The 57,671-nt window shown below is 73.4% G+C and carries 46 protein-coding genes and 4 pseudogenes; 23 read left to right on the top strand and 27 right to left on the bottom strand.

The genetic code is table 11. From position 1 onward, the window contains the following. Positions 1-89: 89 nt before the first annotated feature. Positions 90-584: an ATP-binding protein gene (locus ABD946_RS25380; protein WP_345287353.1), complete on the top strand. Its 495-nt coding sequence runs from the start codon at positions 90-92 to the stop codon at positions 582-584. A 106-nt stretch (positions 585-690) separates the two neighbouring features. Here the strand turns inward: ABD946_RS25380 and nudC are convergent, their stop codons facing one another. The 5 genes and pseudogenes from nudC to ABD946_RS25355 form a co-directional block, all read right to left on the bottom strand. Then, positions 691-1,623 (bottom strand): NAD(+) diphosphatase, encoded by a 933-nt coding sequence (gene nudC, locus ABD946_RS25375; protein ID WP_345287352.1) that lies wholly within the window; start codon positions 1,621-1,623, stop codon positions 691-693. A 66-nt stretch (positions 1,624-1,689) separates the two neighbouring features. Further along, positions 1,690-3,091 (bottom strand): annotated as a pseudogene (locus ABD946_RS25370) (dipeptidase). A gap of 125 nt (positions 3,092-3,216) precedes the next feature. Next, positions 3,217-6,042, bottom strand: coding sequence for an FtsX-like permease family protein (locus tag ABD946_RS25365; protein ID WP_345287351.1), 2,826 nt, complete (start codon positions 6,040-6,042; stop codon positions 3,217-3,219). Beyond that, positions 6,039-6,812, bottom strand: a complete 774-nt coding sequence (locus ABD946_RS25360) for an ABC transporter ATP-binding protein (protein ID WP_345287350.1) — start codon at positions 6,810-6,812, stop codon at positions 6,039-6,041. Before ABD946_RS25360 ends, ABD946_RS25365 begins: the two co-directional genes overlap by 4 nt. A gap of 20 nt (positions 6,813-6,832) precedes the next feature. Further along, positions 6,833-7,444, bottom strand: coding sequence for a PadR family transcriptional regulator (locus tag ABD946_RS25355; RefSeq protein ID WP_345287349.1), 612 nt, complete (start codon positions 7,442-7,444; stop codon positions 6,833-6,835). A 61-nt stretch (positions 7,445-7,505) separates the two neighbouring features. On the opposite strand from ABD946_RS25355, the gene ABD946_RS25350 reads away from it, so the two are divergent. After that, positions 7,506-8,414, top strand: a complete 909-nt coding sequence (locus ABD946_RS25350) for an endonuclease/exonuclease/phosphatase family protein (protein WP_345287348.1) — start codon at positions 7,506-7,508, stop codon at positions 8,412-8,414. Between the two features lie 170 nt (positions 8,415-8,584). Here the strand turns inward: ABD946_RS25350 and ABD946_RS25345 are convergent, their stop codons facing one another. The 4 genes from ABD946_RS25345 to ABD946_RS25330 form a co-directional block, all read right to left on the bottom strand. Then, positions 8,585-9,766, bottom strand: a complete 1,182-nt coding sequence (locus ABD946_RS25345; RefSeq protein ID WP_345287346.1) for a PP2C family protein-serine/threonine phosphatase — start codon at positions 9,764-9,766, stop codon at positions 8,585-8,587. A gap of 190 nt (positions 9,767-9,956) precedes the next feature. Beyond that, on the bottom strand, positions 9,957-13,160 hold the full coding sequence (locus ABD946_RS25340; RefSeq protein ID WP_345287344.1) for an ATP-dependent helicase: 3,204 nt from the start codon (positions 13,158-13,160) through the stop codon (positions 9,957-9,959). 194 nt (positions 13,161-13,354) lie between these two features. Continuing rightward, complete coding sequence (locus ABD946_RS25335) at positions 13,355-16,651, bottom strand: ATP-dependent helicase (RefSeq protein ID WP_345287342.1); 3,297 nt, start codon at positions 16,649-16,651, stop codon at positions 13,355-13,357. Positions 16,652-16,843: 192 nt separating this feature from the next. After that, entirely contained in the window at positions 16,844-17,170 is a 327-nt protein-coding gene (locus ABD946_RS25330) for an MGMT family protein (RefSeq protein ID WP_345287340.1), read from the bottom strand. 143 nt (positions 17,171-17,313) lie between these two features. Between ABD946_RS25330 and ABD946_RS25325 the strand changes: the two genes are divergently transcribed. Further along, positions 17,314-19,917, top strand: a complete 2,604-nt coding sequence (locus tag ABD946_RS25325; RefSeq protein WP_345287338.1) for a lysylphosphatidylglycerol synthase domain-containing protein — start codon at positions 17,314-17,316, stop codon at positions 19,915-19,917. An 87-nt stretch (positions 19,918-20,004) separates the two neighbouring features. On the opposite strand, the gene moeZ is transcribed toward ABD946_RS25325, so the two are convergent. The 5 genes from moeZ to ABD946_RS25300 all read right to left on the bottom strand — a co-directional run bounded on the left by moeZ (position 20,005) and on the right by ABD946_RS25300 (position 26,383). Continuing rightward, positions 20,005-21,183: an adenylyltransferase/sulfurtransferase MoeZ gene (moeZ, locus tag ABD946_RS25320; RefSeq protein ID WP_345287337.1), complete on the bottom strand. Its 1,179-nt coding sequence runs from the start codon at positions 21,181-21,183 to the stop codon at positions 20,005-20,007. Between the two features lie 183 nt (positions 21,184-21,366). Beyond that, on the bottom strand, positions 21,367-22,317 hold the full coding sequence (locus tag ABD946_RS25315; protein ID WP_345287335.1) for an NAD-dependent epimerase/dehydratase family protein: 951 nt from the start codon (positions 22,315-22,317) through the stop codon (positions 21,367-21,369). A gap of 60 nt (positions 22,318-22,377) precedes the next feature. Further along, on the bottom strand, positions 22,378-23,580 hold the full coding sequence (locus tag ABD946_RS25310; RefSeq protein WP_345287333.1) for a hypothetical protein: 1,203 nt from the start codon (positions 23,578-23,580) through the stop codon (positions 22,378-22,380). Next, positions 23,580-25,175: a DUF3492 domain-containing protein gene (locus tag ABD946_RS25305; RefSeq protein WP_345287331.1), complete on the bottom strand. Its 1,596-nt coding sequence runs from the start codon at positions 25,173-25,175 to the stop codon at positions 23,580-23,582. The genes ABD946_RS25310 and ABD946_RS25305 overlap by 1 nt, the downstream gene beginning before the upstream one ends. 299 nt (positions 25,176-25,474) lie before the next feature. After that, complete coding sequence (locus ABD946_RS25300; RefSeq protein ID WP_345287329.1) at positions 25,475-26,383, bottom strand: alpha/beta fold hydrolase; 909 nt, start codon at positions 26,381-26,383, stop codon at positions 25,475-25,477. A 254-nt stretch (positions 26,384-26,637) separates the two neighbouring features. Between ABD946_RS25300 and ABD946_RS25295 the strand changes: the two are divergent. The 3 genes and pseudogenes from ABD946_RS25295 to ABD946_RS25285 all read left to right on the top strand — a co-directional run bounded on the left by ABD946_RS25295 (position 26,638) and on the right by ABD946_RS25285 (position 28,087). After that, a pseudogene (locus ABD946_RS25295) lies at positions 26,638-27,295 on the top strand (TetR/AcrR family transcriptional regulator). Between the two features lie 134 nt (positions 27,296-27,429). Beyond that, a complete protein-coding gene (locus tag ABD946_RS25290; protein ID WP_345287327.1) occupies positions 27,430-27,657 on the top strand; it encodes a DUF3107 domain-containing protein in 228 nt (75 codons plus the stop codon). Between the two features lie 154 nt (positions 27,658-27,811). Further along, entirely contained in the window at positions 27,812-28,087 is a 276-nt protein-coding gene (locus tag ABD946_RS25285) for a hypothetical protein (RefSeq protein ID WP_345287325.1), read from the top strand. Positions 28,088-28,105: 18 nt separating this feature from the next. On the opposite strand, the gene ABD946_RS25280 is transcribed toward ABD946_RS25285, so the two are convergent. Continuing rightward, the gene (locus ABD946_RS25280; protein ID WP_345287323.1) at positions 28,106-28,870 is read right to left on the bottom strand and encodes a ferritin-like fold-containing protein; all 765 of its coding nucleotides are present in this window, start codon (positions 28,868-28,870) and stop codon (positions 28,106-28,108) included. 599 nt (positions 28,871-29,469) lie between these two features. Here ABD946_RS25280 and ABD946_RS25275 point away from each other — a divergent pair. The 6 genes and pseudogenes from ABD946_RS25275 (at position 29,470) to ABD946_RS25250 (ending at position 35,153) form a co-directional block, all read left to right on the top strand. Beyond that, positions 29,470-31,030, top strand: a pseudogene (locus ABD946_RS25275) (DEAD/DEAH box helicase). A 257-nt stretch (positions 31,031-31,287) separates the two neighbouring features. Next, positions 31,288-32,154 carry an alpha/beta fold hydrolase gene (locus ABD946_RS25270; protein ID WP_345287321.1) on the top strand — a complete coding sequence of 289 codons (867 nt, stop codon included), beginning with the start codon at positions 31,288-31,290 and terminating at the stop codon, positions 32,152-32,154. 282 nt (positions 32,155-32,436) lie between these two features. Next, positions 32,437-32,583 (top strand): hypothetical protein, encoded by a 147-nt coding sequence (locus ABD946_RS25265; RefSeq protein WP_345287319.1) that lies wholly within the window; start codon positions 32,437-32,439, stop codon positions 32,581-32,583. Between the two features lie 276 nt (positions 32,584-32,859). Beyond that, entirely contained in the window at positions 32,860-33,498 is a 639-nt protein-coding gene (locus ABD946_RS25260; RefSeq protein ID WP_345287420.1) for a DUF6758 family protein, read from the top strand. Positions 33,499-33,571: 73 nt separating this feature from the next. Beyond that, positions 33,572-34,426, top strand: coding sequence for a PHP domain-containing protein (locus ABD946_RS25255; protein ID WP_345287317.1), 855 nt, complete (start codon positions 33,572-33,574; stop codon positions 34,424-34,426). Positions 34,427-34,538: 112 nt separating this feature from the next. Further along, positions 34,539-35,153, top strand: a complete 615-nt coding sequence (locus tag ABD946_RS25250) for a MarC family protein (protein WP_345287315.1) — start codon at positions 34,539-34,541, stop codon at positions 35,151-35,153. A gap of 20 nt (positions 35,154-35,173) precedes the next feature. Here the strand turns inward: ABD946_RS25250 and ABD946_RS25245 are convergent, their stop codons facing one another. Continuing rightward, positions 35,174-35,791, bottom strand: a complete 618-nt coding sequence (locus tag ABD946_RS25245) for a suppressor of fused domain protein (RefSeq protein WP_345287313.1) — start codon at positions 35,789-35,791, stop codon at positions 35,174-35,176. 490 nt (positions 35,792-36,281) lie between these two features. Here ABD946_RS25245 and corA point away from each other — a divergent pair, with 490 nt between their 5' ends. After that, positions 36,282-37,394 (top strand): magnesium/cobalt transporter CorA, encoded by a 1,113-nt coding sequence (corA, locus tag ABD946_RS25240; protein WP_345287311.1) that lies wholly within the window; start codon positions 36,282-36,284, stop codon positions 37,392-37,394. A gap of 25 nt (positions 37,395-37,419) precedes the next feature. On the opposite strand, the gene ABD946_RS25235 is transcribed toward corA, so the two are convergent. Then, a complete protein-coding gene (locus tag ABD946_RS25235; RefSeq protein WP_380150142.1) occupies positions 37,420-38,352 on the bottom strand; it encodes a DMT family transporter in 933 nt (310 codons plus the stop codon). 132 nt (positions 38,353-38,484) lie between these two features. Between ABD946_RS25235 and ABD946_RS25230 the strand changes: the two genes are divergently transcribed. The 4 genes and pseudogenes from ABD946_RS25230 (at position 38,485) to ABD946_RS25215 (ending at position 40,997) form a co-directional block, all read left to right on the top strand. Continuing rightward, entirely contained in the window at positions 38,485-39,018 is a 534-nt protein-coding gene (locus ABD946_RS25230; RefSeq protein WP_345287309.1) for a pyridoxamine 5'-phosphate oxidase family protein, read from the top strand. Between the two features lie 259 nt (positions 39,019-39,277). Further along, positions 39,278-39,805: pseudogene (locus ABD946_RS25225) on the top strand (MerR family transcriptional regulator); the annotation flags it as partial. Between the two features lie 14 nt (positions 39,806-39,819). Further along, positions 39,820-40,679 (top strand): IS5 family transposase gene (locus ABD946_RS25220; RefSeq protein WP_425558654.1). Its coding sequence is split into 2 segments (ribosomal slippage): positions 39,820-40,177 and positions 40,177-40,679, totalling 861 coding nucleotides; the frame shifts between segments, so codons are not numbered across the junction. 60 nt (positions 40,680-40,739) lie between these two features. Next, complete coding sequence (locus ABD946_RS25215; RefSeq protein ID WP_345287307.1) at positions 40,740-40,997, top strand: GyrI-like domain-containing protein; 258 nt, start codon at positions 40,740-40,742, stop codon at positions 40,995-40,997. A 7-nt stretch (positions 40,998-41,004) separates the two neighbouring features. Here ABD946_RS25215 and ABD946_RS25210 read toward each other — a convergent pair whose 3' ends face one another. Beyond that, positions 41,005-41,421: a VOC family protein gene (locus ABD946_RS25210; protein WP_380149398.1), complete on the bottom strand. Its 417-nt coding sequence runs from the start codon at positions 41,419-41,421 to the stop codon at positions 41,005-41,007. Positions 41,422-41,565: 144 nt separating this feature from the next. Between ABD946_RS25210 and ABD946_RS25205 the strand changes: the two genes are divergently transcribed. From ABD946_RS25205 to ABD946_RS25195, 3 genes are all read left to right on the top strand, one after another. After that, positions 41,566-42,876: a magnesium transporter MgtE N-terminal domain-containing protein gene (locus ABD946_RS25205; protein ID WP_345287303.1), complete on the top strand. Its 1,311-nt coding sequence runs from the start codon at positions 41,566-41,568 to the stop codon at positions 42,874-42,876. Positions 42,877-42,952: 76 nt separating this feature from the next. After that, entirely contained in the window at positions 42,953-43,498 is a 546-nt protein-coding gene (locus tag ABD946_RS25200; protein WP_345287416.1) for a DUF1003 domain-containing protein, read from the top strand. A 56-nt stretch (positions 43,499-43,554) separates the two neighbouring features. After that, on the top strand, positions 43,555-44,715 hold the full coding sequence (locus ABD946_RS25195) for an Mrp/NBP35 family ATP-binding protein (RefSeq protein ID WP_345287301.1): 1,161 nt from the start codon (positions 43,555-43,557) through the stop codon (positions 44,713-44,715). A gap of 88 nt (positions 44,716-44,803) precedes the next feature. Here the strand turns inward: ABD946_RS25195 and ABD946_RS25190 are convergent, their stop codons facing one another. From ABD946_RS25190 to sigE, 4 genes are all read right to left on the bottom strand, one after another. Then, the gene (locus ABD946_RS25190; RefSeq protein WP_345287299.1) at positions 44,804-45,454 is read right to left on the bottom strand and encodes a hypothetical protein; all 651 of its coding nucleotides are present in this window, start codon (positions 45,452-45,454) and stop codon (positions 44,804-44,806) included. 120 nt (positions 45,455-45,574) lie between these two features. Continuing rightward, on the bottom strand, positions 45,575-45,991 hold the full coding sequence (locus ABD946_RS25185; RefSeq protein WP_345287297.1) for a sec-independent translocase: 417 nt from the start codon (positions 45,989-45,991) through the stop codon (positions 45,575-45,577). A 149-nt stretch (positions 45,992-46,140) separates the two neighbouring features. Then, positions 46,141-47,049, bottom strand: coding sequence for an anti-sigma factor family protein (locus ABD946_RS25180; RefSeq protein WP_345287295.1), 909 nt, complete (start codon positions 47,047-47,049; stop codon positions 46,141-46,143). Further along, positions 47,046-47,858 (bottom strand): RNA polymerase sigma factor SigE, encoded by an 813-nt coding sequence (sigE, locus tag ABD946_RS25175; protein WP_345287414.1) that lies wholly within the window; start codon positions 47,856-47,858, stop codon positions 47,046-47,048. Before sigE ends, ABD946_RS25180 begins: the two co-directional genes overlap by 4 nt. Positions 47,859-48,001: 143 nt before the next feature. On the opposite strand from sigE, the gene ABD946_RS25170 reads away from it, so the two are divergent. Then, the gene (locus ABD946_RS25170; RefSeq protein ID WP_380149454.1) at positions 48,002-48,667 is read left to right on the top strand and encodes an O-methyltransferase; all 666 of its coding nucleotides are present in this window, start codon (positions 48,002-48,004) and stop codon (positions 48,665-48,667) included. 94 nt (positions 48,668-48,761) lie between these two features. Here the strand turns inward: ABD946_RS25170 and ABD946_RS25165 are convergent, their stop codons facing one another. Beyond that, on the bottom strand, positions 48,762-48,929 hold the full coding sequence (locus ABD946_RS25165) for a DUF3117 domain-containing protein (protein ID WP_345287293.1): 168 nt from the start codon (positions 48,927-48,929) through the stop codon (positions 48,762-48,764). A 292-nt stretch (positions 48,930-49,221) separates the two neighbouring features. Between ABD946_RS25165 and ABD946_RS25160 the strand changes: the two genes are divergently transcribed. Continuing rightward, positions 49,222-50,022, top strand: a complete 801-nt coding sequence (locus ABD946_RS25160) for an enoyl-CoA hydratase-related protein (RefSeq protein ID WP_345287291.1) — start codon at positions 49,222-49,224, stop codon at positions 50,020-50,022. Between the two features lie 163 nt (positions 50,023-50,185). Here the strand turns inward: ABD946_RS25160 and ABD946_RS25155 are convergent, their stop codons facing one another. Then, positions 50,186-50,752 (bottom strand): DNA-3-methyladenine glycosylase I, encoded by a 567-nt coding sequence (locus ABD946_RS25155; protein WP_345287289.1) that lies wholly within the window; start codon positions 50,750-50,752, stop codon positions 50,186-50,188. Further along, a complete protein-coding gene (locus ABD946_RS25150) occupies positions 50,752-51,135 on the bottom strand; it encodes a DivIVA domain-containing protein (protein WP_345287287.1) in 384 nt (127 codons plus the stop codon). Before ABD946_RS25150 ends, ABD946_RS25155 begins: the two co-directional genes overlap by 1 nt. A gap of 166 nt (positions 51,136-51,301) precedes the next feature. Between ABD946_RS25150 and folP the strand changes: the two genes are divergently transcribed. Continuing rightward, positions 51,302-52,114: a dihydropteroate synthase gene (gene folP, locus ABD946_RS25145; RefSeq protein ID WP_345287412.1), complete on the top strand. Its 813-nt coding sequence runs from the start codon at positions 51,302-51,304 to the stop codon at positions 52,112-52,114. A 10-nt stretch (positions 52,115-52,124) separates the two neighbouring features. On the opposite strand, the gene ABD946_RS25140 is transcribed toward folP, so the two are convergent. After that, the gene (locus ABD946_RS25140; RefSeq protein WP_345287282.1) at positions 52,125-52,922 is read right to left on the bottom strand and encodes an LOG family protein; all 798 of its coding nucleotides are present in this window, start codon (positions 52,920-52,922) and stop codon (positions 52,125-52,127) included. 64 nt (positions 52,923-52,986) lie between these two features. Continuing rightward, positions 52,987-54,075: a succinyl-diaminopimelate desuccinylase gene (gene dapE, locus ABD946_RS25135; RefSeq protein ID WP_345287280.1), complete on the bottom strand. Its 1,089-nt coding sequence runs from the start codon at positions 54,073-54,075 to the stop codon at positions 52,987-52,989. Between the last annotated feature and the right edge of the window lie 3,596 nt (positions 54,076-57,671).

Raw genomic sequence — 57,671 nt, 5'->3', positions numbered from 1 at the left:
TCAGGTCGTTCGCAGTCGCCCGGCGGCACTCGGCCCTTCCGGATGAGCGCCGCATTCACCCACGCACCACCGGGGGCGGAGCCATGCCCGTGACCAGTACCGCGCAGCACTTCGAGGCGCGGCCGACCATCCTTCGACCCAGTGAGCCGGCCGGCGCCCGGCCGCGGCCCGGGCGGGCCCTGGAGGCCGCCGACCGGGGGGCCTGGCACGCCACCGCCAGCTTCCCGCCGCGCCCGCGCAACGTGGCCCGGGCCCGGCAGCTGACCCGGACCGTGCTGACCGCCTGGGGCGCGGCCGAACTCGCCGACAGCGCCGAGCTGTTGATGTCCGAGCTGGTCACCAACGCGCTCCGCTATGGCCGGGGAGCGGTCTCGGTGACGCTGGCCCTGACCGAGCAGGCGCTGCAGATCTCGGTGGCCGACTACGGCCGGGCGCTGCCCGAGCCCCGGGAGGCCGGAGAGGAGGAGACCAGCGGCCGCGGCCTGGCCATCGTCGGGGCGCTGTGCACCGACTGGTCGGTGACCACCAGGCTGACCGGAAAGACCGTCAGCTGCTGGTTGGAAATCGACCGGAAGAGCGACTGACCGAGGGATTTCGAATCCGCTCGAAAAAGCCGAAGAAAAGCACAAGGGGCGTACGGTTTTGAACCGCACGCCCCTTATTCACCACGATTCGCTACGGTCTCCGCCGTTACCAGCGGGCCGCGCTCGGCAGCGGTTCGCCGTACCACAGTTCGACCAGGTGGCGGGCGATCGAGATGCCCGAGGGCGGCAGGATCTCGCCCGCCTCCATCCCGGCCTTCAGCTCCTCGCGGGAGAACCAGCGGGCCTCCGCCAGCTCCTCCCCGTCCACCGTGATCGCGGTGCCCGCCGGATCGGCCTTGCCCAGGAAGCCCAGCATCAGGCTGGACGGGAACGGCCACGGCTGGCTGGCCACGTACTCCACCTCGGCGACCCGGACCCCAGCCTCCTCGTAGACCTCGCGGGCCACCGCCTGCTCGATCGACTCGCCCGGCTCCACGAACCCGGCCAGGGTGGACCAGCGGCCCTCCGGCCAGAGCGCCTGACGGCCCAGCAGGCAGCGGTCCTCGGGGTCGGTGATCATCATGATCACCGCCGGGTCGGTCCGCGGGTAGTGCTCGGCCGCGCAGGAGGTGCAGCGCCGCACGTGCCCGGCGCCGGCCTTCTCGGTCCGGTGCCCGCAGCGCGAGCAGAAGCTGTGCAGCCGGTGCCAGTGCTCCAGCGCGACGGCGTGCACCAGCAGCCCGGCGTCCCGGTCGGAGAGCTGGGCACCGACCTCGCGCAGCCCGGCCGGACGGGCGTCGCCGTCCAGGCGCCCGGGCAGCGTCTCGTTCACCAGGGCGAAGTAGGAGGTGCCGTCCTCGTCGGTGCCGAGGAAGTAGCGGTCGCCCGTCTCCGGCGCCTCGAAGGAGGGCAGCAGCACCAGCTCGGTGCCGTGCTCGGTGTCCACCACGAAGGCCTCGCCGCTGGCGATCGGCAGCACCTTGGTGTTCGGGTGGCTCCAGGCGGCGGCCAGCCACGGCTCGTCGAACCGGTGCTCGGCGGCCCGGTCGACCCCCGCCCGGGCCAGCGCCAGCTGCTTGGTGTCAGGCACGGTGCTCAACGCGGTCCATCCCCATCGGTCGGAAGGCTTCGGTCGCAAGGGTGTCGGCAAGGGTGCCGGAAGGGTTCATGCCCGGGGCCAGCTCTCGGCCAGCTCGCCCCACAGGTACGCGGCCGTCTCCACGCCCTTGGCCAGCAGCGGGAGCTCGACCTTCTCGTCCACCGAGTGCCAGCCGTCCGAGGGCACCGAGATGCCGAGGAAGAGCACTGGTGCGCCCAGCACGTCCTGGAGGTCGGCGGCCGGCCCGGAGCCGCCCTCGCGGGTGTACAGCACCTCCTGCTCGAAGGCCCGGCCCATCGCCCGCACGGTGGCCTGCAGCGCGGGGTGGTCCAGCGGGGTCAGGCAGGGCCGGGTGGCGCCGGGGAAGACCAGCTCGTACCGGATGCCGGCCGGCACCTTGGACTCCACCCACTTCGCCACCGCGGCGCGCACGGCGTCCACGTCCTGCCCGGCGACCAGCCGGAAGGAGAGCTTGAGGTGCGCCTCGGCCGGGACGATGGTCTTGCTGCCGGGGGCCGGTGTAGCCGCCCCAGATGCCGTTCACCTCGGCGGTCGGCCGGGCCCAGACCCGCTCCAGCACCGAGTACCCGGCCTCGCCCAGCACGCCGTGGGACTTGGCGGTCCGCAGCCACTGGTCCTCGTCGAAGGGCAGCGCGGCGAACAGCTCGCGCTCACGCTCCGTCAGTTCCACCACGCCGTCGTAGAAGCCGGGGACGGCGACCCGGCGGTCCCCGTCGTGCAGGCCGGCCGCCAGCTCGGCGGCGACCGCCGCCGGGTTGGGCACCGCGCCGCCGAAGGAGCCGGAGTGGATGTCGGTGTCCGGGCCGTAGAGGTCGATCTGGGCGTCGGCCAGGCCGCGCATCCCGGTGCAGACGGTCGGCGTGGTCTCGTTCCACATGCCGGTGTCGGAGACCACCACCACGTCGGTGGCCAGCCGCGCGGCCTCGCGCCGGACCAGCGCCCCGAAGTTCGGCGAGCCGGACTCCTCCTCGCCCTCGATCAGCAGCTTGAGGTTGACGGCGGGGGCGGTGCGGCCGGTGACGGCCAGGTGCGCGCGCAGGCCCAGGGTGTGGAAGAAGACCTGGCCCTTGTCGTCGGCCGCGCCGCGGGCGTACAGCCGCTCGCCGACCACGGTGGGCTCGAACGGGTCGGTCGCCCAGCCGTCCTCCCTGGCGGCCGGCTGCACGTCGTGGTGGCCGTAGACCAGCACGGTGGGCGCGTCCGCGTCCCCGGACGGCCACTCGGCGAAGACCGCCGGCAGCCCCTCCGTCTCCCACACCTCGGCCACCGGGAAGCCGGTCTCCCGCAGCTTCGCCGCCAGCCACTCGGCGGAGCGGCGGACGTCCCCGGCGCGGGCCGGGTCGGCGGAGACCGAAGGGATGCGGAGCCAGTCGGCCAGGTCGGAGAGGAACTCCGCCCGGTGGAGGTCGATGTAGGAGCGGACGACGCTGTCCGGGGTTTTCGTCATACGGACGACTTTAGTTCGCCGCCGCCTCCCGGTGTGCGGCCCGTCCACCGGGCGGTCCCGTAACCTGCGTCACCCCGTGCGGCACGGGGCCCCACGGGGTGACACGGATCACGGATGACGGGCCGTCAGGCGGAGCGCCTCAGCAGGCCCAGCCGTGAGCGGGTGAAGAGCATCGCCAGCAGCACCGCCACCACCGGCAGCACCACCAGGGTCAGCCCCATGGTCGCCCACGGGAAGACGATCACCGCCTCCCGGCCCTCGTCGCCCGGGAACTGCGGCAGCGCCTCGATCTTCCGCAGCGCCACCGAGGGCACCAGCCCGCAGACGGTGCCGAGCACGGCACCGATCGCGGCGATCACCCCGCACTGGAAGCCGGACAGCCGCCGCCGGATGCCGCCGGTGGCACCGACCGCCGCGAGGGTGGCCAGGTCGCGCTGCGAGTCGGCCGCGGCCAGCCCGGTGGCGATGCCGGCCGCGCCGAGCGCGACCAGCCCGGCGAAGCCGGTCAGGGCCAGCGGCACCAGGTCGGGCTCGGGCCGGAAGCCGCGCTCGACGGTCACACCGCCCTCGTGGCCGAGCCTGGCCAGCGCCGCCGTGGCCTTCTGCTCGACGGCGCTGCTCGGCACCGCCGCGGGCAGCCAGACGGTGCCGGCCTGAGCCGCCGTCAGACCGAGCCGCGTCGCGGTCTCCCGGCTGGCGAACGCCCCGGCGTTCTGCAGCACGGGGGCGAACCGGACCGCGTCCACCGCGAGTTCGCGGCTCTGGACCTCGGGCCTGGACAGCGTGCCGTCCGCCCCGCGGACCATCCCGGTCATCGGATCGGTGTTTCCCTGCTCCGGCTCGACCAGCGCCAGGGCGACCTTGCCGTCCTTGAGGTAGGCCTGGTCGAAGACCAGCACCTTGCCCTCGGCCAGCGCCTGGACGGCGGCCGGGTCGCGGACCCCGGTCAGGTTGGCCAGTGCGGTGGCGTCGCCGAGCAGCAGCCCCTGGCCGACCGGGGACGAGTAGTAGCCGGCCGAGCGCTTGCAGCGCTCGTCCTGGTAGAGCCGGTCGCGCTCGTCCGCCGAGAGCCCCTCGGCCGCCGGGTCGTTGGCCGGACAGCGCTGGTCCTTCGGCAGCATCAGCTCCACCCGCCCGCTGCCGCGCTGGTGGAGGGCGCCCTTGTACTCCGCCTGGTAGACCTCGCCGCGCGGGCCGAGGTCCGGGACGACGCCCTCCACCGCGCCCTGCTGGAGCGCGTACGAGGCCGGGTCGCGGTTCTCCCCGTAGCCGGTGTGCAGCAGCACCGCGCCGGGCTGCAGGTAGGCCGTGTAGTTCTGCCGCTGCTGCTCGTCCGAGCTCGCGGTGTAGATGCCGACCGCGACCGAACCGGCCACCGCCGCCATCACCGCCGCCACCGCCGGGGCGGTCCGGCCCCGGTGGCGGACCGCGTCGCGCAGCGCCAGCCGGGGGCTGAGCGGCAGCCAGCGGCCCAGCCGGCCGAACAGGCCGACCAGCATCGGGGTGCAGGCCACCATGCCGAGCTCGGCCAGCACCGAGCCGCCGAGCACCGACAGGGCCCGGTCCGCCACCTGCGAGCCGAGCAGCGCGATCGCCGCGCCGCCGCCGAGCATCACCAGGCCCAGCACGGCCAGCCGCTTGCTCGGCGGCTTGACCGAGCCGCGGCCGGTGAGCGCCTCCACCACGTCCTGCCGGGAGGCCTGGACGGCCGGGACCACGGCCGCCAGCAGACCGGTGACCAGACCGATGGCGGCGATCCCGAGCAGGTCCAGCGGGGCCAGGTCGAAGCTGCCGAAGCGGCGTTCGGCCAGCTCCTCCAGCCACGGCCGGGTGGCCGCCACCAGCAGCACCGCCAGCACCAGGCCGGCCACCGCACCGGACAGGCCGAGCACCGCACCGCCGCCGAGCACCACCGCACGGACGTGCTTGCGGTCCCCGCCGCTGGCCGCCAGCAGCCCGAGCTGACGCCGCGAACGGCGCGCGCCGACCGCGAAGGCCGGGCCGGCCAGCAGCACGATCTCCAGCAGCGCCATGCCGACCACGGTGGCCAGCACCGCCAGCGCGGTCTTGTCGATCAGCTGCGAACCCGACTGCTGCTGGTAGTACGGCACCGCGGAGCGCGGCGGCGGGTCCAGCAGCACGGCCTTCGAGGTCGCCGAGAAGCCGTACTTGTTCAGCTCCAGCACCTGGGGCCAGGTCAGCTCCGCCCCGGCCGGCAGCCGGACCAGCCACTTACCGGTGCCGAACCGCTCGGCGTCCGCCTTCTTCTCCGGCGCGGGCGCGGCGCCCGGCCGGAGCACCAGCTGGCTGACGCCCAGGTCGCCCGGGAACTCGACCTCGGCGGTGATGGTGAACGGACGGTCCGGCCCGCGCACCGTCGTGGTGTCACCGACCTTCAGGCCGGACAGCTCCAGGAACCCCCGGGTGGCCGCCACCTCGGTCGCGGCGGTCGGCAGGCGGCCGCCGGTCAGCACCGTGTGGCCGTTCCAGACCGGGTCGGTCAGGTCGGCCTCGGTCAGCCGGGTCCTGAGCAGGCCCTCCTTGGTGGTGACGTTGGCGGACGCACCCTCGTCCACCGGGGTCAGCCGGGTGCCCGCCGGGAGCAGCGTCGGCAGCAGCGCGGCCGGCTCCGTGTCCAGGCTCTTCTGCTGCTCCGGGGTGGGCTTCTGGCCATCCCGGGGCATGTCCGCGTTGGCGCCCTCGCCCGGGTTCGGCGGCTGGACGACCGTCATGCCCCGGCCGTACGCGGACACCATCGCGTCGGCCTCGCCCATGATCCGGACGATCTTCTGCTCCGGCTCCAGCTGGGCACTGCGGAAAACCACGTCGGCCCCGGTCACCCCGAGCACCGGCAGCGCGATCATCGCGATCACCAGCGCGCTGCGGCCCTTGGCCCGGAGCGCGTCCCTCCGGGCGATCCGCAGGGCCACCCGCCACGAGGTCAGGCTCACTCCGCCACCGGGCCGTTCACGCTGTTGGTGGCCGCCGAGACCAGCAGGCTGGCCGCGTCCCGGCTGACGCTCTCGTCCACCACCCGGCCGTCCCGGATGAAGACCACCCGGTCCGCCCAGGCCGCGTGCCGGGCCTCGTGGGTCACCAGCATGGCCGCGGCACCCGCGTCGCAGCGGGCCCGCAGCACCGCGAGCACCGACTCGCCGGTGGTGGAGTCCAGCGCACCGGTCGGCTCGTCGGCCAGCACCAGGCGGCGGTCCCCGATCAGCGCCCGGGCGATCGCCACCCGCTGCTGCTGACCGCCCGACATGTCGTCCGGGAAGCGGTCGGCCAGCTCCTCGATGCCCATCTCGACCAGGGCCGCCATCGCCTCCTTGCGGGCCGCCCGGGTGGAGACCCCGTCCAGCTCGCGCGGCAGCGCGATGTTCTCGGCGGCGGTCAGCGCCGGTATCAGGTTGTAGTCCTGGAAGACGTAGCCGACCGCCCGGCGGCGCAGCTGCGCCTGCTGACGGCGGCTCAGCTCGCCGAGCGCGCTGCCCTCGACCAGCACCCGCCCGGAGGTCGGGGTGTCCAGCCCGCCGGCCAGCGTCAGCAGCGTCGACTTGCCGGAGCCGGACGGCCCCATCACGGCGACCAGCTCGCCGGGGTGGACCTTGAGGTCGACGCCGCGCAGGGCGTGCACCTCGGCCGCCCCCTGGCCGTGGACCCGGGTGACGTTCTCCAGGTGCAGCACCGGGGCGGTGCCGGACCGGTCGTTCTGGGTGCTCATCGCTTCCCCCTGACGGTGGTTCAGAATCGGGCGCGCCTGCGGGCGCGGGGTGGGGCGGGCTCCGGATCGGGCTCGGTGGCCTCGGCGGGAGCCGCCGGGGCGGCCGGGCGGTGCTGGGCGAGACGGGTCTCGCAGTGGTCCAGCCAGCGGATCTCCGCCTCGGTCTGGAAGATCAGCTGCTCCAGCACCAGCAGCCAGGCCAGGTCCGACCCGCTCTCCTGGGCGGTCAGCGCCTGCCCCTTGAGCCGGGTGTAGTCCTGCAGCGCCTTCATGCTGTGCCGCCGCTGCCCCTGCACCACGGCCGTGACGTCCACGCCGGGCACGGTGACCGCCATCGCGAGCTTGATCGCCAGCTCGTCCCGGGGCGGATTGGTCCGCGGCACCGGGGTGTCGAACCAGCTGCGCAGCTCCGCGCGTCCCTTCTCGGTGACGGCGTAGAAGACGTGGCCCTCCTCGTCCTCACCGTCCGGGACCACCAGGCCGTCGCGCTCCAGACGCCCCAGCGTGGTGTAGACCTGGCCGACGTTGAGCGGCCAGGTGGCCCCGGTGCGGGACTCGAACTCGGTTCTCAGCTGGTAGCCGTAGCGCGGGCCCTGGTCGAGCAGGGCGAGCAGACCGTGACGGATGGACATACCGAGTATGTATACCCGGTATGCCCCACCGGCTCAAGCGCAGCCGGTACCGTCATGCCTTGTGAGCCAGCTGCGCATCGCCACCTTCAACCTGCTGCACGGCCGCCCGCTGGCCGCCGACGGCAGCCCGCTGCCCTTCCCCGCCGAACCGGGAGAACCGCTGGCCGAAGCGGTCGCCGCCCTCGACGCGGACGTGCTCGCCCTCCAGGAGGTCGACCGCCACCAGGAGCGCTCGGGCTTCACCGACCAGACCGCGGTGGCCGCCAAGGCCATGGGCGCCGGCGACTGGCGGTTCGCCGCCGCCCTGCACGGCCGCCCGGCCGCCGGAGCCGGCTGGATCCTCGACCCCGACCGGCCCGGCCTCCAGGTCTACGGCCCCGCCGAGGCCGGCACCGCCCTCCAGGTCCCCTCGTACGGGACGGCGCTGCTCACCCGGCTGCCCGTCACCCACTGGCGCGCCCGCCGCTTCGCCCCGGCCCCCTTCGGCCTCCCGCTGCGGGTCGCCGGCCGGCGCGGGCTGACCCCGGTGCCGGACGAGCCGCGGGCCGCGCTGGCCGCCGTCCTGCGCGGCGGGAACGGCGAGTTCACCGTGGTCGCCACCCACCTGTCCTTCGTGCCGGGCTGGAACATGGCGCAGCTCGCGGCGATCCGGCGGTGGATCGCCGACCTGCCGGGGCCGCACCTGGTGCTCGGGGACTTCAACCTGATCGGGGCCGTGCCGCGGACCGTGCTCGGCGGGGCGGCCGCGCTCGGGCAGCGGCCGGCGCGGCAGCCCGGGCCGCGGCGGCGGCGCGTCCTGCGGGGCTGGCACGACCTCGCCAAGACCCCGACCTACCCCTCCCACCGCCCCGCGGTCCAGTTCGACCACGTCCTCGCCATGGGCGTCCCCCGCACCGCCGTCGGCACCATCACGGCCCCCCGCACCCCGGTCTCCGACCACCGGCCCCTCCTCGTCGAGGTCGACCTGTAGCGGGCGCACCGGATGGTGATGCCGGGGGCGCGGGGAACTGCGCGAGTACGGAAGGCGGACCAGCGTGAGATCGGGGCACGTCAGCCAGTTGCACGTGTTGCCGTGCCCCCGCGCGCAGTTCCTCGCGCCCCTGGGTCGCTGCAACTGAACGTCGCGCCAGAAGCAACCGCCTACGTGGCCGGAACGAGCTCCGTGGTGGTCTGCTGCGGGAGCTGGACGGGTTCGTGGTGGAGCAGCAGCATCGCCGCGTCGTCCCCCAGCTTGTGCCCGACGTGCCGCACGACGTCCTCGTGCAGCCGCCGCAGCACCTCCGTCGGCGATCCGACCGCGCAGTACGGCAGCCGCTCCGCCAGGGGGTAGAAGGCGCCCCGGTGGTCCCGGGCCTCGATGACGCCGTCGGTGTAGAGCAGGATGCGGTCCCCGGGCGCGATGGTGATGCGCTGCACCGGCGGCCGGACGTCGGCGGGGTCCAGCACCCCGAGCGGCGGCACCGTCTCCGGCAGCTCCAGCGCCCGGGCCGGTGCGCCGGGGCTGAGCAGCAGCGGGGCGGGGTGCCCGCAGTTGACGATCTCCACGGACCCGTCCGGACGGACCCCGATCAGCACCAGGGTGACGAACTCCTCCTCGACGCCGGGGTGCTCCCCTTCGTGCAGGACGCGGTCCAGGCTGACGGCCAGCCACCCCGCGACCCGGTCGAGTTCGGGCTCCTGGTGCGCGGCCTCGCGGAAGGCGCCGAGCACGGCCGCCGCGGTCTCGACGGCGGCCAGCCCCTTCCCCCGGACGTCGCCGACGACGGCCCGCACGCCGTGCCGGGTGTTGACCACCTCGTACAGGTCGCCCCCGATGGAGGCGTGCGCGGCGGCGGCCGCGTAGTGGACGGCGGCCCGCACGCACCCGAGCCGGTCCGGGACGGAGCGCAGCAGCACCCTCCGCGCCACCTCCGCGACCAGCTGGGCGTCGGCGAGGGCCTGCTCCTGACGGACCCTCAGCGTGGCGCTGACCCAGCCGATGGCCGCCACCAGCGCGATGGCGAGCACGGTAGCGGTGTGCACGGACTGGCCGAGCACGCCGTTGTACCAGGCGAGCAGGAAGGCGACGGCCTCGGTGGCGAGGCCGAGCGCGAGCGGATACCAGGTGCGGCGGCTGACCACGGCGGCCAGTGCGGGGACGGCGGTGAGGGCGGGTTCGACGGTCAGCGCGGTGGCGCTGAACCAGTCCAGGGCGAGCACCAGCAGCATGCCGATGAACGGCAGCGCCATCGAGGTCTTCGGCCACGTTCCGGTGACCGTGCCCGGCACGGCTCCGGGGGAAGGCCCCGCGAGCCGGTCCTTGATCCATCCGGTCGCGCTCAACTTCGGTCTCTCCAGCGAGGGTGCGCAGGCGCCCGTGGCACCTGCGGTGATGACTGAGGGTCAGAGGTGGGGCCCTGCCCGGCGGCCGGAGTACCTTGATTGACCGGTTACCGACCCCACAATAGGCGCGAAACGTGCATGGAGCACAGGTTTCGCACGCGGCCGTGACGGCATGGATGCGCTGCGTGACTCATTCTTCACTATTCCCGATCAGAAGCCGAGTCAACTCTTTTCGCCCCGGAAGTCCTGGCGGCCTGTCGACCCGGCCGCTGCGGACGTACAGGAACGAAGCGGTGACCTGCTCGGGTTCTACGCCCGTCAACTCGGCCCACGCCAGCCGGTAGACCGCGAGCTGGAGCGGATCGGCGGCCTCGTCCCGCTGGGTCTTCCAGTCCACCACCTCCCAGCGCTCGTCCCGAGGTGACCCTGAGCCACCGTCACCGTCCCGGTAGACCGCGTCGATCCGGCCGCGCACCACCCGACCGCCGAGCACCAGCTGCACCGGCACCTCGACCCGGTGCGGCCGCCGCCCGGCGTACGGGCTGCGCAGGAAGGCCTCCTTGAGCCGCTCCAGGTCGTGCTCGTCCTCGATCCCCTCGTCGTCGAGGCCGGGCAGCTCGTCGGGGCCGACCAGCGGCAGCTCCTCGTAGGGCAGCTGGTACTGGGCCTGGATCCAGGCGTGGAAGCGGGTGCCCCGGCGGGCGGCCGGCTGCGGGGGGCGAGGCATCGGGCGGGCCAGGTCGCGGGCGAAGCCGTCCGGGTCGGCGTTCAGGCGCAGCAGCTGGGTGGCGGAGAGCGAGGCGGGCAGTTCGACCTCGCGGACGGCGCGGCGGGAGCGGGCCAGCTCGCCCAGCAGGGCCGTCAGGTCGCGGTCCCAGGAGGCGATCCGGCGCTCGTCCTCGGGGGCCTGCGGCTCCGGCGGCGGGGCGGGCTGCCCGGCCAGGCGGCGGTGCACCACCTCGGCCACCCGGCGGCGGGCCAGCTGGGCGCCGGCGTCCAGCGGCAGCGGCCAGGGGGTCTCGACGGAGGTGTCCAGGGCCGGGTTCTCGGCCTCCGGCAGCGGCGGGTCGGCCCAGAGCTCGACCTCGCCGTTGCCGGGCCGCTCGGCGTGCTCGCGCAGCGCGGCGAGGAAGGCGGACGGGCCCCGGCGGCGCTTCTGGCTCGGCCCCCACCAGTGGCCGGAGGCCAGCAGCAGCTCGCGCGGGCGGGTGAAGGCGACGTAGCCGAGCCGCAGCTCCTCGACGTGGCCGTGCTCGGCCATCTCGGCCTTGAAGGCCTTCATGTCACGCGGCGTCAGGCCGCCCAGCACCGGCAGGGTGGCGGCGTCGCCGCGCAGCTCGTGCGGGAGCACCTGCTTGGTGCTGGTCCAGCGCTCCCGGCCCCGGCTGCTCGGGAAGGCGTCCTTCACCAGGCCGGGGACGGCCACCACGTCCCACTCCAGACCCTTGGACTTGTGCGCGGTGAGCACCTTCACGGTGTCCTCGCCGCCGGGCAGGCTGCTGTCCAGGCCCCGCTCGTACTCCTGGGCGGCGTGCAGGAAGGCCAGGAAGGCGGTCAGCCCCGGGTCCCCGTCCAGGTCGGCGAAGCCGGCCGCCACGTCCAGGAAGGAGTGCAGCGTCTCCCGCCGGCGGGCGGCCAACGCGCTCGGGGAGGCGGAGAGTTCGACCTCCAGGCCGGTGACGGCCAGCACCCGGTGCAGCACGTCCATCAGCGGCTCGGCCAGCACCCGCCTCAAGTCCCGCAGTTCGCGCGCCAGTTGGGCGAAGCGGTGGCGGGCCTCCGGGGAGAACGGCAGCTCGTCCGGCTGCTCGGTGTCGATGAAGGTCTCCAGCGCGTCGGCCAGCGAGACCACCTCCGTCGGGTCGGTCTCGGCCACCGCCGCCGCCAGCGGGTCGGCGCCCTCGGACCGGCCGGTGCGCACCAGCTCGGCGGCCCGGCGGCCCAGCAGCGCCAGGTCACGCGGGCCGGTCCGCCAGCGCGGGCCGACCAGCAGCCGCACCAGCGAGGCGTTCGCGGTCGGGTCCTGGAGCACCTCGCAGACCGCCACCAGGTCGGCCACCTCCGGGAGTTGGAGCAGCCCGCCGAGCCCGACCACCTCCACCGGCACCTCGCGGGCCACCAGCGCGGCATGGATGTCCGGGAAGGCCGAACCGCCCCGGCAGAGCACCGCGATCCGCCCCGGCGGGGTGCCGGTCGCGGTCAGGTGGGCGATCCGGTCGGCCAGCCAGTCGATCTCCTCGGCGTGGGTGGGCAGCAGCGCGCAGCGCAGGTACCCGTCCAGCTCGGCCCCCGGGGCCGGGCGGAGCGCCTCCACCCCCTCGTGCATCTCCCGCAGCGGGGCGGCGAGTTCGTTGGCGAAGGCCAGCAGCCGGCCGCCGCTGCGGCGGTTCTCGCTCAGCGCGTACCGGTGGGCCGGGGAGCCGTCCCGGCGCGGGAAGTGCCTCGGGAAGTCGTCCAGGTTGGCCACCGAGGCGCCGCGCCAGCCGTAGATGGCCTGGCACGGGTCCCCCACGGCCGTCACCGGATGCCCGCCCTCGGTGCCGAACAGCCCTGCCAGCATCAGGCGTTGGGCCACCGAGGTGTCCTGGTACTCGTCCAGCAGCACCACCCCGAACTGCTCGCGCAGCAGCCGCCCGACCTCCGGGCGCTCCTGCGCGAGGCGGGCCGAGGCGGCGATCTGGTCGCCGAAGTCCATCAGGTTGGCCCGGCGCTTGCGGCGGCGGTACTCCTCCACCAGCTCCAGCAGCTCCAGCCGGGCCCGGGCCGTCACCGGGATCGGGCGCAGGTCGTCGTTGCTCAGCCTGACGGTGGCGGCGTGGTCGATCAGCTCCCGGTCGAAGGCGCGCAGCCGCTCCGGCTCCACCAGGTGCTCGGCCAGCTCGGAGTCGAGCGCGACCAGCTCCGCGACCAGGCTGCTGAACGCACCCGTCAGGTGCGGGTACGGCCCGCGCGAGGAGCGCAGCACCCGGGCCGCCAGCTGGTACCTGGTCGCGTCGGCCAGCAGGCGGACGTCCGGCTCGATGCCCAGGCGCAGGCCGTGCTCCTTGAGCAGCCGCCCGGCGAACGAGTGGTACGTCGAGATCTCCGGCTCCCCGAGCACCTCCTCCTCCGGGCCCGCCACCCCGGCCCGGTGCAGCGCCGCCCGGACGCGCTCGGCCAGCTCCCCCGCCGCCTTGTTGGTGAACGTCAGCCCCAGCACCTGCTCCGGCCGCACCGCCCCCGACCCGACCAGCCAAACCACCCGGGCCGCCATCACCGTCGTCTTCCCCGACCCGGCCCCCGCCACGATCACCCCGGGCTCCAGCGGCGCCCCGATCGCGGCCAGCTGCTCCGGGTTGAACGGCACCCCGAGCAGCGCCTTCAACTCCTCGGGGCTGCTCAGCGCGGATCTCATCCGCCCAGCCTAAGACGACGCCCTGACGAACGTGGCTACGCCTCCAGGGGCGCGGGGAACTGCGCGAGTACGGAAGGCGGACCAGCGCTGGATCGGGGGCACGCGAGCCAGTTGCACGTGCTGCCGTTCCCCTGCGCGCAGTTCCCCGCGCCCCTGGGTCGCTGCAACTGGACCTCGCTCCCCGGCCCGCCCTCTCAGTCGAGGATCTGCCGCCCGTCGCGCTGCGCCGAGCAGGACGCCCGGAAGGAGCAGCGCGCGCAGCCCTCGCTCGCCTTGGGCGTGAAGCGTTCCGAGAGCACCCGCCCCGCCGACTCCGCCAGCAGCCCCTCGATCCACGGCTCCGCCGGCGGCCCCTGGTGCTGCACCTTCGGGGCCTCCGGCTCCTTCTTCGAGGCCTCCGCCCGAAGGTGCACCAGCTCCGCCCCGCCGACCTCCACGGCCTCCCCGAGCCCGGCCACGCCGTCCAGCGCACCGCTGCGCGCCGCGAGCTGATAGACCGCCAGCTGCTTGTGCTCGGGCAGTGACTTGTCCGTCGGCAGGTGCTTGCCGGTCTTGAAGTCGACCACGTAGACCCGCCCCGCCCCGTCCTGCTCGACCCGGTCCATCGACCCCCGGATCCGCACCGAGAGGTCCCCCACCGGCAGCGTCAGGTCGAAGTCCTGCTCGGTGGCCACGGTGACCCGGCCGCGCTCCAGCACGTGCCAGTGCAGGAAGCGCTCCAGGGCGGCCCGCGCCTGCTCCTTCTCCTGCTGCGACTTCCAGGGCGCGTCGAAGGCCAGCGCGTCCCAGACCGTGTCCAGGCGCTCCATCAGTACCGCCAGGTCCGCCGGGGTGCGCCCGGAGCCGACCTCGTCGGCGAGCGCGTGCACCACGTTCCCGAACCCCTGTGCCGCCGTCGTGGTGGACCCCGCCCGGACGTCCTTCTCCAGGAACCACCGCAGGGAGCACCCGTCCAGCTGCTCCAGCCCGCTCCCCGACAGCCGCACCGGCTCGGCCGGATCCCGCAGCGGCTTCGCCGACTCGGTCCGGTCCACCAGGCCCCACCACCGGTCGGGGTGGGCGGCCGGCACCAGCGGCACGCCGTCCTCGTCGGCGGCCGCGGCCAGCACCGCCAGCCGTTCGGCGGCGGCCCGCCGCAGTGCGGGCGGCTGCGCCGGGTCGACCGTGACCGCACGCAGTTCGGCGACCAGCGCCGCGACCGAGAGCGGCCGCTTCGGACGGTGCGTCACCTCCTCCACCGTCACCGGCGGGGTGCGCCGCAGCACCTTCCCGCTCGCCCGGTCGACCTCCTCCCGGTAGAGCTCGCGCAGGAAGCGCGAGGGTTCGTCGCCGTCCTCGCTCGGTGCCTTGACGGCCGTCACCACCAGCCGGTCCTTCGCCCGGGTGACGGCGGTGTAGAAGAGGCGGCGCTCCTCTCCCAGCAGGGCGCCCGGGGAGAGCGGCTCGGCGAGGCCGTCACGGCCGATCCGGTCGGCCTCCAACAGCGAGCCGCGGCGGCGCAGGTCCGGCCAGAGGCCCTCCTGCACCCCGGCCACCACCACCAGCCGCCACTCCAACCCCTTGGAGCGGTGCGCGGTCATCAGCCGGACGGCCTCCGGGCGGACGGCCCGCACGGTCAGGGTGTCGGCGGCGATGTCCTGGGCCTCGAGCTCGGCCAGCAGCTCCAGGGCGCCCCGGTGCCCGGCGGACTGCTCCTCGGCCCGGGCCGCGGTGTCGAACAGCGCGCAGAGCGCGTCCAGGTCGCGGTCCGCGTTCCGTCCCGCCGGGCCGCCGCCCCGGAGCGCGGCCCGCTCCAGGCGCTCCCGCCAGCGGCGCGCGCCGTCCCAGAGCTGCCAGAGCGCCTCCTCGGCGCTGCCGCCCCCGGCCAGCAGTTCGCGCACCTTGCGCAGCAGCATCCCCAGCTCCAGCGCCCGCCGGGCGTAGGAGGGCTCCATCGCCACCAGCCGCTCGGGCTCGGCCAGCGCCTCCCGGATCAGCTCCTCCGCCGACCGCACCACCAGCGGGGTGTCCTCCGACGCTCCGTCAGGACCCCGCAGCGCCTGCCGCTCCTCCTCCCGCAGCGCCCGCCCGAGCCGCCGCAGGTCGGAGCCGTCCAGTCCGCCGAGCGGCCCGGTCAGCAGCGCGTGCGCCTGCTCGGTGTCGCACGCCGCCGCCGGGTGCGCGCAGACCCGCAGGGCGGCGAGCAGCGCGGCCACGGCCGGCTCCTCGCGCAGCGGCAGGTCGTCGCCGTCGATCTCCAGCGGTACACCGGCCGCGCCGAGCGCCCGCCGCACGCCCGGGATGGACCGCGCACCGGCCCGGACCAGCACCGCCATCTCGCCCCAGGGGATCCCGTCCTCCAGGTGGGCGCGGCGCAGCAGGTCGGCGATCGAGTCCAGTTCGGCGCCGGGCGTCGGATAGGTGTACACCTCGACCCGGCCGCCCTCCCGGGACGGCAGCAGCGCCCGGTGCTGGGCCAGCTTGCCGGCGGGCAGCCGCCCCATCGGCATCCGGCCGGTGAGCTCCCGGGCCGCGGCCAGCAGCACGGCGCCGGAGCGGCGGGAGACCCGGAGCACCTTGACCTCGGCCGGGCCGCCGTCGGCCTTGGGGAAGGCGGACGGGAAGTCCAGGATGCCGTTCAGGTCGGCGCCGCGGAACGCGTAGATCGACTGGTCCGGGTCGCCGACCACCACCAAGTCCCTCCCACCGCCCGCGAGTTGCCGCAGCAGACGGACCTGGGAGGGGTCGGTGTCCTGGTACTCGTCCACGAACACCACGTCGTACTTCTCGCGCAGCTCGCCGCCCACCTCCGGACGCTCCGCCAGCAGCACGGCGCGGTGCACCAGTTCGGCGTAGTCCAGCACCCCGCGCAGGTCGAGCACGTCCAGGTACTCGGCCAGGAAGTGCGCGGCGGCGGACCAGTCGGGCCGCTGCACCCCGGCGGCGAAGCGGCTCAGCTCCTCCCCGCCGAGCCCCAGCTCCCGGCTGCGCGCCAGCACCGCGCGGACCTCGTCGGCGAAGCCGCGGGTGGTCAGACAGGCCCTCAGGTCCAGCGGCCAGTCGAACCTGCCCGTCCCGGCCCGGGCGTCCTCCGCCCCGCCGGCCAGCAGCTCACGGACCATCACGTCCTGCTCCGGCCCGGAGAGCAGCCGCAGCGGCTCGGCGTAGGCCTCGGGAGCCTGGTGCGCGCGCAGCAGCGCGTAGCAGAAGGAGTGGAAGGTGGTGGCCTGCGGAGTGGCCGAGCCGTTCCCCAGCCGGGTCGTCATCCGGTCCCGCAGCTCCGCCGCCGCCTTGCGGCTGAAGGTCAGCACCAGGATCCGCTCCGGGTCGGTGCCGCGCTCGATCCGCCGCACCACCGACTCCACCAATGTGGTGGTCTTGCCCGTCCCCGGCCCCGCGAGCACCAGCAGCGGCCCGGCCCCGTGCTCGGCCACCGCCCGCTGGTACTCGTCCAGCACGGGCGCCACCGGCTGCGCCAGTGCGTTGCGGACCAGACGGAACGGAGAAGCCATCCGACGAGCCTAACCGCCGTACGAAGATCGGGGGGCTGGCTCTCGGGCCGGGCCGGATCAGCGGGCGTCGTTGGGGTGCGTGCCTCGGCGCCGCCGAGGAAGGAGTCCATGCGGAGCATCGGCGACTGACGAGAAGGTGGCGAGGTGCGTGCCCCGGCGGCGCCCGCCCGGCCCGGCCCGAGAGCCAGCCCCTCAACCGCCGTCCCAGCGTGCCTTCTTGAGGTCCACCCTCGGCTCGCCGCCGACCAGCTTCAGCGGTGTGCCCTCCACCCGGTACTCCGGCAGCGCCCGGTGCTCGTGGCCCGGCAGCGGACGCCCGTCGGCCCGGATCACCCGCCACCAGGGGACCCCGGCCCCGTAGAGCGCCATCACCCGGCCGACCTGCCGGGGGCCGCCCCGGCCGAGGTACTCGGCCACGTCCCCGTACGTCATCACCCGGCCCGGCGGGATCCGCTCGGTCAGTGCGAGCACCGACTCGACGTACGCCTCGGGCTCATCCGGCGGCTCACGGTTCGTCACTCTGGCATCCTGCCAAACAGCACCGACAGCCGGAGCCCGTCCGGGGGATTCGCCGCGCCCGATGCGGACCCTGTCCCTCGCCGGTGCCCCCGGCATGCCACCATCTGACGGGGCGGTGAGTGGTGATACGAGGACAAGACCAGATGACCGGGACGGCAGACGTGGACGTGGAAGAGGGCCCGACGGAGCCCGCCACCTTCCAGCCGTCCGGCTCTCCCGAGCCGCCGGTGGGCACGACCGAGGGGGAAGAGGGAGTGGCCGAGGAGCCACCGAACGGCGAGCACGTCGCCGTCGACGAGCCGCTGCTCGCGGCCCGGGCACACCGACCGTCCGATCTGCTGAGGTTCCTGGCCGGCGTGCTCGGGATAGTGGCCCTCTTCCTGGTGGCCCGCTTCGCGGTCTCCACCACCTCGGGCCTGGAGACCGACATCTCCAAGAACGCCGAGCACATCCCGAGCTGGCTCACCACCGTCACCGGGCTGGCCGCCAGCATCGCGGTGCTCGCCGTACCGCTCTCCTTCGCGGTGGAGCGGCTGATCAAGCGGGACGGCCTGCGGGTCGCCGACGGCGTGCTGGCCTCGGTGCTGGCCTACGGGGTCTCGCTCGGCGTCGACTGGTGGGTGGCGGCCGGAGCACCGAACGAGGTGCGCAACGCGCTGACCCAGTTCCCGCCCGGTTCGCAGTCGCTGACCGACCCGGTGCACGGCTACCTGGCCCCGGTGATCGCCTACATGACCGCCGTCGGCATGTCGAGCAGACCGCGCTGGCGGGTGGCCCTCTGGTCGGTGGTGCTGCTCAGCGGCCTGACCGAGCTGGCCAGCGGCTACACCACCGTGCTCTCCCTCATCCTGACGGTGCTGATCGGCTGGTCGGTGGCCTACGCCACCCTCTACGCGATCGGTTCGCCGAACATCCGCCCGACCGGCCAGCACCTGCTGATCGGCCTGCGCAAGGTCGGCTTCTCCCCCTCGGTCGCGCACGTCGCCCCGGACGCCCCCGGCGGCACCCGGCGCTACTACGTGGAGCAGCTCTCCGGCCCCCCGCTGGACGTCCACGTGATCGACCGGGAGCAGCAGGCCTCCGGCTTCTTCTACCGCGCCTGGCGCCGCCTCAGGCTCCGCTCGGTGGCCGTCCGGCGCAGCCCGCAGTCGCTCCGCCAGGCCCTCGAACAGGAGGCCCTGATCGCCTACGCGGCCACCGCCTCCGGAGCCCGCGCCCCCCAGCTGGTGGCCACCTCCGAACTCGGCCCGGACGCCGCCATCCTGGTCTACGAGAAGCTGACGGGCCGTCCGCTGGACGAGCTGGTCGACGAGGAGGTCACGGACGAGGCGATGGCCTCGCTCTGGGAGGCCGTCGACGCCCTGCACCAGCGCCGCATCGCGCACCGCCGCCTCACCGGCGAGTCCCTGCTGGTGGTGGACGAGAAGACCGGCTACCTGGTCAACCTCTCGGGCGGCGACATCGCGGCGGGCGACCTCACCCTGCGGATCGACATCGCCCAGCTGCTCACCACCTTCGCCCTGCGGGTCGGCCCCGAGCGCGCGGTGGCCACCGCCAACCGGGTGCTCGGCGCCGACCGGGTGGCCGCCTCGCTCCCGCTGCTCCAGCCCGTCGGCCTGAGCCGCACCACCCGGCTCGACCTTGGCCGGCTGAACAAGGAGCGCAAGTCCACCGCCCAGGCGCTCGCCCTGGAGCAGGTGGCCTCCGGGGAGCGCACCCAGCAGCAGGCCGAGGAGGACATCGCGGTCGCCAGCGAGGACCTGCTCAGCCGGATCCGCGGCCAGATCCTCCAGGTCGTCCCGGAGGCTCCGCTGGCCCCCGAGAAGCTGGAGCGGCTCAAGCCGAAGACCGTCATCACGGTGGTGGCGCTGGCCTTCGCGGCCTACTTCGCGCTGACCGCGATCAAGCCCGAGAAGTTCAACCTGGACCAGATGCACTGGGCCTGGGCGGCCGCGGCACTGGCCGCCGCCGCGCTGAGCTACATCGCGGCCTCGATGAGCCTGACCGGCTTCGTGCTGGAGCGGCTGCCGTTCGCCCGGACCGTGGCGGCCCAGGTGGCCGGCTCCTTCGTGAAGCTGGTCGCGCCCGCCGCCATCGGCGGCATCGCGCTGAACACCCGGTACCTCCAGAAGGCGGGCATCCGCCCGGTCCAGGCGGTGGCCAGCGTCGGCGCCTCCCAGCTGGCGGGCCTGGCCGGGCACCTGCTGCTGCTCTTCACCTTCGGTCTGATCACCGGTCAGCAGCGCGAGGGCGAGTTCGGCGCCTCCCGGGCCCTGATCATCGGCGTGCTGAGCGCCGCGGTGCTCTCGTTGGTGATCGCCGCCGTCGCACCGCTGCGACGCTTCGTGGTGACCAGGGTCCGCGCGCTGTTCTTCGGCGTGGTGCCCCGGATGCTGGACCTGATGCGGACCCCGAGCAAGCTGCTCACCGGCTTCGGCGGCATCCTGCTGCTGACGCTCAGCTTCACCGCCTGCCTGGACGCCTCGATCCGCGCCTTCGGCTACTCGATGAGCTTCTCCGCCGTGGCGGTGGTCTTCCTGACCGCCAACGCGGCCGGGTCGGCGATCCCGACCCCCGGTGGCATCGGCGCGGTCGAGCTGTCGCTCCTCGGCGGGCTGACCCTCGCCGGCGTCCCGCCCACCGTCGCCACCCCGGCCGTCTTCCTCTACCGGGCGCTGACCTTCTGGCTCCCGATCCTCCCCGGCTGGTTCTGCTACAACGTCCTCCAGCGCAAGGACGCGCTCTAGACGGGCTCCGGAGCACCGGGCTCGCGGACACCACGAGGGGCGGGCGGCCAGTGGCCGCCCGCCCCTCGTCCGTACGGTGACGGTCCGTCAGTAGGACGGCTTGTGCGGCTCGATCTGGTTGACCCAGCCGAGGATGCCGCCGCCCAGGTGGACCGCGTCGGAGAAGCCGGCCGACTTGAGGACGGCCAGCACCTCGGCCGAGCGGACGCCCGACTTGCAGTGCAGCACGATCTTCTTGTCCTGCGGCAGGGACTCCAGCGCGTTCCCCATCAGGAACTCGTTCTTCGGGATCAGCGTGGCGCCGGGGATCGAGACGATCTCGTACTCGCCGGGCTCGCGGACGTCGACCAGGAAGATGTCCTCCTCGTCGTCCTGCCACTGCTTGAGCTGCTTCGAGGTGATGGTCGAACCGGCGGCGGCCTCCTGGGCCTCCTCGGAGACCACGCCGCAGAAGACGTCGTAGTCGATCAGCTCGGTGACCGTCGGGTTCTCGCCGCAGACCGCGCAGTTCGGGTCCTTGCGGATCTTGACCTGGCGGTAGTTCATCTCCAGGGCGTCGTAGATCATCAGACGGCCGACCAGCGGCTCGCCGACACCGGCCAGCAGCTTGATCGCCTCGGTCACCTGGATCGAGCCGATCGAGGCGCAGAGCACCCCGAGCACGCCGCCCTCGGCGCAGGACGGGACCATGCCCGGCGGCGGGGCCTCCGGGTAGAGGCAGCGGTAGCACGGGCCGTGCTCGGCCCAGAACACGCTGGCCTGGCCGTCGAAGCGGTAGATCGAGCCCCAGACGTACGGCTTGCCGAGCAGCACCGCGGCGTCGTTCACCAGGTACCGGGTGGCGAAGTTGTCGGTGCCGTCGACGATCAGGTCGTAGCCGGAGAAGATCTCCATCACGTTGTCGTTGTCGAGGCGGTCCTCGTGCAGGATCACGTTGACGTACGGGTTGATCTCCAGCACGGAGTTCTTCGCCGACTCGGCCTTGGAGCGGCCGATGTCCGACTGGCCGTGGATGATCTGCCGCTGGAGGTTCGACTCGTCCACGGTGTCGAACTCGACGATGCCGAGCGTGCCGACGCCGGCGGCGGCCAGGTACATCAGGGCGGGCGAGCCCAGGCCGCCGGCGCCGACACAGAGCACCTTGGCGTTCTTCAGCCGCTTCTGCCCGGCCATCCCGACGTCGGGGATGATCAGGTGGCGGGAGTACCGGCGGACCTCGTCGATGGTGAGCTCGTCGGCCGGCTCGACCAGGGGTGGCAGCGACACAGTGACTCCGATGGTCGTCAGTTCGGGGCTTGGCGGGCCACCGAAGTGGCTCAGCTACGCCAACAGTGTCACTCGACCGAGGTATTCCGAGACAGCAGGTCCGACTGGTGAGACACCCCTCGCCGGATCGTGGGACCACGCCGGATTCCCGCAACACCCCTGGTGGGAGCGGGCGGTGGAGGGTCAGACCCGGCAGGCGGTCTCCAGCCAGATGTCCCCCAGCGACTCCTCCAGCGGCACCTGTGTCCGCCAGCCGAGACGGTCCCGGGCGGTCCTGGCATCGGCCTGCCGCCACTGCACCGGCTCGCCGCCCGGCCGGAACGGCGGGTACTGCGGCGGGTGGTCCCCGGCCGGCCCCGGCTGCCCCGGCAGCGCCGCCGGGCGGGCGTCCTCGCTGATGGAGCCCTCGAACCCGGCCGCCCGCAGCAGCAGCTGCGCACCGTCCCGGGCCCGCACCGCGTGGCCGCTACCGATGTTGATCACTCCGGTGGCCGCCGAGACGGCCGCCGACTGCACGGCCCTGGCGACATCCCGGACGTCCACGAAATCCCGGTATCCGGACAGGTCCGGCATCCGCACCTGCCGCTCGCCCTGCTCCAGCGCCCGGCGCAGCCCCTCCGCCAGCCGCCCGAACAGCGAGGCGGCCGGCGAGCCCGGCCCCACCACGTCGAACACCCGCAGCACCGCCGCGTCCAGCCCGCTGGCCAGCACCAGCTCCGTCCCGGCCAGCTTGGACACCCCGTACGGGCCCGAGGGCCTGGGCTCGGCGTGCTCCGAGATCGGCACCCCGGCGGGCATCGGCCCGTACTCCGCCGCCGATCCGATGTGCACCAGCCTGGCCGGCTCCCGGCTGCGCCGGATCGCCTCGCAGACGGTGGCCACCGCCAGCGTGTTCGACCGGATCAGCATCCGCGAGCTGCCGTAGGTCGCGCCCGCGCAGTTGATCACCACCTGCGGCGCCACCGCGTCCAGGAACCGGGCCAGCGCGCCCGGGCTCCCCGCCGTCAGGTCGAACCGGATGTCGGCCGAATCCCGCCGCCCCAGCACGGTGACCTGGAGGTCCGGTTCGTCCAGCAGACGCTCGGCGACGCGACGGCCGATGAAACCGTCCGCGCCCAACAGCAGCACCCTCATCTGGGGTGTCCTTCCACGAGATCCATTTGCAGAGAACAAGAGGTACGGGCGGGCCCGCCGTCACGGGTCGCGGTGCGCACCGGGGCGGCCCAGCACCAGCCACGCGTACGGCAGCAGCACGGCCGCCACCGGCGCGCAGACCAGCAGCTGGGCGGCCTGGGCGCCGTGCTGAACGGCCGTCAGCACGGCCCCTCCCGCACCGGCCGCCACCAGGCCCGCCAGCCCCGGGGCCGGGTGGCCGCCGCGGAGCAGGACGACCGCCGGGACCAGCACCGCCCCGAGGGCCGCCTGCCCGGCCCACTGCGCACCGCCGGCCCGGTGCAGCGCGCCGTACAACAAACCCCCGTCGCCGGCCGGCTGGGCAGCGGTGAGCAGCACCAGGCCGCCGAAGCCGAGCGCGGCCACGGCCAGGGCGTGCAGCCCGACCGCGACCGGCAGGACGGGCCGCATCAGGGCCCGGAAGTCCGCGATCGTCCGCGCCGCACCGAGGTGCCCCCGGCCCACCTGCCGCAGCCACCCGGCCACCCACTCCACCGCCCCGGCCCCGGCCCCCGCCGCCAGCCCGAACACCACCCCGCCCGGCCCCCCGCCCACCACCGGCACCACCACGGCCAACGCCAACGCCACTCCCCCCGCCAAGACAGCGGCGCGCGGGACACCGGCGGCTGCCCCGGGGGCGCGCGGAGCGTAGGCGGCTGCCCCGGGGGCGCGAGGAACTGCGCGAGGCGGAAGAAGGAGACCCGTGTGCCGGGTACGGCCCCTCACTTGCACGTGGACGTCCGTACCCGGCAGCCCGCTCGGCGTCTCCCGCAGCGCGCAGTTCCCCGCGCCCCCGGGTTGACCGCCTCCGTCGCTGTGACCACCGCCCAGCAGCCCAGCGGGCCGCGTCGCCGCCCAGGCCAGCCACCCGCCGCACAGCACCGCCAACGGCCCCCGCGCCGCAGGCACCACCGCACAGCCCACCGCCAACCCCACCACCGGCAGCCCGTGCCGGACGGCACTGCGCAGCGCCGCCCCGGCCCGCGCCCGCCACGCCCCGCCGGGCACGGCGGCGGCGGCCCGCGGCGGGCGCCGCGGGACCCGGGCGTACAGCTCCTCCGCCAGCGAGAAGACGTCCGCGTGCCGGTACCGGGCCGCCTCTCCCGGCCCGATCCCGGAGTCCTCCAGCGCGGCCGCTATCTCCCACGCGTCCACCGCCTGCTCGCAGGTCCTCCGGTGACGCTCCATCAACTCCCGGACCGGGTCCCCCGTCTCCCCGACCATCAGACCGCTTCCTTCAACGGCTCCACGGCCACGGCCACGGCCACCTCGGCGGCCGCCGTCGCGGCCTCCTCGCCCCCGACCGGCCCCGCCACCCAGTACTCGGCGGGCCGGGCGAACGGCCGCACCTCCGCCCGCGCCCCCTTCTTCTCCACCCCGCCCGCACGCCCCGCCGCCGGGTACGCCGGGAAGCGCGAGACCAGCTCCAGGTAGACCTCGCGGAAGGCGGTCACCACCGGCTCCACCGCGAACCGTTCCTGCGCCCGCAGCCTCCCGGCCAGCCCGAGCCGGGCCCGCCGCTCCGCGTCGCCGAGCAGCGCCAGGCAGGCCGCGGCCAGCGCCGCGGGGTCACGGGGCGGCACCAGCAGCCCCGTCGGCCCGAGCACCTCCCGGGCCACCCCGACCTCGGTGGAGACCACGGCCCGGCCGCTCAGCATGGCGTCGGCGATCAGCCGGGGGCTGCGCTGGGCGAGCGCCGAGAAGACCACCACCTGCCCGGCCCCCCAGGCCTCGGCCGCGCCGCCCTCCGGCCGCCCCTCGAAGGAGACGGCCGCGCCCACCCCGAGCTTCTCCGCTATCCCGCGCAGGTGCGCGAGGTATCCGGGCGCGCCCTCCTCGCCGTACAACCGCAGCCGCGCCCGCGGCAGTTCGGCCCGGACCTTGGCGAAGGCGTGCAGCACCAGCGCGGGGTCGCGCCCGGGCTCCAGCGCCCCGGCCCAGACCAGCACCGGCCGCTCCGGCTCCGGCCCGGCCGCCGGCCGCCCCACCGCCGGGGTGCCCTCGTGCACCACCCGGATCCGGGCCGGGTCGGCCCCGCAGCGCTCCTGCCAGCGCCGGTCGTAGTCGCTCCCGGGGGTGAGCACGGCGGCCTGGCGGTACGTCTCCTCGGTGAGCTGCCGGAAGAAGGCGATCAGCAGCGCCCGCACCGGCCACCGGTACGGCGCCGTGCGCCAGCTCCGGTACTGCTCGCGCAGGTGCAGCCCGTGCTCGGTGACCACGAACGGCACCCCGTGCAGCTGCTTGGCCACCAGGGCGGGCAGCGCCGCCGGGCCACCGCCGACCACGTGGCACAGGTCGGCCCCGCCGAGCCCGTCCTCCCCGGTGCCGTACCAGCGGGCGGCGAGCGGACGCAGGCACTGCTCCAGCAGGTCGGCCGCGACCAGCACGTCCTGGACCTGCGGCTGCCCGGCCGCGGTCTCGGCCCCGGGCGAGCGCCAGACCTGTTCCAGCACCCGCTGGGCCGGCCCGGAGGCCAGGAAGGCGGGCAGCGCGCCGTCCTCCCGGGCGAGCGCCGCCAGCCGATACAGCGCGGGGCCGAAGGAGGCCCGCTCGCCCGGTATCACCAGCGAGCGCACCAGCGCCCGGTAGGCCTGCACGTACGGCCGCCGCCGGTGCAGAGCGGGCCCGCGGCCGCGGGGGCGCCGCCCCCAGATCGGCAGCTCGCTCACCGGCAGCAGCCCGCCCGCGGCCCCGCCGCCCCCGCCCAGCACGTACATCCGGAACTCGTGCTCGGCGAGCCCCTCGGCCAGCCGCCCGCACCAGCCGTCGGCACGGCGTGCGTACGAGTGGGAACTCTCGGTGATCAGGGCAATGCGCACGACGACCTCCAGGGCGCAGCGGTTCGTGTTGACCGGGTGCGGTTACGCGACGACGTCAGCCCACGTACCAGTACTCAGAACCCGCGCGGCTGCTCCGGGACCACCCGGAGGGGCCGCGCTCTCCCCCACACCTGTTCGGTCCGACACCACGAAGGTAGAACGAATCGCTGAGAACGCCGCCGCCCTGGGCGTACGTGCCACCTGAACGAGTGAAACCGCGTGACCTCGCCGCGCCCGGGCCGTTCTGCCGCGCCGCTGACTCCCCGTCAACAGGCCTGCCGACCCCGGGAGATCGCAGGTCAGGCCACCGCCAGCAGCTCCCGCACGGCCCGCGCCACCCGCTCCGGGTGCTCCAGCATCGCCACGTGCCCGGCCTCCGGCAGCACCAGCAGCCGGGCGTCCGCGAAGGCCGCGCAGGCCCTGTGCGCCGAGCGGTACGACACCAGCTTGTCCTTCAGCCCGTACACCAGCAGCACCGGCGCCTTCACCTGCGCCGCCTGCCGCCAGAGCGACTGGTCCCCGCGCTCGGTGTAGGCCGAGACGATCCCGCGCGCCGATCCGGCCAGCACCCCGAGCGCGTACGGCAGCCCGGACCGGCGCCGGTGCTCGGCCACCGCGCGGTCCCACTGCCCGGGCGGGACGGCGTCCGGGTCGCCGTAGACCAGCCCGAGCAGCTGCCGGGTGGCCTGCTCGACGTCGCCGCCCGGACTGCGGGTGCGGCTCAGCAGGGCGGCCACCCCGGGCACCGCGAGCAGGCCGGTCGGCCAGGCGGTGCGCTGCGGGGGCAGCTCGGGCAGGGCCGGCGAGATCAGGGTGAGGCTGCGCACCAGGTCCGGCCGCAGGGCGGCCAGCCGGACGGCGACGGCGCCGCCCAGCGAGTTGCCGAACAGGTGCACCGGCCCGCGCCCGGTGGCCTCCAGGTAGCCGATCACCGCCCGGACGTGGCCGTTGAGCGACAGGTTCCCGTCCTGCGGGGGCATCGACCAGCCGAAGCCGGGCAGGTCCACCGCCTCCACGTCCAGCACGTCGGAGAGCTCGGCCATCAGCTCGGTCCAGTTGTCCCCGGAGCCGCCGAGCCCGTGCACGAAGAGCGCGGCCGGCAGGTCGGCCGACCGCTCGGCGGGCCCGTGCACCGCCAGCACCGCCCCCGGGACCTCCACGGTCCGCCCCGCGCCCGTCCCGTCCGCCACCCGCTGCTCAGTGCTCATGGAGCACGATCGTAGTGAGCGCGCGGGTGCCGGCCCAGCCCCCACGATCACCCCCGCCGCCGTCTCGACCTCTGGACAGCGCAGGTCGGCCCCGTATTGTGGGCTCCCGACAAGGGGTCCGAGGGGTAATTGATCGGCGCCCGCCCGGCGCGGATCCGGTTACCCAAAAGTAGAATCGGACTCCTCTGCAAGCCACGCACGGCACACCGTCCCCGTTCCCGGGCGTGCCGCAGACCGAGAAGTGAGGAGCGCCCGTGTCGGCCGTCCAGGAGGCTCAGGAGCGCCCGCGCGGCGCCCGCCTGCCGCGCAGCGCCCGCCGTGAACAACTGCTCGGTGCCGCGCAGGAGGTGTTCGTCGCCCAGGGCTACCACGCTGCGGCGATGGACGACATCGCCGACCGCGCGGGGGGTCAGCAAGCCCGTCCTCTACCAGCACTTCCCCGGAAAGCTCGAGCTCTACCTGGCGCTGCTCGACAAGCACTGCGACGCCCTGGTCGACGCCACCCGGGACGCGCTCGCCGCCACCACCGACAACAAGCAGCGGGTGGCCGCCACCATGGAGGCGTACTTCAACTACGTCTCCAGCGAGTCCGGCGCCTTCCGCCTGGTCTTCGAGTCCGACCTGACCAACGAGCCCGCCGTGCGCGAGCGGGTCGAGCGGGCCGCCGACGCCAGCGCCACCCTGGTCAGCCAGGTGATCGCGGAGGACACCGACCTCCCCGACGCCGAGTCCAAGCTGCTCGCGGTCGGCGTCTGCGGCCTGGCCCAGATCACCGCGCGCTACTGGCTCTCGCAGAACCTGGAGATCCCGCGCGACGCCGCCGTCAAGCTGGTCGCCAGCCTCGCCTGGCGCGGCCTCAAGGGCTTCCCGATGCACCCGGGCGACCAGGGCCCGGAGTCCGCCGCCGGCTGACCGGAGTCCCGCGGTGATCGCGGGACCTTCGCCGCCGGGCCAGGCAGGTGCTCTATGGTGAAGCCGTAAGACGCGAAGGCCGCGAACGGCGGTTCGAGCGCACGGATGACTGCAAACCCGGAGGGACGGAAGCCGTGGAGGTCAAGATCGGCGTGCAGCACGCGCCCCGAGAGATCGTTCTCGAGAGCTCGCAGACTGCCGATGAGGTCGAGAGCGCGGTCGCCAAGGCGCTGGAGGGCACCACGAAGCTCTTCACGCTGACCGACGAGCAGGGCCGTCGCGTCATCGTCCCGGCCGAGCGCCTGGCGTACGTGGAGATCGGCGAGCCGAGCGTCCGCAAGGTGGGCTTCGGCACCATCTGACGCACCGGCAGCACCTGACGCTGTCTCAGGCGGACGGCCGCCCCTTCACCCGAAGGGGCGGCCGTTCCGCGTCCGGTGCGCGTACCACCCGTCCGCACTGGGTATGGCCCGGGTGGTACCCCCCCGCCCCGGCCCCACACCTGGGAGGCAGCCCGTGGTCCTGCAGTCGATCGCCTTCGCCGTCATCGGACTGGCCGTCGCCGCCGTGGCGCTGACGCTGTTCGTCGACTACTTCCCGAATCCGAGGGCACTGACCGTCTGCACCGCGGTGGTCTCGGCCCTGATCGGCGGGGTGGTCTCCGGCTACGCCCTCGACCACCGGCTGCCCGGCCTGGCCCTGCTCTTCTCGGCGGTCAGCTCGGCGCTGCTGCTCTCGGTGCTGGCCCGCCCGGACCGGGCGGGCGGGCACGGCCGCCACCGGCACGCCTGAGGGCCCGGGGGCCGTCTCCTAGGAGGCCAGCCCCATCGCGGCCATCCGCTTGGTGTGCGCCTCGGTGATCCGGTTGAACATCTTGCCGACCTCGACCAGGTCGAAGCCCTGCACCTCGGCGCCGCCGACCAGCAGGTTGGAGAGCGCGTCCCGCTCCGCCACCACCCGCTGGGCCTGGCTGAGCGCCTCGCCCATCAGCCGCCGGCCCCAGAGCGCCAGCCGGCCGCCGACCCGCGGGTCCTCCTCGATCGCCTGCCGCACCCGGTCCACCGCGAACTGGGCGTGCCCGGTGTCGGCGGAGACGCTGAGCACCAGGTCCCGGGTGTCGTCGTCCAGCCGGACGGCCACCTCGCGGTAGAAGTCGGTCGCGATCGCGTCGCCGACGTACGCCTTGACCAGGCCCTCCAGCCAGTCCGAGGGCGCGGTCATCCGGTGGAAGTTCTCCAGCGGCTCGACGAACGGGGTCATCACCTCGGTCGGGTCGGCCCCGACCTCGACCAGCCGGTCGTGCAGCTGCTGGTAGTGGTGGTACTCGTTGGAGGCCATCTTGGCCAGCGCGGCCTTGTCCACCAGCCCGGGCGCGAACTTGGCGTCCTCGGCCAGCCGCTCGAAGGCGCTCAGCTCGCCGTAGGCGAGCGCGCCGAGCAGGTCCAGCACCGCAGCCCGGTACCCCGGGTCGGCGGCCCTGGCCTCCCAGCCGCCGATGGAGGCGGGAGCGTCGGAAGTGACGGGAGTGACGGAAGCGTCCAGCGGGGTGCCGTCGTCGGCGGCCTGAGTCTCCATTCCCGCCACCCTAGTGCCTCCCCCTCGGCAGGCCAGGTCGGCACGGAGTAGGGCACGTCACGTGTTCGAGTCGTCGCCTGACTGTATGGTGGTAGTGAGGCCCGATGTATCCGGGCGGCACATGACGGTGCCGCGCAGGACACCGGGCGTTCACGTACGCGGATGCCCGGTCGGAGAGCCGATCGGCTCCGACCATGGCCCGGACTTCGGGCCCTGGCACCGCATCAGTGGCCGAGCGAGGGCCGCCGCGGACCGCGCCTCCCCCCGGCGCAAGGTCCCGCGCCGCGCCCCTCAAGGGAATCCTCCCCGACGCCGCCGCACCCCGCGCCCGGAACCGGGCCGCTCGGGTCGGCAGGGCACAGGGGCCGGCGCGGTTGTGCGACCTCGTGACGACGGGACGGGCTGCGACGCGGCCCGCGACCGGGCACGGGGCTGCCACGCCGCCTCTCTCGCTCTCGGCCCACCCACATGGAAGAGGCAGCACCCTGTCCACCACCGCTGAACCCACCAAGACCACCTTCCGGGACCTGGGCATCCTGGCCGAGACCGCCGAGGCCCTGGAGGCCGTCGGGATCGTCCACCCCTTCCCGATCCAGGAGATGACCCTGCCGGTCGCGCTGACCGGCCACGACGTCATCGGCCAGGCGAAGACCGGCACCGGCAAGACCCTCGGCTTCGGCCTCCCGCTGATCGAGCGGGTCGTCGTCAAGGCCGACGTGGAGGCCGGCCGGGGCCACCGCCGACCAGCTCTCCGACAGCCCGCAGGCGCTCATCGTGGTGCCCACCCGCGAGCTCTGCACCCAGGTCACCAACGACCTGCAGACCGCGGGCAAGGTCCGCGGCGTCCGGGTCCTCGCCATCTACGGCGGCCGGGCCTACGAGCCGCAGGTCGAGGCCCTCAAGAAGGGCGTCGACATCATCGTCGGCACCCCGGGCCGTCTGCTCGACCTGGCCGGCCAGCGCAAGCTGGACCTCTCCAAGGTCCGCGCGCTGGTCCTCGACGAGGCCGACGAGATGCTCGACCTCGGCTTCCTGCCGGACGTCGAGAAGATCATCACCATGCTGCCGGCCAAGCGGCAGACCCTGCTCTTCTCGGCCACCATGCCCGGCCAGGTCATTTCGCTGGCCCGCCGGTACATGAGCCAGCCGACCCACATCCGGGCCACCGCCCCGGACGACACCGGCACCACCGTGGCCAACATCGAGCAGCACGTCTTCCGTGCCCACTCGCTCGACAAGGTCGAGATGGTCGCCCGCATCCTCCAGGCCGACGGCCGGGGCCTGGCGATGATCTTCTGCCGCACCAAGCGCACCGCCGCCGACGTGGCCGACCAGCTGACCCAGCGCGGCTTCGCGGCCGGCGCTGTCCACGGCGACCTCGGCCAGGGCGCCCGCGAGCAGGCGCTGCGCGCCTTCCGCTCCGGCAAGGTCGACGTCCTGGTCTGCACCGACGTCGCCGCCCGCGGCATCGACGTCGAGGGCGTCACGCACGTCATCAACTACCAGTGCACCGAGGACGAGAAGACCTACCTGCACCGGATCGGCCGCACCGGCCGCGCCGGCGCCTCGGGCACCGCCGTCACCCTGGTCGACTGGGACGACATCCCGCGCTGGCAGCTCATCAACAAGGCGCTGGACCTGCCGTTCACCGACCCGGAGGAGACCTACTCCACCTCGCCGCACCTCTACGAGCTGCTCAAGATCGCGCCCGGCACCACCGGTGTCCTGCCGCGCTCCGAGCGAACCCGGGCCGGTCTGAAGGCGGAGGAGATCGAGGACCTCGGCGAGACCGGCGGCCGCGGCTCCCGCACCCGCGGCGGCCGTCGCGGCGCCCCCGCCACCGAGGCCGCCCCGGCCGCCGAGAAGCCGGCCCGCAAGCCGCGTGAGCGCCGCCGCACCCGCGGTGGCGTCGGCGCCGACGGCCAGCCCGTCGCCGAGGCCGCCCCGGTCATCCCGGCCCAGGCCGGCGAGGCCACCCCGGAGGTCGAGGGCGACGCCCCCAAGCGCCGCCGTCGCCGCCCGCGCGCGGCCGCCACCACCGAGGCCGTCGCCGAGGCCCCCGTCACCGAGGCCGCCCCGGCGGCCGAGGGCGAGGCCCCCAAGCGCCGCACCCGCACGCGCACCCGCCGCACCACCACCGAGGCCCCGGCCGCGGAGTAACAGGCCGCCGGAGGCGGCCAGGGGCGCGGGGAACTGCGCGCATCGGAAGACAACGACCCGTGTGCCGGGTACGGACAGCCACCTGCAAGTGAGCCTCCGTACCCGGCACACGGGTCTTTCCCTCCCGCCTCGCGCAGTTCCCCGCGCCCGGGGTAACCACCACCGCGCGCCCACGCGGCGCAGCCGCACATCAGCAGAGCCCCGCGCCCCTGGGTCGCTGCCCTACCGGGCAAGTCCCTTGGCCTACGCTCTGCGAGGTGAGCACTCCCCCGTTCCTGAAGCTGCCCGTCTGCGCCGGTGCCGTCCGGCTGGCCACCTCCCGGGGGAGCTTCGCCGCCTTCGTGGGGGAACCGGCCGGGCCGGTCCGCGGCACCGCCCTGCTGGTCCCGGGCTTCACCGGCAGCAAGGAGGACTTCATCGCCCTCCTGGAGCCGCTCGCCGAGCGCGGCTACCGCACCGTGGCGGTGGACCAGCGCGGCCAGTACGAGTCCGAGGGCCCGGCCGACACCGCCGCCTACGCGATCGGCGAGCTGGCACTCGACGTGCTGGCCCTGACCGCCGCGCTGCCCACCGACGCCCCGCTCCACCTGCTGGGCCACTCCTTCGGCGGTCAGGTCTCCCGCGAGGCGGTCCTGCGGGCGGACCCGCAGGCCCTCCCGTGGAGCTCGCTCACCCTGCTCTCCACCGGCCCCGGCGCGATCGACCCGCCGGAGGCGGCCCGCACCGGGCTGCTCGTCGACGCGCTGGCGGGCGGCCTGTCCCTCGACGAGATCTGGCTGCTGATGCAGGAGATGGACAAGGAGAAGGAGAAGCCCGCCCTCGACCCCGAGATCGCCGGCTTCCTGCACCGCCGCTGGGTGGCCAACCGCCCGGAGGCGCTGATCGCGATGGGCGGCCACCTGGTCGCCGCACCGGACCGGGTGGCGGAGCTGGCCGCCGCCGGGCTGCCGGCCCAGGTGGTCTCCGGCGAGCGGGACTACGCCTGGCCGGTCGAGGAGCAGATCGCGATGGCCGCCCGCCTGGGCGTCCCGCACACCACCGTCCCCGGCGCGCTGCACTCCCCCAACGCGGAGCAGCCCGCCGCGACCGCCGCGGTACTCGCCGGTTTCTGGGACCTGACCTGACGGAATGAGCCCGCGCCGAGGACGGCGCGGGCTCAGCACGGGCACCATTTCTTTAGTTCAGGTAATATTTGATTCTGTCCGGGAATCACCGAGCCCGGCGCCCGGTTGTAGCCCTCGAAGCACACCGGCGCCGATGCGCCGAAACCGGGACTTAACGGGCGGGCAACCGCCCGGATTCAGCAGTGCGAGACCGTACGTAGCAGGACAGCACCACACCCGGACGACGAAGACCGAGCTGTCACAACGGCCCCACCCCGCGTGGGGCAGCGAAGGGAGCGACCCATGCGTTTCGAGATCCTCCGCCTGGACGACATCCAGGGCGCCGCCACCGACCGCCTGATCGCCGACGCGGACACCGTCCGCGAGTACGTGGAGCGCGCCGCCCGCACCGGCGAGCGCATCTACATCCGCCCGTGCAAGACGGCCTGACCGGCGCAGGGCCGGCCGACGCCGGATCCGACGCCCCGAGAGCAGCCGACGCCCCGCTCACCCCCACGGGTGACGGGGCGTCAGTGCGTCCGCGGACGGCCCCGGCGGGCCCGTCCGCACCGCCGGCCGCGCGGCCGGACGGGGCCCGCGCACGTTTGCCGGGCCCCTCGGCGGGACATCCCCCAACGGGGCAGCCCACCACCCCCCGGCGGAGCGGCACTCCATCCGGGTGATCGTCCTTGACGCGGCGCTCCGGGAGGAGGACCGTTGTCCGTCATGAGGGGCGAGCCAAGCTGCCCGAGGTGTGGCGCCCGGGTCCGCGCACCCGGTCTCTTCTCCGACACCTGGCAGTGTGACCAGCACGGCGCGGTCCATCCGATGCAGCCCGTGCTGCCGCCGAGCGTGGAGGCCCTGGGGGTCGCCGTCGCCCGTTCGCAGGTGCCCGTCTGGCTGCCCTGGCCGCTGCCGGTCGGCTGGCTGTTCACCGGGATCGCGCACGCGGGTGACGACGTGTCGGGTGCCCGTGCCACCGCCGTGGCCTGCTCCGGCCCTGCCCCGCTCGGCGGCTTCGGCGAGCTGGTGCTGGTCGCCGAGGAGCTGGGCGTCGGCCTCGGTGCCCGGTACGCGGGGCTGCCCGGGCCCGATCCGGGCGATTCGGTCTCGCTCTACAAGCCCGCCGACGCCAAGCTGACCGCGGCCGGCCGGCCCACCCCGATGTTCCACGTGCCGAACGCGCCGGACGACCGCGCGGTGTACGTCGGCGAGGCGCGCGGGCTCTGGCTCTGGGCGATCGCCTGGCCCGAGCAGTCGGCGCTGATGATGCACGACGAGCTGGTGCTCACCGACCTGCGGGACGCCGGCGCCGAGCTCGGCCTGCTGCCCTGCGGGGCGCCCTCCCCGCGGCTGCTGGGGTAGCCCGCGGCACCCGGGAGACGGCAGGTCGTAGGCTGAGCGCCCACGGCCCCCGGACCCGAGGAGCGATCACCCCGTGCGCATCGACCTGCACGCCCACAGCAACGCCTCCGACGGCACCGACTCCCCCGCCGAGCTGGTCGCGGCCGCGGTGGCGGCCGGGCTGGACGTGGTGGCGCTGACCGACCACGACACGGTGGCCGGGCACGCCGAGGCGGCGGAGGCGGTGCGCCGCAGCGGGGCGGGGCTGACGCTGGTGCCCGGGGCGGAGCTGTCCTGCCGGACCGGCGGGATCTCGATGCACCTGCTGGCCTACCTCTTCGACCCGGCCGAGCCGGAGTTCGCGTCCGAGCGCGAGCTGGTCCGCACCGACCGGTTCCGCCGGGGCCGGGCGGTGGTGGAGAAGTGCGTGGAGCTCGGGGCGCCGATCAGCTGGGAGCAGGTGGAGCGGATCGCCGGGACCGGCAGCGTCGGGCGCCCGCACATCGCCAGCGCGCTGGTCGAGGCCGGGGTGGTGCCGGACGTCTCGGCGGCCTTCACCGCCGACTGGCTGGCCAACGGCGGCCGGGCCGACGTGCCCAAGCACGAGACCGACCCGGTGACGGCCGTCCGGCTGGTCCGGGCGGCCGGCGGGGTGCCGGTCTTCGCCCACCCCGGCGCGGTGAAGCGCGGCCGGACGGTCTCGGACGACACGATCCGGGAGCTGGCCGCGGCGGGCCTCGGCGGCCTGGAGGTCGACCACATGGACCACGACCCGGAGTCCCGGGACCGGCTGCGCGCCCTGGCCGCGGAGCTGGGCCTGCTGGCCACCGGCTCCAGCGACTACCACGGCACCCGCAAGACCGTCCGGCTCGGCGAGCACACCACCGACCCGGCGGTCTACGAGGCCCTGCTGGCCCAGGCCACCGGAGCCGCCCCGATCACCGGCTGACCTCGCGTCAGGGCCGGCCCCCGCCGCGCCCCCTGACCTCGCGCCACGGCTCGACGGACCGGACAATTCGTCACATGAGCCGCGTACCACCCCGGTCGACGGGCGCCCGCCGATGAGCTTCTTCGACCTCACGACCTTCGGATCGCTCTTCGTCACCCTGTTCGTGATCATGGACCCGCCCGGGACCATCCCGATCTTCCTGGCCCTGACCTCCGGCCGGGCGGCCAAGGTGCAGCGGAAGATGGCCTGGCAGGCCGCCGCCGTGGCGCTCGGGGTGATCACCTGCTTCGGGCTGTTCGGCCAGCAGATCCTGGACTACCTGCACGTCTCGATCCCGGCGCTCCAGGTCTCGGGCGGCATCCTGCTGCTGCTGATCGCGCTGGACCTGCTCACCGGCAAGATCGAGGAGCCGACCCAGACCAAGGACGTGAACGTCGCCCTGGTCCCGCTCGGCACTCCGCTGCTGGCCGGGCCGGGGGCGATCGTCGCGGTGATCCTGGCGGTGCAGGGGGCGGACGGCGCGGCCGAGGAGTTCTCGGTCTGGACCGCGATCCTGGCCATGCACGTGGTGATGTGGCTGACCATGCGGTTCTCGCTGGTGATCATCCGGGTGATCAAGGAGGGCGGCGTGGTCCTGATCACCCGGCTCTCCGGGCTGCTGCTCTCCGCCATCGCGGTGCAGCTGGTGGCCAGCGGCGTCTACGGCTTCATCAAGGACTACAGCTGACGGCCGGGGCCGACGGCCCGTCAGTCCAGCGCCACCCCGCGGCGCTCCGGGTCCCGCAGGTCGGTGCCGTGCCGCAGCCAGCGCTCCTCCAGTTCGGCCGCGCCGTGCACCCGCTTGTGCGCCGCCTCGTTGGGGGTCATCGGCAGCAGCGGCAGGAAGCGGACCGGCTCGGCCGGCTCCGGCAGCTCCAGGTCGGGCACCAGCCCGCCGGGCTCGCCGGTCAGCACCGAGGTGAACGGGGCGCCGGCCCAGAGCGGGGAGCCGAGGTCCAGCGAGGCGCCGGGGGCCACCACCAGGCCCTCGACCTGAGGGGTGGCGGCGAAGGTGGCCAGCGTGCGGAGCACGTCGTCGCGCCCCCCACGGACCGTCAGCACCAGTTCGGTGCGCGGCCCGCGGACCGGGTCGGCCACCACCGCGGTGGGATCGGTCATCGGCGCGGCCGACATCCCGAGGGTGACGTACCTCACCAGACCGGCCGCGTCCGGGCCGAAGCGCAGCACCTCGATCCGGTCCGCGCCGAGGAACGTGACGGCGGCCCGGCCGGTCGGTTCGCCGAAAGTCGCCAGCAAGCGGGCCTCGACGGCGGCCAGCACGGCCGTGCGGGAGAGCTCGGCGGGGTCGTGGAAGTCGTGCGCCATGGGCAGACCCTAACGCCCGGTTGACAGCCGGGGCGCGTAGACCCCCAGCGCTGGCGGCCCGTCAACTGTTAGGGTATGGAGCTGGCCACTGGGGCATCACTCCACCTACAGGGCCACGACGTGAAGGAGGTGGTTGCGGTGGATACCAGCCGACCATGCAGTACCGGCAGCTCTGCCCGGCCGCGTCGCCTCCGCTCCGTCCTCGTCACCCTCGTCTGAGGCCCCTCTTCGCAGGGCCCCTCTCCGCAGGGCACCGTCCGATCGCCCAGCAGATCGGCCGAGCGAGCACCTGAGGCAGCGTCACGTCCGGCCGGGAGAGCACCTTCCCCGAAGCCGCAGGGTCCAAACCGCGCCCCAGCAAGGCAGCAGGACTTCTTCCACGGCTCCGGAAACACCGGCCTCGGCCGCTACGAACGTGCCGCCCGCCCCGCCGCACCACGGTCTGCCCACAGCTCCGCCGTGCGACGGTTTCCTGCCCGAGGAGCCCGTCATGTCGATGATCGACAACCTCCGTGCCGTCGTCCGCCCGCGCCCGCGCCGCACCGCGCCCAAGTACGACGCCGCCACCGGCGACCAGGCCTCCTCGGCCGTGGTCGACTGCGCCGTCTACCTGGACGGCAAGCGGTCCGGAGCCAAGTGCAGCCCGCGCGAGGCGGCCCGCCAGGTCCGCGCAGCCCGGGAAACGGATGCAGGATCGTTCAGCTGGATCGGCCTGCACGAGCCCACCGAGGCCGAGTTCGAGGGCATCGCCCAGCGCTTCGGCCTGCACCCGCTGGCCGTGGAGGACGCCGTCCACGCGCACCAGCGCCCCAAGGTGGAGCGCTACGACGACGTGCTGTTCGCGGTCTTCAAGACCATCCGGTACGTGGAGCACGACGCGCTCACCCCGACCTCCGAGGTGATCGAGACCGGCGAGCTGATGGTCTTCGTCGGCCCCGACTTCGTGATCACCGTCCGGCACGGCGGCCACAGCTCGCTCACCCAGCTGCGCCGCCGGCTGGAGAGCGACGGCGGCGGCGAGCTGCTCGCCAAGGGCCCGTCCGCGGTGCTGCACGCCATCGCCGACCAGGTGGTGGACCAGTACCTGCTGGTGGCCGACCGTCTCCAGGCCGACGTGGACGACATCGAGTTCGACGTCTTCGCCAACAAGGGCGGGCGCGGCGCCGATGTCGGCCGGGTCTACCAACTCAAGCGCGAGGTGCTGGAGTTCAAGCGTGCGGTCACCCCGCTGCTGCGGCCGATGCAGCAGCTCTCCGAGCCCGGCCAGCGGCTGGTCGACCCGGACATCCGCAAGTACTTCCGCGACGTGGCGGACCACCTGACCCGGGTGGTCGAGCAGGTGCACGGCTTCGACGAGCTGCTCAACTCGCTGCTCCAGGCCAACCTGGCCCAGGTCTCGGTGGCGCAGAACGAGGACATGCGCAAGATCACCGCCTGGGCGGCCATCTTCGCCGTCTCCACCATGGTCACCGGCGTCTACGGGATGAACTTCGACTACATGCCGGAGCTGCACTCCAAGTACGGCTACCCGATCGTGATGGCCTGCATCGGGGTGCTCTGCGTCGGCATGTACCGGGGCTTCCGGCGCAACGGCTGGCTCTGACGGCCCGTCACGCCGCCGCGCCCGGTCAGTCGCGGCTCTGGCCCCGGACCACCAGGGCCAGGCCCGCCAGGATCACCACCAGCGCCGGGTAGGCGGCCACCGGCGGCAGCTGGCCCAGCCAGAGGGCGGCGATCAGCGCCGCACCCGGGGTCTCCAGCAGGATCGCGGTCGAGGTGACGGTGGGGCCGAGGGTGCGCACCACCCGGTTGCTCAGCGAGTGTCCGAGCAGCTGGGCGGCCACCATCAGCAGCGCGATCTGCCACCAGACCCCGGCGTCCCACCCGCTCATCGGGGTGCCGGCGGCCAGGCAGATGACCAGCAGCACCGCCGCGGTGGTGGTGTAGCAGACCAGCGTGTACGCGGTGGTGCTGACGGTCCGCCGAACCTCCGCGCCGAGCAGCATGTACCCGGCCGCGGCCAGCCCGGCGCCGAGCGCCAGCGCGTCCCCGAGCAGGGCCCGCGGGGAGAGCGACATGTCGACCCCGGTCAGCACCAGCACCCCGGCGAAGGCCACGCAGGTGCCGATCCACACCAGCCGGGGCGCGCGGTGGCCCATCAGCCGCATCAGCAGGATCGTCCAGAGCGGCGTGGTGGTGACCAGCGCGGTGGCCGAGGCCACCGAGGTCATCCGCAGGCTGGGCATCCAGAGCGCGAAGTGCAGCCCCAGCAGCACGCCGGCCGCCACCGCCAGCAGCAGCGCCCGGCGGCCGATCCCGCGCAGCTCGGCGCGGTGGCGCAGCAGCGCGTACGGGCCGAGCACGCCCACCGACATGACGTTGCGCCAGAACGCGATGGCCAGCGCGGGGGCGGCGGTCGCGGTGATCAGCGGGGCGGAGAGCGAGATGCCGGTGATCGAGACGGCCAGCAGCACCAGGTCCGTCCTGGGCAGCACGGCCCGGGCGGGCGCGGCGGCGGGCGCCTGGGCGGCGGTGACGGTCTCGGACCGGGCGGCGGGCACGGTGCTCCTCGGGGTGGTGCTCAGGGTGGTGCTCGGGTTTCGGCTCTTACCGTAAGGGCTGTGACGGCCGGACGGAACTGTCGTCCTGCCTGCTGGGACATCCGACGGACGGCAAGCCGTACGCTGTCCGCCATGGAGCCCACGATCGCCGCCGACGACCTGCTGGACCGCGCCCTGCTGGAGGAGGCCGCGAAGAAGTCCGGCCTGCTCTGGGTCCGCGCCGACGGGCAGCCGCAGGCCAGGCCGGTCTGGCACGCCTGGCACGACGGCGCGGTGGTGGTGGTCGGCGACGGCGCCGAACAGCCGCTGCACGGCCTGACGGCCGGTCAGGGCGCCGAGGTGACGGTGCGCAGCAAGGACAAGTGGGGCCGGCTGACCGCCTGGCCGGCCCGGGTCAGCGAGCTGGCCCCGGGCAGCGAGGCCTGGACGGGCGCGGTCGAGGAGCTCAAGGGCAAGCGCCTGAACGCCCCCGACACCGACACCATCGGCGACCGCTGGGCCCGCGAGTGCCGCGTGCTCCGCCTGGAGCCGGCGGGCGCCCTCTCCGAGAAGCCCGGCACGATGCCGGACGTCTCCCACCAGGCCGTCCCGATGCCCACCGACGCCACCACCCGCAAGCCCATCCCGGCCGGCCTCCCCAAGCTCCTCTTCAAGCGCTCCCGCTGACGATCTCCGAAGGTCCGGAAGGGCAGCGACCCAGGGGCGCGAGGAACTGCGCGAGTCGGAAGAACGAGACCCGTGTGCCGGGTACGGAGATCTACCTGCACGTGAGCGTCCGTACCCGGCACACGGGCGGCGCCTCCCGCAGCGCGCAGTTCCTCGCGCCCCTGGGTCGCTGCCCTCCCGGCGGGCCCGGAGGGCAAGCCTGCGGCCCGCCCCCACCTTTGACCCTGACACCGTGTCAGGGCTTGGAGTAGCCCTCGTCATGTTCAGCATCGGAGACTTCGCGAAGCACGGCCGGGTGTCGGTCCGGATGCTCCGCCACTACGACGCCATCGGCCTGCTCGCCCCCGCCCGGGTGGACCCGTTCACGGGCTACCGGGGCTACGAGGCGGCCCAGCTCTCCCGGCTCAACCGGATCATCGCGCTCAAGGACCTCGGCTTCACGCTCCAGCAGGTGGCGGCCGTGATCGACGAGCAGGTGTCCCCGGAGGAGCTCCGCGGCATGCTGCGCCTGCGCAGGGCCGAGCTGGCGGCGGCGGTGGCGGAGGCCGAGAGCCGCCTCACCCGGGTGGAGTCGCGGCTCCGGTCGATCGAGAGCGAGGGGCACATGCCTGCCGACGACATCGTGGTGAAGAGCCTTCCGGCGGTCCGGGTGGCCCGGCTGTCCGCCGTGGCGGAGAGCTTCGAGCCGGAGCACATCACCCCCGTGGCGGGGCCGCTGTTCGACCGCCTCTGCCGCCTGGTGGAGGAGGCCGGGCTGACGGTGGCCGGCCCGGGCCTAGGCCGTTTCTTTCGGATCATCGGATCGTTGGATCTGATGTGTCGTTGACTGATGCCCAGTGGGCGCGGATCGAGCCGTTGCTGCCGGACCGTGCACCGAGGCGGGGTGGGAGGTGGCGTGATCACCGGCAGGTGATCGACGCGATCGCGTTCAAGTACCGCACCGGGACGCCTTGGGCGGACCTGCCCGAGCGGTTCGGGTCCTGGAAGGGCGCCCACAACCGCCTGCGGATGTGGGCGCTCGACGGCACCTGGGAGAAGGTCTTCACCGCTCTGCTCGCCCAGGCGGACGCCGACGGCGACCTGGACTGGGTCGTCGCGGTCGACTCCACCGTCGTGCGCGCTCACCAGCACGCGGCCGGAGCCCGTCAAAAGGGGCTCCGGCCGACGAGCCCCACCACCATGCCCTCGGACGCTCCCGCGGCGGGCTGACCACGAAGATCCACCTCGCCGCCGACGGCAACTGCCGGCCGCTCGCCTTCGTCCTCACCCCCGGACAGGCCGGGGACGCGCCGGAGTTCGAGAATCTCATGGCCCGCATCCGCGTCCCCCGACCCGTCGGCAAACCCAGAACCACGCCGGAGGCGGTCCTGGCGGACAAGGCCTACTCCTCCCGCGCGATCCGGGCCCACTTGCGAAGGCGCGGCATCCGGGCCGTCATCCCGCAGCCCGCCGACCAGGTCGCCAACCGCAAACGCCTGGGCCGACGCGGAGGCAGACCACCCGCATGCGACTACGAGACCTACAAGCGCCGCAACACCGTGGAGCGGTGCATCAACAGACTCAAGCACTGGCGCGGCCTGGCCACCCGCTACGACAAGACCGCCACCATCTACCTCGCCGGACTCCACCTCGCCGCCATCTTCATCTGGTCAGCACGATGATCCGAAAGAAACGCCCTAGCCCTGTACGAGGAGGCCGAGCCGGGCAGAGAGCGGGTCCGGATGTTCGCCGCGCTGCCGGTGAACGCCGCGCCCGACCCGGCGTACGGCTTCGAGGTCGCCGACCTGCCCGCCGTGGAGCGGGCCGCCACCGTCATCCACCGGGGCTCGATGGACGAGGTGCTGCCGACCGTCCAGGCGCTGGCCCGGTGGACCGACGCCACCGGACACCGCGCCGTCGGGTACAACCGCGAGCTCTACCTGGAGTGCCCGGCCGACCTGGCCGGCTGGGTCACCGAACTCCAGCAGCCGCTCGCCTGACGCCCGCTCAGGACCGGCCGAGCGCGGCCGCGTTCGACCACTCGCGGGTGGAGAGCACCAGCCGGTAGCCGTCCGGGTCCTCGACCGTGACGCCCCACTGGTCCCAGTAGGGGTTGTGCGCGGGGACCCGGCGGCCGCCGTGCGCCTCCAGCCGCTCGACCAGCTCCTGCGGCACCTCCCCGCCCAGGTAGACCACCAGCAGGTCCTCCGCCGTCGGCTGCGGCCGGACCGCCCCCGCGTCCACCAGCTCCAGGTGCCAGGCGGCGTCCGGCCAGCCGGCCATCAGCAGCGCGTGCTCCTCTGAGCCCGGTTCGGGCTCAGAGCGCCAGAGCACGCTCAGCCCGAGGCCCTCGATCCAGAACCGCTCCGCCGCCGCCAGGTCCCTGCTCGGCCGGGCGATCCGTACGTGTGCCGAACCGTTCATGCGCAATCCCCTCCCGTGACGCGTGACGACCACTCCGTCTGACGGATGATCAAGTGTCCGACCGTACCGCGCCGCCGCCGGTCGGCGGGCTGCCGCCGTCGCGGGCGGGTAGCCTGGGCGCGGATCGTCGCGAGGAGGAAGCCAATGGCAGGGCCGGGCACCCGGGTCTTCATCTCGCACCTCTCGGGGGTCGCGGTCTTCGACCCGAACGGCGACCAGGTCGGCCGGGTGCGGGACGTGGTGGTCTCGCTGCGGATCGGCGGCCGCCCGCCCCGGGTGCTGGGCCTGGTGGTCGAGGTGGTCGGCCGGCGGCGGATCTTCCTGCCGATGACCAGGGTGACCAGCCTGGAGTCCGGGCAGGTGCTCACCACCGGTGTGATCAACATGCGGCGGTTCGAGCAGCGCCCCTCCGAGACCCTGGTGCTGGCCGAGCTGCTGGACCGCACCGTCACCCGGACCAAGACCTCCGACGAGGTCACCGTGCTGGACGTGGCGATGGTGCAGACCCGGGTCCGCGAGTGGGAGATCAGCAAGGTCTTCGTCCAGGTCGGCAAGGTCTCCCGGCTGCGCAAGGCCAAGGGCGAGACGCTGACGCTGGACTGGTCCGCCGTCAGCGGCTTCTCGCTGGCCGAGGAGGGCCAGGGCGCGGCCAACCTGCTGGCCACCTTCGAGCAGCTCCGCCCGGCCGACCTGGCCAACGTGATGCACCACCTCTCCCCCAAGCGCCGCGCCGAGGTGGCCGCCGCCCTCGACGACGACCGGCTGGCCGACGTGCTGGAGGAGCTGCCGGAGGACGACCAGGTCGAGATCATCGGCAAGCTCCAGGAGGAGCGCGCCGCCGACGTGCTGGAGGCGATGGACCCGGACGACGCCGCCGACCTGCTCTCCGACCTGCCCGAGGAGGCGGCCGAGCGGCTGCTGCGGCTGATGGAGCCGGACGACGCCGCCTCCGTCCGACGCCTGCTCAGCTACGAGGAGAACACCGCCGGCGGCCTGATGACCACCGAGCCGATCGTGCTGGAGCCGGACGCCACCGTGGCCGAGGCGCTGGCCCGGGTCCGGGTCTCCGACCACAAGCCGGCCCTGGCCGCCCAGGTCTACGTCTGCCGCCCGCCGAACGAGACGCCGACCGGCAAGTACCTGGGCACCATCCACTTCCAGCGGCTGCTGCGCGAGCCCCCGTACACCCTGGTCGGCTCGCTGGTCGACGACGACCTGGACCCACTGCCGCCGGACACCCCGCTGCACCTGGTGACCAGCTACCTGGCCGCCTACAACATGGTGGCCGCGCCGGTGGTGGACGAGGCCGACCACCTGCTCGGCGCCGTCACCGTCGACGACGTGCTCGACCACCTGCTGCCGGACGACTGGCGCGAGGAGGCGCTGCACGCGGGCGACGCGCACGACTCCCACGACCGCGATGCCGAGAGCGAGGTGACCACCGGTGGACGGTGACCGCAGGAACCGCCGCGACGAGTCCCCGCGCCAGCGCCTCCAGGGCGAGCTGCGCGAACTGCGCCAGCTGCGCGAACTGCGCGCGCGCGAGGGCACCCAGCGCAGCAGCCGCACCGAGTCCACCGGCAGCTCGGCCCGGGTCCGGCTGGACCAGCCGCGCACCGCCCGCCCCGGGCTGATCTCGCTGCCGGCCTACGACCCCGAGGCCTTCGGCAAGCTCTCCGAACGGATCGCCCGCTTCCTCGGCACCGGCCGGTTCATCGTCTGGATGACGGTGGTGATCATCGCCTGGGTGGTCTGGAACACCGTGGGGCCGGTGAGTTGGCGCTTCGACGACTACCCGTTCATCTTCCTCACCCTGATGCTCTCGCTCCAGGCCTCCTACGCGGCCCCGCTGATCCTGCTCGCGCAGAACCGCCAGGACGACCGGGACCGGGTCAACATGGAGCAGGACCGGGCCCGCAGCGACCGCAACATCGCCGACACCGAGTACCTCACCCGCGAGGTCGCCGCCCTGCGGCACGGCCTCGGCGAGGTCGCCACCCGCGACTTCGTCCGCTCCGAACTCCAGGCGCTGCTCAAGGAACTCGACGAACGCCGGGACCACGCCGACACGTTGTGACCCTCCGCACGTTACTCTCCGGTCGGCCGGGTACCGCCGGGCCTTACCATCAAGGCATGGCGAACGAGACTGAGGTCCCGGCAGGCGTCACGGAGGACTCCGTGCGCACCGCGCTGGCGACCGTCAACGACCCGGAGATCAACCGACCGATCACCGAGATCGGCATGGTGAAATCGGTCGAGATCGGGGCCGGCGGCGCGGTGAAGGTGGCGGTCTACCTGACCGTCTCCGGCTGCCCGATGCGCGAGACCATCACCGAGCGGGTCACCACCGCCGTCTCCGCCGTGCCCGGCGTGACGGAGGTTCAGGTCGAGCTGGACGTGATGAGCGACGAGCAGCGGCGCGAGCTCTCCCAGCTGCTGCGCGGCGGCGCGCCCGAGCGCGAGATCCCCTTCGCCAAGCCCGGCACCCTCACCCGGGTCTACGCCGTGGCCTCCGGCAAGGGCGGCGTCGGCAAGTCCTCGGTCACGGTCAACCTGGCCGCCGCGATGGCCGCCGACGGCCTCAAGGTCGCCGTGGTCGACGCCGACATCTACGGCCACAGCGTGCCCCGCATGCTCGGCGTCGAGGGCCGGCCGACCCAGGTCGAGGACATGATCATGCCGCCGTCGGCGAACGGCGTGAAGGTCATCTCGATCGGCATGTTCACCCCCGGCAACGCGCCGGTGGTCTGGCGCGGCCCGATGCTCCACCGCGCCCTCCAGCAGTTCCTGGCCGACGTCTACTGGGGCGACCTCGACGTCCTCCTGCTGGACCTCCCGCCCGGCACCGGCGACATCGCCATCTCGGTCGCCCAGCTCGTCCCGAACGCCGAGATCCTGATCGTCACCACCCCGCAGATGGCCGCCGCCGAGGTGGCCGAGCGGGCCGGCACGATCGCCCTGCAGACCCACCAGAAGATCGTCGGCGTGATCGAGAACATGTCGGGCATGCCCTGCCCGCACTGCGACGAGATGATCGACGTCTTCGGCACCGGCGGCGGCCAGACCGTGGCCGACGCCCTCACCCGCTCCGTCGGCGCCACCGTCCCCGTCCTCGGCTCCATCCCGATCGACGTCCGCCTCCGCGAGGGCGGCGACGACGGCCGCCCGGTCGTCCTCTCCAACCCCGACTCCCCCGCCGGCTCCGCCCTGCGCACCATCGCCGGCAAGCTCGGCGGCCGCCAGCGCGGCCTCTCCGGCCTCTCCCTCGGCCTCACCCCGAAGAACAAGTTCTGACGGACCGCCAGGCGCACGGCGCGGCCCCCGGGAGGAGATCCTCCCGGGGGCCGCGTGCGTCGTCGGTGCGGGCCGTCCCGCCGGAGCCTCAGCGGCCGTCGTAGACGGTCAGGTCGGGGACGGTGGAGAAGCCGGCGCCGTAGGCGCTGACGCCGCGGCCGTAGGCGCCGAGGAGGACGCCGGGGGCCTCGCCGGCCAGGACCCAGCCGTACTCGGACTCGCGGTAGCGGAAGGGCTGCGGGAGGCCGTTGACGGGGAGGGTCAGGGGGGACCAGCCGGGGCCGTCGAGGTCGTCGGCGAGGTCCCAGGCGAGGGCGGTCTGCTGGTCGAGCCAGTCCTGGCGCAGGGTGCGGTCGAGCTGGCCCGGCCAGGTGGCGGCGAGCAGGCCGGAGCCGGCCAGCCAGGCGGCGGAGGAGGCGGAGGTGGCCTCCAGGGTGCCGGTGTTGTCGGCGCTGCGCCGGGAGTCGCGGCGGGCCACCGTGACCACCACGGCGAACTTGCGGACGTCCCGGGGCTCGTAGGCCTTGGCGGGTTCGTCCCCGTGGCCGAGGGTGCCGTAGTCGACGGGGCCGCCGTCGCGGCCACCCGCGCCGGCCTGCATCAGCCAGCGCCGCCCCGTCCAGCCGTCGTCCAGGCCGTACCAGGGGAAGTCGGCGGACTGGTAGGGCACCAACGGGTCGGCGGCGGCGCGCTTCTGCGCACCGACCGGGGCCCCCACCGTCGTGCTGCTCGCGTCCATCCCGCTCCTCCTAGGTCACACCGCTGATCTGCACTCAGCACAGTAGCGGGCGCCGGACGCCGACGCCCCGCGCAGCGGAGCTGGCGGGGCGGCGGTACGGTGCGGGGGCCTGACGGCGGGTCAGGTGGCGTCCGGGTCGAAGGGCGGGCGCTCGCCGGCCTTCAGCGGCTCCAGGGTGACCGGCGGGGCGGACTTGGTCAGGTCGGCGACGGCGCGCATCGGCGCGGGCTCGTCGTTCAGCACCGACTTGATGTCCATGCCGTCCCGGAGCTCCTTGAAGCCGAGCGGGTCCTCGTTGCCGCCGAGCAGCTGCTTGCGGACGAAGGTCTTGGGGTTCAGGTCCTCGAAGTCGAAGTCCTTGAAGTCGTCGCCGAGCTCGCTGCGGATGTCCTCCTTGGCGTTGTCGGCGAAGGAGCGCACCTTGCGGATGAAGCCCATCACGTCCTGGATCAGCTTCGGCAGCTTGTCCGGACCGAAGATCACGATGGCCAGGACGACGATCGTCAGCAACTCAAGTGGGCCTATGTCAGTGAACACCCGAGCTCCCGGCGCTGAAAAAGAGGTCTGGACAGCAGTCAGTACAGAGTAAACGGCCCCGGCGCCGACCAGGGATGCCCCCGGATGAAGCTGTGGCAAAAAAGCGTCCCCGCCGTGGCCCGGGCGGGCCGCGGCGGGGACGGTGCAGGTCAGCGGAAGTAGTGCTGCGGCCCGGAGGGGGACCCGTCGGGCGTGGCCGAGGGGCGGGGGCCCCGGGCCGGCTGGACGGCGCGCTCGCCCTGGAAGTCCACCGGGACCACGGCCGACCCGCCGGAGCCGGAGCCGCTGACCGGGGAGATCCGGGTGGGCACCGGCTGGCCGGAGACCGCGCCGACCCCGCCCAGGGTGACCGCCGCGACCGAGAAGGCCCCGGCCGCCGCGAACACGAAGCGCCGCCCGCGGGGGGCGGAGACCCGCACCGCCGGGGGCAGTTCGGCCAGCGCGGCCAGCGGGCGGACCGCGGCGGCGACCGGACGGACGGCGGCCGCCAGCGGGCGGACCGCGGCCGCCCTGCGGGCCCTCGGGTCGAGCCCGGGCAGCGGGCTGTCGGCGCCGAGCGCACCGCCGCCGAAGGAGGCCCCGGCGCCGCGGCCGAAGGAGCCGCCGGTCAGCCGGCTGCCGCCGAAGGTGCTGGGGCCGGGCTCGGGCAGCGGGCCTGCGGCCGGCAGGCCGGCGAGCGGCTGCCCGGGGCCGCCCGGCAGGTCCTCGTCGTCGGGCAGGGCGGCGACCGCGAGCAGACGGGCCATCAGCAGGCCGGACGGCTCGGGGACGGCGGTGCGGGTGAGGAGCTGCTTGGCCGCCCGGCTCTCGTCCGCCTCGGCGAGGCAGTCGGAGCAGGTGGCGAGGTGGGACTGGACCCGCTCGCGGTCGTCGTGGTCGAGCTCGCCGTCGACGAAGGCGGCCAGCCGGTCGCCCAGGTGGTGCTGCCCGGGGGTCGGCGCCGGGGCCGCGGCCGCGGTGGGCAGGGGGTGAAGCTCCGTCAGGGGCTCGGCACGGCGGCCGAGTGCGGCCCGGACGCTGCCGCGCCGGGACCTCCCGGTGGAGCCGGCCGAACTCACGCCGGCCCCCGTTCGCCCCCGGACCCGGCGGCCACCGCCACCGGCTCGGCCCCGCCGCGCCGGACCCGGCCCGGCGCGCTGCCGGGGGCCCGGTGCTTGAGCGCGGCCCGCAGGTGCGAGCGGCCACGGTGGATGCGCGAGCGCACGGTGCCGAGCTTCACGCCCAGCGTCGCGGCGATCTCCTCATAGGAGAGGCCCTCGATGTCGCAGAGCACCACGGCGGCCCGGAACTCGGGCGCCAGGGTGTCCAGCGCCTGCTGGACGTCGGCGTCGAAGTGGGTGTCGCTGAAGTGCTGGGCCGGGCTCGGCTCCTTGGACGGCAGCCGCTCGGCCGCGTCCTCGCCCAGCGCGTCGAAGCGGATCCGCTGGCGGCGGCGGACCATGTCCAGGAAGAGGTTGGTGGTGATCCGGTGCAGCCAGCCCTCGAAGGTGCCGGGCGTGTACGTGGAGAGCGAGCGGAACACCCGGACGAAGACCTCCTGGGTCAGGTCCTCGGCGTCGTGCTGATTGCCCGTCAGGCGGTAGGCCAGCCGGTACACCCGGGCGCTGTGCGCCTCGACGATCTCCGCCCAGCTCGGCGGCGTCCAGGTCTGCGCGTCGGGGCCCTCGGCGAAGGTCGCGAGCGGGGCGGCGGCCGCCGCCTCGGAATCGGCTGCGGTCGACGTGTCCAGGGGGGAGTGCGCAGGCTGGTTCATCACGGGCTTCGGCGTACGGGCCGACGCGGTGCCGTAGGAGTGCCACGGCATCGGGGCGTCGCCCTCGGCCACACCTCCTCGGTCGGCTCTTCTGCCCAGCAGGGCCACCACCATATCCACCTCACCCGTCAGATCCGGATAAAGCACCGATTCCGGCTGCGTCCACGGTGCTCCGTGCGCCGATCACCGGCCCTCTCCCGGAACAACGGCCCGTCTTCGAACGCGGTTCCCGTGCGGCCAGTAACCTGTGGCTGGAAATATCGACATCCGGCGCTCCGGAAGAGGCAGCCATCACCGAGTTCGGGCCCGCGCGAGCGGCACTCGCCGACAGCTACGTCGGCGAGGACGCGGTGCTGACCTACGCCCGGGCGCACTCCGCCCGGACCGGCGTGCAGGCGATCGGGCCGAGCGGCGGCGCCGCGCTGCGGCTGATGGCCGCCGCGCTGGACGCCAAGGCGGTGGCCGAGATCGGCACCGGCACCGGCGTGTCCGGGGTCTACCTGCTGCGCGGGATGCGGCCGGACGGCGTGCTCACCACCGTCGACGTGGAGCCGGTGCTCCAGCAGTACGCGCGCGAGGCCTACCAGGCGGCCGGCTTCGCGGCGAACCGGGCGCGGTTCATCCCGGGCCGGGCGCTGGACGTGCTGCCCAGGCTCGCGGACGGCCAGTACGACCTGGTGTTCTGCGACGGCGACCCGGCCGAGTCCCGGGCGTACCTTGCAGAATCGTTGCGCCTGCTGCGGCCCGGCGGGATGGTCTGCTTCGAGGGCGTCTTCCAGCAGGGCCGACTGGCCGAGCCCGACCACCACGACGCGGCCACCCACGCGGTGCGCGAGCTGGTCCGCGACGTCCGGGAGAGCGAGCTGCTGCTGCCCGCCCTGCTGCCGGTCAGCGACGGGCTGCTCTGCGCCGTCAAGCGCTGACGGGGGCTCAGGACAACGCGAAGCCCGGTTCCGGAGGTCCGGAACCGGGCTCAGGTCTGCGGTCTCCGAGGAGAACGCGGCAGCACCCGCTGTGTCAGCCGGTGACGTTCTTCAAAGCCTCACCGAGGGCGCTCGCCTCATCCGGCGTGAGCTCCACCACCAGGCGTCCGCCGCCTTCGAGTGGAACGCGCATGATGATGCCCCGCCCCTCTTTGGTGACCTCGAGCGGGCCGTCACCCGTCCGCGGCTTCATGGCCGCCATGCTCGTTCCCCTTCCTGCAAACCGCTCAACTACGTCCCGGCAGTCCGTCCACCGCCGGTATCGAACGCATTGATCGGAAGCCATTATCCCGCATCCGGAGCCCGGATGACCAACGTCACTCTCTCCGCACCACCCGCCGCACCCCTGAGAGGTCCCCGGTGGACGGCCGGAAGCCCCGGTGGCACGAGGTGTGCGGCGCCGCGAAAAGGTGCCCGAGCTCACACTCCCTCATGCCACTGACAGTCGGGCATCCTGACACCGTCCCACCCTCAGACACCGGGAGCTGCGGTCCATGTCGGACTCCGTGCTGTACGAAATCGACGGCGGCCTGGCCGTCATCACCATCAACCGTCCCGAGGCGATGAACGCCCTCGACACGGCCACCAAGGTGGCCCTGCGGGACACCGTGACGGCCGCCGCCGAGGACTCGGCCGTCCGGGCGGTGCTGCTCACCGGGGCGGGCCGGAAGGCCTTCTGCGTCGGCCAGGACCTCAAGGAGCACCTGGGCCTGCTGAAGGCGGCCGACGAGGGCGGGGCGCCCGCCCTGCGGACCGTCGCCGAGCACTACAACCCGCTGGTGCGGGCGCTGGCCGGGATGAACAAGCCCACGGTGGCGGCGGTCGGCGGCGTGGCGGCCGGGGCGGGTGCCTCGCTGGCCTTCGCCTGCGACTTCCGGATCGTGGCCGACACGGCCGGCTTCAACACCTCCTTCGCGGGCGTGGCGCTGACCGCCGACTCCGGGGCCTCCTGGACCCTGCCGCGGCTGGTCGGGCACGCCCGGGCCACCGAGCTGCTGATGTTCCCGCGCACCGTCAAGGCCGCCGAGGCGGCCGAGCTCGGTCTGGCCACCAAGGTGGTGCCGTCCGACGAACTCGCCGCCACCGCACGGGAGTTCGCCCAGCGTCTGGCCGAGGGGCCGACGGTGGCGCTGGGAGCGATCAAGACCGCCCTGGCGTACGGCGCGACCCACTCGCTGAGCGAGCTGCTGGACAAGGAGGACGAGCTGCAGACCCTGGCCGGCGCCAGCGAGGACCACCGCATCGCGGTCGCCGCCTTCCTCGCCAAGGAACAGCCGAAGTACCTCGGCCGCTGAGGCACGTGGCTGCGCCCCGCAGGGGCGCGGGGAACTGCGCGGGTCGGAAGGCTGCTCACCTGCAACTGAGGGCACGTCAGCCAGTTGCAGGTGCTGCCGTTCCCCTGCGCGCAGTTCCCCGCGCCCCTGGGGTGACCACGTACGTTCCCGGCGCCCTGCGGGCCTACCGGGCGTGGCAGTCGGCCAGGTGGTCGTTGACCAGGCCGCAGGCCTGCATCAGGGCGTAGGCGGTGGTGGGGCCGACGAAGCGGAAGCCCTGCTTCTTGAGCTCCTTGGCCAGCGCGGTGGAGCCCGGGGTGACGGCGGGCACGTCGGAGAGGGCGTGCGGGGCCGGGCCGGGCTCGGGGGCGTGACGCCAGATCAGTGCGTCCAGACCGCCGTCGAGTTCACGGGCCACCCGGGCGTTGGCGATGGTGGCCTCGATCTTGGCCCGGTTGCGGATGATGCCGACGTCCTGGAGCAGCCGCTCCACGTCCCCGTCGCCGAACTCCGCGACCCGTTCGATCGAGAAGCCCGCGAAGGCCGCCCGGAAGCCCTCCCGGCGCCGCAGGATGGTGATCCAGGAGAGCCCGGACTGGAAGGCCTCCAGCGCCACCCGCTCGAACAGCGCGTCGTCGCCGTGCACCGGCCGGCCCCACTCGGTGTCGTGGTAGACCCGGTAGTCGTCGGCCGAGTCGCCCCAGCCGCAGCGCTTCAGGCCGTCCGCGCCGAGCACCGCGCCTCCGGTCATCAGGCGTCCCCGTCCCGGCCCTTGGTCAGCTCGACGGACGAGGCGACCGCGGCGGCGGCCTCCGCGGCGGCGGCGGAACCGACGGCGGAACCGGCCCCGGCCGGTACCGCGGCGGCCTCCAGCTCGGCGATCCGGGTGTCGCGCAGCGCGAGCTCGGCGCCGAGCCGGTCCAGCACGTCGTCCACCTCGTCCATCCGGTAGCCGCGCACGGCCATCGGCAGGCGGATCTCGTCCACGTCGGTGCGGCTCAGCGGGCGGTCCTGCGGGAGCCGGGCGGCGATCCGGTCGTGCTCCGCCTCGGGCAGGGTGCCGCCCCCGCCGAGGGCCACCAGGGCCGTCCCGCCGATCACCACGGCCATCGCCACCACGACCAACCAGAACACGAGCTGTCCTCCAGTACTCCGGTGGGCCCGGCACGAGACGAGAGAGATGGGATCATGGTCCCCGAACAGACCGGGGCCCATCATTGCACCCGGGCGAGCCGTGGAGGAGACACCGGTGGCACTGCGTCTGGGCCCGCGCGAATTCGGCGCCGACGAACTCGTCATCATGGCGATCGTCAACCGCACGCCCGACTCGTTCTTCGACAAGGGGGCGACCTTCGCGGACGAGGCCGCCTTCGCCGCCGCGGACCGGGCGGTGGCCGAGGGCGCGGCGATCCTGGACATCGGCGGGGTGAAGGCCGGGCCGGGCGAGGAGGTCACCGTCGAGGAGGAGCTGCGCCGCACGGTGCCCTTCGTGGCGGAGCTGAGGAAGCGTCACCCCGGGGCCGTGATCAGCGTGGACACCTGGCGGCACGAGGTCGGCGAGGCGGTCTGCGAGGCCGGCGCCGACCTGCTGAACGACGCCTGGGGCGGGGTGGACCCGGAGCTGGCCGCGGTGGCCGCCCGGTACGACGTGGGGCTGGTCTGCACGCACGCTGGCGGGGCCGAGCCGCGCACCCGGCCGCACCGGGTCGGGTACGCCGACGTGATGGCCGACATCCTGGACGTCACGGTCGGGCTGGCCGAGCGCGCGGTGGGGCTCGGGGTGCGGCGGGACGCGGTGATCATCGACCCGGGCCACGACTTCGGCAAGAACACCCGGCACTCGCTGGAGGCCACCCGCCGCCTGCCGGAGATGACCGCGACCGGCTTCCCGGTGCTGGTCTCGCTCTCCAACAAGGACTTCGTCGGCGAGACCCTCGACCGGCCGGTGGACGAGCGGCTGCTGGGCACCCTGGCCACCACCGCGGTCTCGGCCTGGCTGGGCGCCCAGGTCTACCGGGTGCACCAGGTCGCCGAGACCCGCCAGGTGCTCGACATGGTGGCCTCGATCCGCGGCACCCGGCCCCCGGCGGTGGCCCGCCGGGGGCTCGCGTAGCCGAGGACCGTCAGACCTCCTCCGCCGGGCGGCGGCTCTCCTCCAGGATCTTCAGCACGTCGTCGATCTCGTCGGTGACGTGGAACAGCTCCAGGTCCGCGGGGTTGGCCTTGCCCTGGGCGATCAGGGTGTCCCGCAGCCAGTCCACCAGGCCGCCCCAGTAGGCGGTGCCGAAGAGCACCACCGGGAAGCGGGTGACCTTCTTCGTCTGCACCAGGGTGAGCGCCTCGAAGAGCTCGTCCAGGGTGCCGAGCCCGCCCGGCAGCACCACGAAGCCCTGCGCGTACTTCACGAACATCGTCTTGCGGACGAAGAAGTACCGGAAGTTCAGCCCGAGGTCGACGAACTCGTTCAGCCCCTGCTCGAAGGGCAGCTCGATGCCGAGCCCGACGGAGAGGCCGCCGGCCTCCGAGGCGCCCCGGTTGGCCGCCTCCATGGCGCCGGGCCCGCCGCCGGTGATGACCGCGTAGCCGGCCTCGGCCAGGGCCCGGCCGATGGCCACCCCGGCGGCGTACTCGGGCGAGTCGACCGGGGTCCGGGCGGAGCCGAAGACGCTGACCGCGGCCGGGAGTTCGGCCAGGGCGCCGAAGCCCTCGACGAACTCGGAGGTGATCCGCCAGACCCGCCACGGGTCGGTGTGCAGCCAGTCGGTCGGGCCGGTGGTGTCCAGCAGCCGCTGGTCGGTGGTGCCGGTGCTGACCTGGTCCCGGCGGAGCAGCACCGGGCCCTTGCGCTTCTCCGGCACGCTCTTCTTCTCGGGGCGCTCGTCGGTTCCGTACGTGGTGTTCTCGTCTCCTGTGCCTGTCATGACGGAACAGTACGCCCGTTGATCCCCTTTGTCGGGGAAAAACGGGCGGTACGCCAGGTGACGGTCAGTCGGCGGTGAGCCAGACCCGCAGGCGCTCCTCCACCTCGGCGATGGCGCTCAGCGAGCAGTGCTCGTCCCGCTTGTGGGCCTGGTTCGGGTCCCCCGGGCCGTAGTTGACGGCCGGGACGCCCAGCGCGGAGAACCGGGCCACGTCGGTCCAGCCGAACTTGGCGCGGGCCTGGCCGCCGACCGCCTCCAGGAAGGCGCGGGCGGCGGGCTGGTCCAGGCCGGGCAGCGCGCCGGGGGCGGTGTCGGTGACCTCCACCTCGTAGCCGGCGAACACCTCGCGCACGTGCTCGGCCGCCTCTGCCTCCGAACGGTCCGGCGCGTAGCGGAAGTTCACGTGCACCAGGCACTCGTCCGGGATGACGTTCCCGGCCACGCCGCCACTGATCCGGGTGCAGTTGAGGCCCTCCCGGTACTCCAGGCCGTCGATCTCCACCCGGCGCGGCTCGTAGGCGGCCAGCCGGCGGAGCACCTCGGCGGCCTTGTGGATGGCGTTGTCGCCCAGCCAGCTGCGGGCGGCGTGGGCCCGGGTGCCGGTCAGCTTCACGTCGGCCCGCAGGGTGCCCTGGCAACCGCCCTCGACCATGGCGCCGCTGGGCTCCATCAGGACCGCGAAGTCGGCCGCCAGCCAGTCCGGGTGACGCTCCGCCAGGTGGCCGAGGCCATTGTGCGCGGCCTCGATCTCCTCGCAGTCGTAGAACACGAAGGTGAGGTCGCGGTTGGGCTCGGTCACGGTGGCGGCCAGCCGGAGCTGGACGGCCACGCCGGACTTCATGTCGGAGGTGCCGCAGCCGTAGAGCAGGTCGCCCTCGACCCGGGAGGGCACGTTGTCGGCGATCGGCACGGTGTCCAGGTGCCCGGCCAGCACCACCCGCTCGGCCCGGCCCAGCTCGGTGCGGGCCACCACGTTGTTGCCGTACCGGTCCACCCGCAGGTGCGGCAGGGCCCGCAGGGCGGCCTCGACCGCGTCGGCCAGCGGGCCCTCGGAGCGGCTCACGGAGGGGAAGTCGACCAGCTGCGCGGTGAGCGCTCCGCCGTCGAGGGTCAGGTCGAGCCGCTGGGCCGCGGTGGCGTCGGAGCTGGTCATGCCCGTCAGCGTAGTTGGGCCGCGTCAACCGCGGGACCCCCGCCCGTCGCAAATCAGCAGTCCCCGGAGTTGAGGAAGCTTATGCATGGCGGTGTCCGTAACTCCCCTGGGCGGTGGATCGGGCGAGGAGGAGGGACGGGAAACCCGTGGCGGAACTCGACCGAGGGATAGGACGGCGGGCCGGTCGAGCGGGCCGCCGGGTTTGCTGAAGGGCCTAGACCTCCGTGGCTCGCAGAACTCGATGGGGCGACGAACCACACGGCCGTGTTCCTATTTGTTGAACAAAAGGACATCCATTCTTGATCCCACCCGCGGAGGAGACCAAGGAGGGCTGCAAAACGGTGGCCACCTCGCCCGTACGGTGGCGACAGGGCCCAGTGCGAGGACCTGGCCCAGGACGCACCGGCCAAAACAACACCCCGTCCAAGCCAGCCTCTTATAAACTGCCGCAGGTAGGCCGTGAACGGCTTACGTGCCCTGGCCTAGCCCCGAGAAGGAACGGAAGCCACGTCTACACAATCGCCCGGGCCCACCGCGACATACGACTGCGCCAGCTCGACGTCTGCCTTAAGCATTATGCTTACAACCTGGACGGCACTGGGCGACCCCGACTCGGTCGGGCTGTTCCAGCAAGGCACGTCCCAGGCTGGGCGGCATCCTGTGCTTGGCAGTTCAAAGATACCCAAGAAGACCCGGTTTGTGTACCCACCACCAACCAAGTTCCTCGGAGAGCAGGGAAACTTCATATGCCTACCCGAAAACTCGCCACCCTGGGACAGGGTGAAACGGGACACTCGACCCGGATCGTGCCGCTCACAGACCGCTGAGCCCAGGAGGTGCAAGCGTCAGCGCGAGTCCTCGCACGAGGGGTCGTGACAGCCAAGCACGAGACCACAATCGCGGACCCTGAGGGGCGCCCTACGGGATTGGCCCCACCGGCCGCGAGCCGGGCCCACGCACGTCAACAATACCGCCAATGAGCTCCATGCTATGAATGGTTACGTGTGCACGGACCACCCGCGAAATAGACGCCGTCCGCGGCACGCCCTGAGCGATGCGGGCACGAAGAGCCAAGCAGACTGCCGCGGCACACAACGGAAGCCACCCCCGACCGGGCCCGGCGGAGTCGGGAAGCTGGTCACCACCACGGCCCGCCGACGCCCCCGGCCGCCAAGGACCCGCGGCACGGTGTGCTGGCGCTAAAGTTAGAAGTGATCACCCACGCCAGGCAGGGCGCCGATCGGCCAGCGAGTCAAAGACCGCTTTGGGCGCAATCTGGACCATAAACAAAAAACAAAACTCGTGGGCGTGTGGTCGTTGTTCCTAGTTGTCGAAGCCGCGATCATCGGATCGGGTCAGGCTCGCCCTAGACGGAAGGCGTGGCGGGTGGACCGCCCGGCCGACGGCATAAGAGGGAACGCACAAGCCAGGCCGGGCGGCGGCGAGCGCGCCGGCGCGGAGAGGTCCTGGTCACCCTCGCACACAGCGGCAACGGGAGATTGACGAACCTGGTCTGAGCCGTACCGGACGACCCGGTGATTCGCGTCAACCCGCGGTGGGACGGTGCGGGCCGCCCCGGCACGGCACCCGGGCCGGAGTGGAGCACGGCGACCCTCCCCTTGCCGGGAGGCGCCGCCGAACGACTTCGTCAGGGGTCGGGCGCACGGGCGAAATAGTTACCGAAATGCCCGGAAAACAGAGGATCGTCAGACTATACCAAGCTTGACCCTCGGACCCGCGAAAACCATTTCCGGCCCATGCGCGCAGTAAATCAGTCCGTCAGCCCGAACGAGACGACCCTGGCGCCACCCGAAACAACCCGAAACCATGCCGGAAGGGCCACAACCTAAACTACACCAGGAGCAGGAGCACCAGACCCAATCTCGTACCATCACGCGAACGGATCGCCCAAAGCCCTCTCGCCTTCTATCCTGTCACGCCCCGCCCCGCACGACACCCACTGGCCGCCGCACGGCGCAGCGTCCGCAGCGACCTGCTGCCGAAGACCACCGACACTATGCTGGGGCCGGCGAGTGACTGAGCCAGGTGCGCACAAAGGACCCGAACACACACCCTCCACGGTGGGCGCCACACCACGAACGCCAAGAATGCGCGTGGCCCAGCCCCTAGACCCAGAGTCCCGCCTGACACCCCCGCGACGACATGGGAACGCCGACCGCGTGCAGACCGGTCAATATTCTGCCGTATGCCAGACCTCTTCCGCCTCCGACGTAGGCCGGCACAAGGCAAGCGCGCGTCGCGGTGTGCAAGCTGCCCGACGCCGACAGCCACGTGACAGCTCAAAAAAGAAAGAGCCTCACGCAAAGAGTAGCCGGCGCCGGCCGCAAGACCACCGAGACGGCCGCCGCACCTGGAAGGCCGTGCGCTGGCCGGCATAGAGGCCACCCACGATGCCATGGCGTCGACCGCCAACTTGGCAACCCCGCCGTCACCGATCCAAGGATGACCCGCGACCTAGCCAGCGGCCAAATACGCCCCAGCGACCCGCTCGCCCGCTCGGGCCCCGGCCTATGGCCGCTGAGTGCGACCTCACCTCCGGGACTCGCTCACCATATCGGCATACAGCCGCCGCGCGCTGCCGACCGGGCGGCGTGCCGGACCTCGGCAGTGGTCACCGACAGCATCGTCTAGCCCGGCTGGCCTGGGACCACATGCTGCCCGACACCTAGGCAAGTCGCCGACCAGACATAGTCGACGCAACCCAGGACCCGACCGACCAACTGCCAACCGTTCGCTGGCGGCGCCCCGGGCCCTGGGCGACGCCACGCGCGCGCTCTGGCCCGGTGAGCGGCCTGCTCGCGCCCTGCGGCCTCCGACTGCATCGGCGGCTCCTGACCTCGCTCCCCTAAACTAACGTCACACGCCGAACGCGGGGCGCCGCGCACTCCGTGGACGTGGCGCGCCCCTTCGGGCGTTCGCGATGTCGCTAAGAAGGTCCAGTAAGAGCCCTCCCAAGCCCGCTATGAGGAGAGTTCCACCGCCCCGAAAAAGGCACACCCGCCTACTCGTCGGCGGTCGCGGTGGAACGCAGACCCAGGACGAAGCTACAGGCCACGGCAAAACAAGACCACGAGATAAGCAACGGGACCGACCACGGAAGTTCGTCCGGGCGAGACTCATCAAGAAAAACGACTATTTATGCAACCAGACAAAACAAGTGCCAACGTCAATCAGCAGACAGAAGGTACAACAGGAAACCGAAATGAGCGAAACAGTAACATCCCAAGCACAGGCAGAGACAACACTGGGGTCGCCCAGAGGTTAGAGGCGCTGGCAAACGGAGCTGTGTTCTTTCGAGGCCAAACTGCTGAGAAGACCATGCAGTGTCTGCTCGATTCAACGGGGAACACGTAACAAACATCACGAGCACGACCGCCGCAAGACGATAGCCGACGCAGGGCCAGAGTACCCCGGAAAGCCGGCAAATACCTTAACAAGAAGAGTGCGAGGACACGTAGTCGGCACAGAAAAGCCGGGCGGCACGTGGAAGCCCATGGCAAAGGGAAGGCGGGCAACGATCATGCAGCGTGATCTAAACTCAGCGGGATGTTTGCCTTGGGATCCTCCGCACTACC

The sequence above is a fragment of the Kitasatospora albolonga genome (assembly GCF_039535905.1).
Classification (GTDB): Bacteria; Actinomycetota; Actinomycetes; order Streptomycetales; family Streptomycetaceae; genus Kitasatospora; species Kitasatospora albolonga.
The sequence above is the reverse complement of the archived record's forward strand: the minus strand, read 5'-3'. Positions and strand labels throughout refer to the sequence as shown.

Excerpts from the sequence above, each read along its gene's own strand:
- ABD946_RS25155 (WP_345287289.1), bottom strand. The coding sequence starts at position 50,752 with ATGACCGGAGGCGCGGTGCTCGGCGCGGACGGCCTGAAGCGCTGCGGC.
- ABD946_RS25190 (WP_345287299.1), bottom strand. The coding sequence starts at position 45,454 with ATGGACGCGAGCAGCACGACGGTGGGGGCCCCGGTCGGTGCGCAGAAG.
- ABD946_RS25250 (WP_345287315.1), top strand. The coding sequence starts at position 34,539 with ATGAGCTTCTTCGACCTCACGACCTTCGGATCGCTCTTCGTCACCCTG.
- ABD946_RS25260 (WP_345287420.1), top strand. The coding sequence starts at position 32,860 with ATGAGGGGCGAGCCAAGCTGCCCGAGGTGTGGCGCCCGGGTCCGCGCA.
- ABD946_RS25360 (WP_345287350.1), bottom strand. The coding sequence starts at position 6,812 with ATGAGCACCCAGAACGACCGGTCCGGCACCGCCCCGGTGCTGCACCTG.
- ABD946_RS25280 (WP_345287323.1), bottom strand. The coding sequence starts at position 28,870 with ATGGAGACTCAGGCCGCCGACGACGGCACCCCGCTGGACGCTTCCGTC.
- ABD946_RS25245 (WP_345287313.1), bottom strand. The coding sequence starts at position 35,791 with ATGGCGCACGACTTCCACGACCCCGCCGAGCTCTCCCGCACGGCCGTG.
- dapE (WP_345287280.1), bottom strand. The coding sequence starts at position 54,075 with ATGACCAGCTCCGACGCCACCGCGGCCCAGCGGCTCGACCTGACCCTC.
- ABD946_RS25205 (WP_345287303.1), top strand. The coding sequence starts at position 41,566 with ATGGCAGGGCCGGGCACCCGGGTCTTCATCTCGCACCTCTCGGGGGTC.
- corA (WP_345287311.1), top strand. The coding sequence starts at position 36,282 with ATGTCGATGATCGACAACCTCCGTGCCGTCGTCCGCCCGCGCCCGCGC.
- ABD946_RS25315 (WP_345287335.1), bottom strand. The coding sequence starts at position 22,317 with ATGAGGGTGCTGCTGTTGGGCGCGGACGGTTTCATCGGCCGTCGCGTC.
- folP (WP_345287412.1), top strand. The coding sequence starts at position 51,302 with ATGGCGATCGTCAACCGCACGCCCGACTCGTTCTTCGACAAGGGGGCG.
- ABD946_RS25165 (WP_345287293.1), bottom strand. The coding sequence starts at position 48,929 with ATGGCGGCCATGAAGCCGCGGACGGGTGACGGCCCGCTCGAGGTCACC.
- sigE (WP_345287414.1), bottom strand. The coding sequence starts at position 47,858 with ATGGTGGTGGCCCTGCTGGGCAGAAGAGCCGACCGAGGAGGTGTGGCC.
- ABD946_RS25195 (WP_345287301.1), top strand. The coding sequence starts at position 43,555 with ATGGCGAACGAGACTGAGGTCCCGGCAGGCGTCACGGAGGACTCCGTG.
- ABD946_RS25265 (WP_345287319.1), top strand. The coding sequence starts at position 32,437 with ATGCGTTTCGAGATCCTCCGCCTGGACGACATCCAGGGCGCCGCCACC.
- ABD946_RS25230 (WP_345287309.1), top strand. The coding sequence starts at position 38,485 with ATGGAGCCCACGATCGCCGCCGACGACCTGCTGGACCGCGCCCTGCTG.
- ABD946_RS25335 (WP_345287342.1), bottom strand. The coding sequence starts at position 16,651 with ATGGCTTCTCCGTTCCGTCTGGTCCGCAACGCACTGGCGCAGCCGGTG.
- ABD946_RS25300 (WP_345287329.1), bottom strand. The coding sequence starts at position 26,383 with ATGAGCACTGAGCAGCGGGTGGCGGACGGGACGGGCGCGGGGCGGACC.
- ABD946_RS25355 (WP_345287349.1), bottom strand. The coding sequence starts at position 7,444 with ATGTCCATCCGTCACGGTCTGCTCGCCCTGCTCGACCAGGGCCCGCGC.
- ABD946_RS25310 (WP_345287333.1), bottom strand. The coding sequence starts at position 23,580 with ATGGTCGGGGAGACGGGGGACCCGGTCCGGGAGTTGATGGAGCGTCAC.
- ABD946_RS25210 (WP_380149398.1), bottom strand. The coding sequence starts at position 41,421 with ATGAACGGTTCGGCACACGTACGGATCGCCCGGCCGAGCAGGGACCTG.
- ABD946_RS25140 (WP_345287282.1), bottom strand. The coding sequence starts at position 52,922 with ATGACAGGCACAGGAGACGAGAACACCACGTACGGAACCGACGAGCGC.
- ABD946_RS25160 (WP_345287291.1), top strand. The coding sequence starts at position 49,222 with ATGTCGGACTCCGTGCTGTACGAAATCGACGGCGGCCTGGCCGTCATC.
- ABD946_RS25340 (WP_345287344.1), bottom strand. The coding sequence starts at position 13,160 with ATGAGATCCGCGCTGAGCAGCCCCGAGGAGTTGAAGGCGCTGCTCGGG.
- ABD946_RS25325 (WP_345287338.1), top strand. The coding sequence starts at position 17,314 with ATGACCGGGACGGCAGACGTGGACGTGGAAGAGGGCCCGACGGAGCCC.
- ABD946_RS25215 (WP_345287307.1), top strand. The coding sequence starts at position 40,740 with ATGTTCGCCGCGCTGCCGGTGAACGCCGCGCCCGACCCGGCGTACGGC.